We start from the raw sequence: 57,427 nt of genomic DNA, 5'->3' as shown, positions 1-57,427 counted from the left end.
GGAAGCCGAACTTGCGGAACGCCGAGAGCGCCTGCTGGGCGAACTGCGGATCCGATTTCGAGAAGGCCTCGTCGAGCATGAGCTGGGCGAACAGCGGCCGGGTGTCGTCACTGTCCGGGCTGGCCAGGTTGAAGCTCAGCGCCCCGGCCAAACAAAACGCCATCAGCTTCTCCTGCTCACCACCGGAGTTGTCCCCGGAGTTGCTGTAGGTCCGGATCACCTCACCGGTCTCGGCGTCGCGCTCCTCGCAGTACAGCACGAACCGGTTACGCACATCGAGCGCGTCACGAGTCCACTGCCGGTCCTCGGGAGTGTTGCCGGCCAACAACTTTCGCAACTGCAGGATGTCGGTGTACTGCTCGAACATCGCGGTCTCGTCGCCGAAGCTGACCAGTGACACCCGCGCCGAGATACGCTGGGCCTTCTCGTTGAGCTCGTCGACGGCGGCCAGATGCCGGGTGCCGGCGTGCAGGGTCAGCCGGGTGCCGCGGTTGAACTCCACCGCGCCCAAACCGGTGTTGACCCGGGCGATCTGCTCGGTGATCCGCCGCGCCTCGTTGTCGGCGATCATGTGCAGGTTCAGGATCGCCCCCGGCGCCTGCTCGGTGATCAGCCGCTGCATCCGGTCGTACGCATCGGGCAGCTCTCGCTCGTCGATCCGCCGGCACAGCGCCACGTAATCGTGCACCCGCTCGTCGAACACGTCGCTGTCGTTGGGGATGGCGTCGGGGAACGACGCGTCGTACGCGGCCATGATGCCGGCCAGTTCATCGTGCGATCGGTTGCGGTCCGCCCGCAGCCGGTCCCGCTCGCGGCTGATGACCCGACTGAGTTCGGCACGGTAGGGCTCGGATTCGAGCAGCTCCAGGGGCAACGCCACCTCGGCGGCATAGCCGTCGATGGTGTCGCGGGCATGCCGCGGGAACTCGCGGTCCCCGAGCCGTTCGGTCAAGACCTCGCTCAGCTCCAGCAACGCGGTGCGCCTGCGGTCCAACGTGGACTCGCGTTCGTTGAGCGAGCCGATCTGCTGGATCACCTTCTCGACCCGCTCCCAGCATTCCTCGGCGCGCTGTTGGAGCCGCTCGGCGTCGGGATTGTCGGACACCAACAGGTTGTGTTCGTCCTGCAGCCGGTCGAGCAGCTCGTCGACGGAATCGGTGTCGATGTCGCTCCACTGCAGGTACTGCTCGCACAGTGCCCGGCAGGCCCGCTCCCGTGACTGCAACTGGCCGCGGTGCTCGTCGAGCCGCTCACGGGCACTGCGCGCCACCTGGTAGACCTCCTGGGCGGCCGTCAGATCATCTTGCAGCGCTTCGATCTTGGCCGCGGTGCCGCCGAGGAAGATGTAGTCCGAGGGACGTAGCCGGGACCGGTCGTCCTTGATCGACAGCCGGCCACTGTCCTTACGCAGGCCCTGATCGGTCACGGCGCGGGATTGCGCGGTGAACTCCTCCGGGCCGTCCACACACACGTGGTCACCGATACCGGCGATGACGTTGAGCGCCTCTACGGCGCTGTCGTGGATCGGGTCGGCGAGCTGAAGTTTGGTGGCGAGCGTCCCCGGCGGCGGCGTGCGCAACTGCGCGCCGTGTTGGACGTGCTGCAACTGGATCCGCCCGCGCATGTCGTTCTCGTTGACGAAGCGCAGGGCCCGCTCCATGTGGGCATCGGGCACCAGGAGACGTAAACCGGCCCCGCGCAACACTTTCTCGACGGCCAACCGCCAGCGTGTCTCGTCGGGTTTGAGCTCCATCAGCTCGGCGACGTAGACCAGGTCACGCTCGGAGATGTCGAGCTCCCGGGCGATGCGGGCCCGCATCTCGTACTCGGTTCTCGGGAGCGGGGAACCCAGCCGTTGCACCCGCTCCAGCTCGGCTTCCACCGTCTCGCGCGCCTCGCGCGCCCGCACTTCCTTGGCCGAGGCCTCGACGTAGGGCTGATTGCCGGTGAACAGCTCTCGATGCAACCGGTCGGCCTCGTCCATCAATGTCTCACGCAGCGACCAGAATTCCTCACCGTTGTCCGGTGGGGTCAAACCCAGGGCCGTGACCTTCTCCTCGTAGGCACTGCGCCGCCGCGACACCTCGTCGCTGATCCGCTCGGCCTCGGTGAGGCGTTGCTGCAGGGGCACCAGATCCACGGTCATGGTGTTGATCTGCGCCATCAACGAGTTGTGCTCGTTCTTCAGCTGGCGCTGCTGGGTACCGAATTCGTCGCGCTGAGCGCCGAGTTGGGTGATCTGATCGTCGAGGTTCTCGATCTCGGGGCCGGCCTGGGCCAGCCTGAGATGGTCCACGTAATCCCGGATCATCGCGTTGTCGATGGTGTCGATCACGCCGAACTTCGCCGCCTCGTCGGCGTAGCGCGCCTGTACCGCGGCAATGTTGCCGAGGGTGTTGCGCTTGCGACGGGCCACGTCGAGCAGGCCGCGGGCCTCGACCAGTGGGTTGATCTGCTCGAGCGCCTCTTCCACCCCGCTGAGGCTGGCCGGCTCGTCGAGCATGAACTCACGGACGAACTGCTCAAGGCCACCAACGCTTTTCAGCGACTTCGCCTTGCCCAGCAGCTGCTGGGCGGCTTCCGACGCCCGAATGCCGATGCCGGCGTAGAGCTGGGCCAGGTACTGGCTCTCACTGCGGCCGCCGGTCCAACCGTCGTCACGGAACACGGCAGCGTCATAGCCGTTGGCCGCCCACCGGTTGCACGGGCCGAAGATGTCGCGGTCGGCGTCGATCAGGTAGTAGCGGCTGCCCGGATCGGATGTCTTCTCGGCCGCCAGCCATTTGAGCACCAGCCCGGTGACCGCGCGCCCCGACCGATCCCGATAGGTGACCGCCACCGCCGACCAGGCCGGACCCGTGCCGCGCAGATACATGATCTGACGGCTGGTGCCCTCGCGTCGCTCACCCCAGGCACCCCGGACGTACTTGTCGACGGTGCGCTTGCCGGTGCCCGACCCGGCTGCCGTGGTGTCGCCGGAGGCGTTGAAGTTACGCCGGTGCGACGGCAGGAACGCCAGCGAAATCGCGTCCAGCAGTGATGATTTACCGCTTCCCGAGGATCCGGTGATCAGGGTGCCCTGTGGACTGAACGGGATCGAGTGGTACCCGTCGAACACACCCCAGTTGATGACCTGCAGCCGCGACAGATAGAACTGGTTGGTCGGTTCAGCCATGCGCGTCCACTTCGTCGGAGAGTCGTTCGGATGCGGTGTCACCGGCGTCGGTGTCCTCGGTACCGGTACCGTTGGCGGCCCGCTTGAGCTGCTCGAACTGCTGCTGCAACTCGGTGATCATCGAGGCCGTCATGATGGCGTTGACCACCGGGCTGATCGTGAAACTGTCTTCGTCCTCCCGGTTTCGGACCAGCATCTCGATGTCGGTGAGCCGCTCGATCGCGTTGTCGATCCGCTTGTCGAACGACGCGGTGTCACGGTCGGTGTCGTTGTTGACGCCGGCGAACAACTCATGGATCTCGTCGCGGCTGATCAGGACATTCTCGTCGCGGGAGGCCGCGCGCATCAGCTTGGCCAGGTGCAGCGCCAGGATCGAGTCATAGGTGTTCAGCGTTTCGCGACGCAGCAACCGGCGCCGCCACGACGATTCGTAGTCGGCCTGCTCGACGTAGGCGATGTCGTGATCGTCCGAAATGCACAGCCGCATATCGAGTTCGGACAACCGCACGGTCAGCTCGGTGCGGTAGCGGGTCACCCACGACCACAGCTCGGAGTGGTTGTCCTTGCTGACGTAGCGCCGCGACAGCAGGTGCTGCAGCGCCCAGCAGGCCCGGTCCGGCAACTCGCTGACGTCCCCGTCGAATCGGGGGGCGCGCCGCTGGTCGGTGGAGCGCTCGACGGCGTCGATGCTGGGCAGGGCATCGAAATCAATCGAGCTGTCCGGGGTGTCGGTCATAGCAGGCTCTCGCTGACAGTAGGGATGGGTTCGGTGAAAACCAGTCGGGGAATCTCGATTTCGCGGTCGGCGCCCTCCAACGACCGGAACCGCACCCGGACGGTTCCGGCACCGTCGGCGGCCTGCTGTTTGAGCGCCCAGGACCACAACACGATCACGTGTCCGAGATAGGCCGCATCCAGCATGCCGATCGCGTCGGGCAGCGACACCGGGCCCGAGGCGACCGCGCGGTTGACCACCTCGGCCAACTCGGTGGCGTCCACCTGGGACGCCAGCGCCGAGAACGCCGAGAGATTCACCTCCCCCTCGGACGGCTCGGCCTGCGACGGCTGGACGGCGTCGCGGATCTTGAACGCCACGGCGCCAATGGAATTGAAGTCGGTGCGGACCAGCGGCACCTCGACACCGAGGCGGCTGTCGGCGAGGGAGACGCTGAGCAGGTCGTGCGCACTGGCCAGGGCATCGTTGAGCTGGCGGGTGACACCGCGGCTGTGCTCCAGGGTGCCCGAGGCGACGAAACGCTTGATCCGCCGGGCACACCGCTGCCGGGTCCGGCCCACCTCGGCGGTCTGGGCCGACACCAGGCTGAAGAAGCCCGTCATCACCTCACGCAGGCTCGGATCCAGGTGCGGGAGTTCACCGGCCACCATCTCGATGTCGGCGACCAAGGCCGCCCGTTGCTCGGGATCCTGGATCATCCGGGTGAAGGCGGTGTAGGACGCGCTCTCGCGGGAGGCGAACAGCGCCTCGTAGTCGTCGAACAGTTGCCGCTGACGTTCCCGGTAGCCCAGATCGGTGTCGGCGGAGGCATCGAGCAACCGGGTGGTGATGCGGTTGAGCATCGCGCCGTACTGCCCGATGTCGGAGACGATCTGCTCCATCTGCAGGGCGATGGCCCGCGCCTCGTCCTCGACGTCGACCAGATCGGGTTCAGGCCGTTGCCCCTGCTCCAGCGCCGCCAATTCGTCACGCAGCTTGGCGATTTCGGCCTCGATGTCGGCGCGGATGCGATCCGGGTCATTGCTGACCTGCCCGGCGACCCGGCGCAATCCGGCGGCGATACCGGTGATCGACCCGCCGGTGGCGACAGTGTCCTCACGGCGCATACGGCGGGCGAAGTCCAGCCCGGCCCGGGCCTCGTAGGTGAGGTAGCAGACATTGCGTTCGGTGTCCCCGGACTGCTCGGTGATCCGGTGCAGCCAGCCCTGGCCGGCCCAGTACTTGATCAGCGCCAGGCCGGACTGCTCGGTTTCGGAGCCCAGGTCGCTCAGGTCGCGTTCCAGCCGGGCCACCAGCTCGGTCTCGGCCAGTTTCGCGCCGCGGTCCAGGTGCCGCTCCATCAGGGTGAGGTAGGTGGCCAGGTTGTTCGTCGCCAACAGCCGTGCCGAGCGCGAATCGGCCACCTCGCGGTTGAGCTGGTAGAGCTGATCCAGCGACTCCCGGCCGGTGGCGGGGTCAGGCATGGCCGGCCCTTCGTTTCGCAATGGACATCGACCCCACTTTATGCGGCTGACGCGACAGCCCCGACGCCAGTTCGGTTTGCTGCCGAAGGAGAGTCGACGATAGTGACCAACGACTCGACCGGCACGCTCTAGAGTCATCCGGTGAGTCCCGCCACGGTGCCGCCCGCCGGATTGGTTCGCGCGGTCGAACGCGTCCGTCACCTTCTGCGTCGCCTGCACCAACGCGCTGTGCCGGCGCCCGCAGCAATGCTGGAAATGATCCTGGGAGCCTGGGTCGCCCAAGGTATCGCGGCCGCCGCACAACTCGGCGTGGCCGACGCGCTGGCCGGCGGCCCGCTGTCTGCAGTGGAACTGGCCCGCCGGGTGGACGCCAACCCGGACACGTTGGACCGGCTGATGCGCGCACTCGTCGGCGAGGGCATCTTCCGCCGGACCCGAGACGGGCGCTACGCGCTCAACGCGCTGGGCGATACGTTGCGGAAAGACGCACCGGTCTCGATCGCCGGGATGGCGAAATTCGTCGGTTCACCGCAGCATCGTGAGCACTGGAGCCACCTGGCCGACGCGGTCCGTTCCGGCGAGGCCGTCATCCCCAAGCTGCGCGGCAAAGAAGCGTTCGACTATCTGGGCTCCGAACCCGAACTCGGGGCGATTTTCAACGATGCGATGACCAGCATCTCGGAACTTGCGATCGCTCCTGTCGTGGCGGCCTACGACTACACCCGCTTTGGCGTCATCGCCGATATCGGTGGCGGACACGGCCGACTCCTGGCAGCCGTCCTCCGGGCCACCCCGTCAGCCCGCGGACTGCTGTACGACCTGCCCGGGGTCGTAGCGGGGGCTCCGGAGCTGCTGGTCAAGTACGGCGTGGCGGATCGGGTGCAGGTGGTCGCCGGGTCGTTCTTCGACAGTGTTCCTGCCGGCGCCGATGCGTACGTGATGAAGAACATCATTCATGACTGGCCCGACGACAAAGCCGTGGCGATCCTGCGCAACGTGCGTGCAGCGGCCGCACCGGGCACGACGCTGCTGCTCATCGAGGGCGTGATCCCCGACCACGACCGCGAATTCCTGGGCAAGTGGACCGACATGGAGATGCTGATCGGCATCGCCGCGAGGGAACGCACCGAGGACGGCTACCGCCGCCTCTACGAACAGGCCGGGTTCCGCCTCACCCGCGTGGTGGCGACGGCCTCTCCGTTCAGCGTGGTGGAGGGTGTGGCGATCTAGCCTAGATCTAGCCCGCCGAGACAGACTGCGTGCCCGACTCCGACGGCGTGCCCTTCAGACCGCGCCAGAACAGGTTGATCATCAACTCGGCGGCGTCGTTGACATCGGAGTCCCCGGTGCTGACCCGGCTCGCGATCGCCTCACCGGCGCCCACCAGCGCCACCGCCATCATCTCGAAGTCGCTGTCCGGCTGCGGATTACGGGTGCCGGTGCTCAGCAGCCGGGCCACCAGGTCGATGATGCGCTCACGGCCTTCGCGCACGGTGTGGGCGAAGGCCTGCGAGCTGGTGGCCTGGGTGTAGAGCACCATCCAGGAGGCCCGGTTGGCGTCGATGTAGGTGAGGAACGAGCGCACCGCGCTGCGCAGCAGGTCCTTGGGGCTCTGGGTGAAGTCGATCTCACCACGCACCACGTCCACAAAGCGGGTCAACTCCCGGTCCAGGCACGCCCCGAACAGCTCTTCCTTGGAGCCGTAGTAGAGATACAGCATCGGCTTGGAGATCTCGGCCTCCGCGGCGATCGCGTCCATCGAGGTCTCGTGGTAGCCGTTGACCGAGAAAATCTGCACCGCAGCATCGAGCATCTGCTGTTCGCGTACGGCTCGCGGCAGCCGCTTCGTTCCACCTGCCATCCGAACAGGATATGCGTCGACTCGGAGTGCCGGGTGGCCGCGTCACACCATGGCGAACAGCCGCAGAGGTACCCCAGAACGCGCGATTTCGGGTGCGTTCACGTCTGCTCGCCGGAAGAGGCCTTGCCGGAAAAGGCTCAGCAGTGTCCCCCACCTTTGGCCGCCACATTGCGCTGCAACGCAGCATCCACCGCGGCCTGGTCCAGCTGACCGTCGGACAGCGCCTTCTCCAGACCGTCGAGCACCGCGGGCACCTCGTCGGTGGTGATCCACAGCGCGTTGTCGGCGCCGGCCTGGAAGGCCTTGAGCACCGCAGCGGCCACCCCGTAGCGCTGGTTGATGGCGGCCATGCTGGACAGGTCGTCGGTGTAGACCAGGCCGTTGAACCCGGGGCCGCCGTAACCGCCCGAACGCAGCAGGTCATAGGCCGCGCGGCTGAGGCTGGCCGGATCCGTCCCCGTCAGGCCCGGCACCTCGAGATGTCCGACCATGACCGCCACCGGGGCCTGGGTGGTCAGGGTGGCGTAGGGCACCAGATCGTTGGCCTTCAGCTCTTCCAACGGCGGGGTGGTCACCGAGCCGGTGTGGGAGTCACCCGAGCCGTGACCGTGACCCGGGAAGTGCTTGAGCACGGGCAGCACCCCGGCCTCCCGTAAGCCGCGGGCGTAGGCACCGGCGTACTCGGTCACCTTGGCCGGGTCGTCTCCGAAGGACCGGTCGCCGATGACGGTGTCATCGGGATCGGCGGTGATGTCGACGACGGGCGCGAAGTCGACGGTGATGCCCATGCCGCGCATCTTCCGGCCACGATCCAGCGCGATCCCGTACACCTCGTCGGCGGTGTGGGTCTGGGCCAGCACCCGCGCCGAGGGCTGTTCACCGATCACCGAGGACAGCCGCGATACCCGTCCGCCTTCCTCGTCGACGCTGACGGCCAGCGGCAACGGCCCGGCCGCGGCGATCTCGTTCAACGACCCGTCGCCCAACATCGACAGGTCGGTCCAGCTGCCGATCATGATGCCGCCGACGTGCTGGTTGCTCACCACAGCACGGGCGTCGTCGGCATCCTTGACACCGACGGTCAGCAGCTGTGCCAATTTGTCGCGCGGGGACAGGGCCGCCGGATCACACACCGGGGCGGCCGGCAACGGGGCGTGCGTCGACATGTGCTCCGGAGCCGCCGAGTCCGACGGCGATGACTGCGGCGGTGAGCTCGGAGAGCAGGCCAGCAGCAGCCCGGACAACGCGACGAACGTGGCGACGAGACGCGGTGCAGCCATGGGGCCCGACCTTAGCCGCTGAGCGCACGGTTATCGATTCGCTGCGTGTCGACCCAGGTCCGCTCACACGGTTCGGTGGTGTCCCCGTGCTACGTTGACCGGGTGAATCGGTTCGTCATCCCCTCCGCGGCCAGCATTGTCGTCGGCCTGCTGTTGGGGGCGGCAGCCGTCTTCGGTGTGACGCTGATGGTGCAGCAGGACACGAAGCCTCCGCTGCAGGCGGGCGACCCGGCGTCATCGGTGCTCAACCGGGTCGAGTACGGCGACCGGTCCTAGCTTGGATGTGCCGCTAACGCGGCAGGCAGCTGCCCTGCCGTTGTCGCGGCGCTGGCTGTGGGTGGTCGCCACTGCGACACTGCTCCTGACTTTCGCCCAGTCGCCCGGAGAGATCTCACCCGATACCAAGCTCGACCTGACCGCCAATCCGCTGCGGTTCCTGGCTCGCGCATTCAACCTGTGGAACAGCGACCTGCCGTTCGGGCAGGCGCAGAACCAGGCCTACGGCTATCTCTTCCCGCACGGCACCTTCTTCCTGGCCGGCGATCTGCTCGGCGTCCCCGGCTGGGTGACCCAGCGGCTGTGGTGGGCGCTGCTGCTGACCGTGGGTTTCTGGGGATTCATCCGGGTGGCCGAAGCCCTGAACGAGGGGCGGGGCATCGGCAGTACCAGCTCGCGTGTGCTGGGCGCACTGGCGTTCACGCTGTCGCCGCGGGTGCTGACCACACTGGGCGCGATCTCGTCGGAGACGCTGCCGATGATGCTGGCGCCGTGGGTGCTGCTGCCGGTGATCCTGGCGTTGCGCGGCGGGGACCGGAATCTGCGGCTGCTGGCCGCCCGGTCCGCGGGCGCGGTGGCACTGATGGGCGCGGTGAACGCGGTCGCCACCTTGACCGGCTGCCTGGCCGCGATCATCTGGTGGGCCTGTCATCGGCCCAACCGGCTGTGGTGGCGGTTCACCGCGTGGTGGGCACTGTGCGGGGCGTTGGCGATCACCTGGTGGGTGGTGGCGCTGGTGATGCTGGGCCAGATCAGCCCGCCGTTCCTGGATTTCATCGAGTCGTCGGGCGTCACCACACAGTGGATGTCGCTGACCGAGATGTTGCGTGGCACCCACAGTTGGACCCCGTTCGTGGCGCCCACCGCCACCGCGGCCGCTTCCCTGGTGACCAGCACGGTCGCGGTGTTGGCCACCACCCTGGTGGCAGCGGCCGGGCTGGCCGGGCTGGCGTTGCGGTCGATGCCCGCCCGGGGCCGGCTGATCACCATGTTGATGGTCGGGGTGGTGCTGCTGGCGCTGGGCTATTCCGGGGGGCTCGGCTCGCCGGTGGCGGCCGCGGTGCAGGACTTCCTGGACGGTTCCGGTACCCCGCTGCGCAACCTGTCCAAGCTCGATCCGGTGCTGCGGCTGCCGTTGGCGCTGGGCCTGGCGCATCTGCTGGGCCGGATTCCGCTGCCGGGCAGTGCCCCCCGCCTGGTGTGGCTGCGCGCGTTCTCCCGGCCCGAACGGGACAAGCGGATCGCGGTGGCGATCGTGGTGCTGGCCGCCCTGGCCGCCGGAACCTCGCTGGCCTGGACCGGACGGATCACCCCGGCCGGGACGTTCACCGCGATCCCGCAGTACTGGCACGACACCGCCGACTGGCTCGACGCCCACAACACCGACCGGGGTCGGGTGCTGGTCGCTCCCGGCGCCCCGTTCGCCACCCAGACCTGGGGGAACAGTCACGACGAGCCACTGCAGGTACTCGGATCCAGCCCGTGGGGAGTGCGTGATTCGATTCCGCTGACCCCGCCGGAGACGATCCGCGCGCTGGACTCCGTGCAGCGGCTGTTCGCCGCCGGCCGTCCGTCCGAGGGCCTGGCTGATACCCTTGCCCGACAAGGCATTTCGTATGTGGTGCTGCGCAACGACCTGGATCCCGACGTGTCCCGGTCGGCGCGTCCGATCCTGGTGCACCGCGCGTTGCAAGGATCGCCCGGTCTGTCGAAGGTGGCCGAGTTCGGCGACGCGGTGGGCCCGGGAACCCTGGAGGGCTTCGTCGCCGACAGCGGGCTGCGGCCGCGCTATCCGGCGGTGGAGATCTATCGGGTCGACACCGGCGGCACCAACCCGAGTGCGCCGTACCTGGTGGACGCCGACACGATGACGCGGGTGGCCGGCGCGCCCGAGGCGTTGCTGCGCCTGGACGAGCGGCGCCGGCTGACCGGCCGGCCCCCGCTGGGCCCGATGCTGCTGACCGCCGACGCCGAACGCGCCGGACTGCCGGTTCAGGTCGACGGCTCCGGGGTGATCGTCACCGACACCCCGATGGCCCGCGAGATCGACTACGGCCGCGTCGACGACCACGCCTCGGCGATCCGCACCCCCGACGACGCCCGCCACACCCACAACCGGGTCCCGGACTATCCGGTCGACGGCGTCGCCCCGGTTTACGGCAAATGGAACGGCGGGCGGGTGTCGGTTTCGAGCTCGGCGGCCGATTCCACCGCGCTGCCCAATGTCGCGCCGGCCACCGGACCTGCGGCGGCGGTCGACAGCGACAGCTCGACCGCGTGGGTGTCCAACGCCCTGCAGGCCGCCGTCGGCCAGTGGCTGCAGGTCGATTTCGAGCATCCGGTCACCAATGCCACGCTGACCATCACCCCCAGTGCCACTGCCGTCGGCGCGCAGGTGCGCCGCATCGAGGTGGCCACCGCCACCGGTACCAGCAGCCTGCGGTTCGACACCCCGGGCCAGCCGCTGTCGGTGCCCTTGCCGCTGGGAGAGACACCGTGGGTGCGGGTCACCGCGGTCGCCACCGACGACGGTTCGGCCGGTGTGCAATTCGGCATCACCGATTTGGCGGTCACCCAGTACGACGCCTCCGGCTTCGCCCACCCCGTCACCCTGCGGCACACCGTCGAGGTGCCCGCACCGCCCACGGATTCAGTTGTCGCGCAATGGGATCTCGGCACCGAGCTGCTGGGCCGCCAAGGCTGCGCCGAAAGCCCGGCCGGTGTCCGCTGCGCGGCAGCGTTGGGCCTGGCCTCCGAAGAACCGGTGAACCTGAGCCGCACGCTGTCGGTCCCCGCGCCCACCGACGTCGAACCCACGGTGTGGATCCGCTCGCGGCAGGGGCCCAAGCTGGCCGATCTGGTGACCCAGCCGCACACCACCCGCGCCTTCGGCGACGCCGACCCGATCGACGTCCTCGGTTCGGCCTACGCCGCCACCGACGGTGACCCACGGACGTCGTGGACCGCGCCACAGCGGGTGGTGCAGTTCAAGGCGCCACCCACACTGACCCTGAAGTTGCCCGCGCCGACGGAAGTGGGTGCGCTGCGGATCGATCCCGGCCGCAATCAGCCACCCGCGCACCCGACGCTGGTGGCCATCGATCTCGGTGACGGGCCACAGATGCACACGCTGGACGGCGACGGCACAGCGATCACCGCGAAACTCAAGCCGCGGGTGACGGACACGGTGACGGTGTCACTGCTGGGCTGGAACGACATCATCGACCGCACCTCGCTGGGATTCGACCAATTGAAGCCGCCCGGGCTGGCCGAACTGACCGCCCTGGATGTGCGGGGCAAGCCGATCGGCGCCGCCGACTCCACCGCCAATCGCGCACGGACGGTGTCGCTTCCGTGTGGACAGGGTCCGATCATCGGTGTGGCCGGTCAGTTCATCCAGACATCGGTGCGCACCACGGTGGGGGCATTACTCGACGGCGACCCCATCCCGGCCCACCCGTGCCGCACTGCCCCGGTCACGCTGCCGGCCGGCCAGCAGGAACTGCTGGTCAGCCCGGGTCCCGCCTTCATCGTGGACGGTATCGTGCTCGACACCCCGCTGGTCGATCAATTACACACGGCCACAACAACTTCCGTCGACACACCGTCGTGGTCACCGGACCGTCGCCAGGTGGAGGTGCCGGCGTCCACGGCGGCCCGGGTGCTGGTGGTTCCCGAAAGCGTGAACCCGGGCTGGACCGCCCGGGACGCCGAAGGCACCGCCCTGACCCCGGTGAAAGTCAATGGCTGGCAACAGGGCTGGGTGATCCCGGCCGGCGCCGCCGGCCCGGTGACACTGTCCTTCCCGTCCAACACGCCGTACCGGATCGGGTTGATCGGTGGGCTTGCGCTGCTGCCGGTACTGGCACTGTTGGCGCTGTGGCCGGCTCGGCGCCGAAGTCCAGAATTCCATCCGGCCCGGCCCTGGCAGCCGGCCCCGGCATTGACCGGGGCCGCGGTGCTGGCCGTCGGGACAGCCATCTCCGGTGTGCCGGGACTGGTGGTGGCCGGCGGTGCGCTCGGGCTGCGCCATCTGTTGCGCGATCGCGACGACCGGTGCGAGAGACTCACTGTGGGCGTGGCCGCTGGAGGAATGATCCTTGCCGGGGCGACGCTCAGCCAGTATCCGTGGCGTTCGGTCGACGGCTATGTCGGACACTCCCCCTGGGTGCAGCTGCTCGCGCTGCTGTCGGTGGTGTTCGTCGCAGCCTCGACGGTCACCCGGCCACGTCAGGCCGATGCCAGCGCGCGCTCGTCCTCGTCAGCGAACGTGTCCTCCAACCGCAGCGGTGAATAGTCGAGATCGATCTCGGCGAGTGGCCGGCCGCGGGCGCTGCTGATGGTGCCGAACCGGCGCATGCCCTTGTCGCTGGAGTACTGCAGGAACTCGTCTTCGACCAGACCGAACGGAATGTCGGGGGCGTACAGCGCGAACCCCTCCTCCGTCAGCCGCAGCGCCACCGGGATCAGCTCGTTCATCCGGTTTTCGAACACGGCCCAGTTGGCGTCGTCGGCGGCCACGTGCCGGCGGCAGGTGAACGTGCCCCACGCCATGTGCCGACGTTCGTCGTCACCGATCCGCCGCACGAGTTCCTGCATGCCGGGCAGAATGCCGCGCCCGACACAGATCCGGTGCCAGGCGAAGTACCCGGTGAGCGCCAGCATGCCCTCGACGACGTGGTTGTACACCACCGACGCGCGCACCTGAGCGGCCGGTGACGGGTCCGCGGTCAGCGTTGCCAAGGATTCCGGCAGCTCGTCGCAGAAAATCTGACGATAGGCCGGCAGCTCGTCGAAATAGCCGTGCAGATCCTCGGTTACCCCGACGGCGTCCAGCCACAACCGGAACACCTGGGTGTGCTTGGCCTCTTCGAATGCGAACTGCGTCAGGTACATCTCGTCACCCAGGCGTCCTTCCGCGCGCATCGCCGCCAGGAACGGCTGGATGTCGTTGGTGACGGCCTCCTCACCGGCGATGAACTGGGCGCACAGCCGGGTGGCGTACTCGCGTTCCCGCTCGGTCAACGATTCCCAGTCCGCCCGGTCGCGGGAGAAATCGATATCGGCCGGATTCCAGAATTTCGCGTTGCCCCCGGCGAAGAGTTTCAGCGGCAGGCTGTCCCAGTTCAGACCGCCGGCTGCCAGCGACCCGAAATGCGTTCTCGTCATGGGTCGACCTCCTGAAGATGCGACATGGTCGTGTGCCCTACTTCACATCCTAGGGATCTTCACCGCGATCAGATGGTGCGAAACCGACTCGCCGACCACCCAGCGCTCCACCGCCTGCTCGATACTCAGATCGTTGCCGGTCAGGCGGGTGCGATGCTGGCGCAGGTGCTCGTCCCAGGACCGCACCACGAACGCCTCGATGAACATGCCGTCCCGCTCGACACTGCGGAACAGCTGCCATTGCGCGGCCCCGGTGCGTTGTCGAGAGCGACCGAGCACGCCCATCGCGGCGAAGAACTCGGCCTCGTGGTCGGTATGCACCTGATACGAGGTGAGGACCAGAACCGGGCCGTCGGGCGGTTCGGGCTCGAACACCAGGGCAGGTTCGGGCCAGTGCGCCGACGGGGTCAGATCGAGATCGCCGGTGCGCGCGTGCAGCGGCCACCACCGGGCCGACACCCCGCAGAACACCAGCAGACCGGCACTGATCAGCAGAGCCGTGACGCTGCTGGTGACACCGGCGACCAGGCCCCACATCAGCGAGCCGATCGCCTGCCCGCCCATGAAGGTCAGCTGATACACCGACAGCCCGCGGGCCCGCACCCAGGCCGGCAGGCTCAACTGCATCGACGCGTTGAGCGTGGACAACGCCAACAACCACGAGATGCCGCCGACGACGAGCGCGGCCAGCACCACAGCGAAGTTGTGAATCAGCGCCAAAACCGTGGTGGCACCGGCGAATCCGAATGCCGCAGCGATCAGCAACGTGTTGAGCCCGAACGCCGACTGCAATCGGCCCAGCACGAACGCGCCGAGCACGGCCCCGACGCCGAGCGCACCGAGCAGCAGGCCGTAACCCGATGACGACAATCCCATCTGCCGCTCGGCGATGACCGCGAGCAGCCCCCACAGTGCGCTGCCGGGCGCGATGAACAACACCGCCCGCAGCAGGATTCGGCGGATGATCGGCGAACGACGGATGAAGCGGCCGCCCGCGTTCAGTGCGGCCAGCGGCCGCTCCGCCGGCAGCAGCTGCTCGACAGCCGGCCGGCGCCACAGCAGCAGCACCACCACGATGCCGGCGAACGACACTGCGTTCAGCGCGAACACCAGTGTCGGACCGGACAGCGACACCAACGCTCCGGCGATCGCCGGTCCGATCGCCCGGGCCCCGTTCATGCTCATGCTGCCCAGCGCCGCGGCAGCCGGAATCTGTTCGCGCGGAACCAGGTCCGGCTGGATGGCCTGCCAGGCCGGGGCGGTCAGTGCCTGCCCGCATCCGATCAGGAACAGCAGGGTCAACAGCACCGTGGGGGTGGCCAGGCCGGCACCGGTCAGCATGGCCAGCGCGGCCACCCCGGCCGCCATCGCCCCCTGGGTGGCCAACAGCAACCGGCGCCGGTCGACCAGATCGGCCAGGACACCCGACGGCAGGGCGAGCAACATCACCGGCAGCGTGGTGGCGGTCTGCACCAACGGCACCAGCACGGGCGCACGCGGATCCGCGACCAGCATCCACTGCGCGCCCACGGTCTGCATCCAGGTGCCCAGGTTGGAGACGAATTGCGCGATCCACAGCGCCCGGTAGATCGGTGACGCCAACGGCGCCCACGTCGACGTTGCTCGGACGGCCATCTGCATGATCGTGCCAGTGCGGTTGCGGCATAGTGAAGACATGGCTGAAGTACGCAACATTCCCGGACAACGCCATTACGAGATCACCGTCGACGGTGAACATGCCGGCCTCGCGGCGTACGTCGACGCCGGCGACCAGCGGATCTTCCACCACACCGAGGTGGACGACGAGTTCAGCGGACAGGGCCTGGCCGGTGAACTGGTGTCGGCTGCGCTCACCGATGCCCGCGCCGCAGGCAAGCGCGCCGTCGCGGTCTGCCCGTATGTGGCCAAGTATGTGCAGAAGCACCACGATTTCGACGACATCCTCGACCCGGTCACCCCTGAGGTGATGGCCGCGGTTGAGGCGGCCGGCTAAGCCTTGGCGTCGACGCAGAAGTGGCGCAACGTACTTCGCCACCCGCAGGTGGCGTTCATCGTCGACACGGCGCTCTCGGTGCGGCCGCCGGACGCCCGCGGCGTCGAAATCCGGGGCACGGCAGCAGGCATTGCCGGGGCCGGCGCCACCGCCTGAGACTGGGCAGAATCCCCACACGCGAGGGACTGCCACACCTAGCATCGGGCCCGTGCCGACTGTCAACACCGCCCACGGAGCCATCGATACCACCGACCTCGGCGTCACGCTCATGCACGAACACGTCTTCATCATGAGCAGCGAGCTGACGCAGAACTATCCGGAGTCCTGGGGCAACGACGCCAGCCGGGAAGCCGATGCGATCGCGCGGCTGACCGAACTCAAGTCCAACGGCGTCGACACCATCGTCGACCTCACGGTGATCGGACTCGGCCGCTACATTCCGCGGATCGCCCGGATCGCCGAGGCCACCGACCTCAACATCGTCGTCGCCACCGGCTTCTACACCTACAACGACCTGCCGCTGACCTTCCACTTCAACGGCCCCGCGGTGGGTCTCCCCGAACCGATGACCGAGATGTTCGTCCGCGACATCGAACACGGCATCGCCGATACCGGGATCAAGGCCGCGATCCTCAAGTGCGCCACCGACGAACCCGGCGTCACCCCCGGCGTCGAACGGGTGCTGCGGGCCGTCGCCCAGGCCCACCGGCAGACCGGGGTGCCGATCTCCACGCACACCCACGCCGCCAGCCGGCGCGGCCTCGAGCAGCAGCGCATCTTCGCCGAGGAGGGTGTCGACCTGTCCCGGGTGATCATCGGCCACTGCGGCGATACCACCGACATCGGCTACCTCGAGGAGTTGATCGCCAACGGCTCCTACATCGGCATGGACCGCTTCGGTGTCGATGTCTTCCTTCCGTTCCAGGAGCGGGTCGCCACCGTCGCGACCATGTGCGAGCGCGGCCATGCCGGCCAGATGGTGCTCTCGCACGACACCTGGTGCTACTTCGACGCGCTCCCCGACGAACTGACCACCCAGGCCCTGCCGAACAGCCACTACCTGCACATCCACAACGACGTACTGCCCGCGCTGCGCGAGCGCGGGGTCACCGAGGAGCAGATCACCACGATGCTGGTGGACAATCCGCGCCGGATCTTCGAGCAGTAGGGCGGCTACTGAGATGACCGACGCGATCCCGACGATTCCCACCCAGGTCACCCAGCTGGCGCAGGCCGAGCCCGACCGGCCCGCGGTCACCTGCCAGGGCGTCACACTGACCCGGGACGAGCTGGACCGCTCCAGCAATCGACTTGCCCGCGCCTACGCCGAACTCGGTGTGCAACAAGGCGATTACGTGACGATCAGCCTGCCGAACTCGATCGAGTGGGTGCAGGCCGTCCTGGCTGTTTGGAAACTCGGCGCGGTGCCGCAACCCCTGTCGCCCCGGCTGCCGGACGCCGAATTCGCCGGGATCCTGGCACTACGCCCCCGGGCCCTCGTCGTCGGCCGCGATACCGGCGAAACCCCCTGGGTGCCCGCCGGTTTCACCCCGGATACCACACTGTCGGATGCACCGCTTCCCGAGACGGTCTCCCCGACGTGGAAGTCGATGGCCTCCGGGGGCAGCACCGGGCGCCCAAAGCTGATCGAGGCCGGCGGCGACAGCCGGGTGCCGGCGCTGATCGGCGTTCCGCTGGGCGCCGAACCCGGTGACGTCACCTTGATGTCGGTACCGATGAGCCACAACACCGGCTTCACCACGTTCGCCATCGCCTTGTTGCAGGGCCACCACCTGGTGCTGATGCCGCGCTTCGACCCGGCCGAGTTCCTCGATCTGGTCACCGAACACCGCGTGACTTTCCTGACCACGGTGCCCACCATCATGCAGCGGCTGCTGCCGGCGCACCGGGCCGACCCGAAAGCCTATGACCTGTCCAGCATTCGGCGGTTCTGGCACGTCGGCGCACCCTGCCCGCCCGCGGTCAAACAGGCCTGGATCGACCTGCTCGGCCCCGACGCGCTGTGGGAACTGTACGGCGGCACCGAACTTCAGGCGCTGACCTTCATCTCCGGTGAGCAGTGGCTGCGCCATCCCGGGTCGGTCGGAGTGGTGGTGGCCGGTGAGATGAAGGTGCTCGACGACGACGGCGACGAATGCCCGCCCGGGGTGACCGGTGAGATCTACATGCGGCCCGGGCCGGGCAGTGCCCCCACCTACCGGTACGTCGGCAGCACGGCCAAGAGCCGCGACGGGTGGGATTCACTCGGAGATCTCGGGTATTACCTCGACGACGGCGACGAGCGGTTCTTCTATCTCAACGACCGACGGGTCGACATGTTCACCGTGGGCGGCAAGAACGTGTACCCGGCTGAGATCGAGGCCGCGCTGGCCGGCCATCCCGACGTGCTGTCCTGTCTGGTCGTCGGCATCCCGCACGAAGATCTGGGTCAGGTGCCGCACGCGCTGGTGCAGACATGCGACGGGTCAGACCTCGACGTGGAGGCGGTGCGGGCCTTCCTGCGCGAGCGACTGTCCGGCTACAAGGTGCCCGCTCACGTGGAGTTCGTCGACACCCCGCTGCGCGACGACGCCGGCAAGGCCCGGCGCACCGCGGTGCGAGACGAGGTCATCGCGCGGCTGGGGCAGGCTCCGGCTCGTCGGTGATCGAGCTGTCCAGCGGCGGTACGGGGGTCTGATTGCGGTACTCCCAGCGCCGCAACGCCTCCCGGCACGGCGACTCGACCAGCGCATAGCTGACCGCGGCCAGCGCGAAACCGAACACGAGCGTGAGCACCAGCACGATCAGCATCTGCCCGTTGAACAGGAACTCGCCGATCATCGGGAACACCATGGCCAACGCCGCCAGGTGCCACACGAACAACCCGTAGGACCAGCGGCCCAGCGTGACCATCACCCGGTTGCCCAGGATCCGGTGCCGGGTGCCGGGGTCATCGAGCACCAGCGGGGCCAGCAACGCACCTGCAACGATCGCGCCCATCGCGGTCTTGAGCGTGACCTGCTCGACCGATCCCGGGCGCAGGCCTTCCAACCCGGCCAGCGGTGAGGCCGCGATCGCGAACGCCACCGCGGCGATGACCGCCATCAGCACCCGGCGCCGTGCCAGCCGGTGCACCCAACCGAACGGGCTCACCGTGAGTTCGGCCAACACCATGCCCGCGGCGAACCACGAGAAGAACGCCGGCGGCCAGTTCCACGGGTTGAGCCCGGTGGTGCCGTCGAACGGGATGCGCACCCACAGCAGGCTCAGCGCCGCCAGGCCGATGATCACCCCGATGCGGGCCCGGACCGGCAGCCGGCGGGCCAGCAGCGCCAGCACCGGCAGCGCCAGGTAGAAGCTGACCTCGACCGACAGGCTCCACATCTGGGTCAGCCCGGCAGTCAGCGTCAGCGGTACATAGATCTGGGTCAGCGTGAGGTTGGCCAGCCACACCGTCAGATCGGCCTTGGCCTCTGGGAGCAGCAGGATGATCACTACGACGGCCACCACGTAGCCGGGCATGATGCGCACGATGCGGGACCGCAGGTAGTGACCGGTGCGTGGCCGCGGCCGCAATCCGCGGGCCGCGGCGGCGTGACCGCGCCACAGCAGGAACCCCGACAACGCGAAGAACACCGCGACCGCGAGGTCGAACCGGCCGAAGAAGCGGCCGCTCACCCCCGTGGTGTGCCCGGTCTGGAACGCCACGTGGGTGAGTACCACGCCCATTGCCGCGCACGCGCGCATGCCTTCGACGGCAGGCAGGAAGCTGCGGGTTCCGCCGACCTCGATTTTCGGGCCGACGTTCGGACCGGCTTCCGGGGCGGATTCTCCGGTGGCCACGGCGACCAGTGTGCCGTTCTGCGGCAACCGCGCCAAACCGCGGGTCGTCAAACCGCGGGTCAATGTGCCTGCAAGATGCCACCGGAGTAAGTAATGGCCTTAAATAGTGCTGTTAGGGTCGAACGGGTTTGCCTCACGACGAGTTGGCCCACACTGAAGGAGGCCCGGTTTGAACCGCGCAGTGGCGCTGCGTATCGCGGCATGCGGACTGATGGGGCTGGGTGCAGCCCTGCTGATTGCCGCACTGTTGCTGACCACCTACACCAAGGGCAAGATCGCGAAGATCCCGCTCAATCTGGATGCCAGCCTGGTCAGCGAGGGAACCGCGACCGCTTTCGATCCGGCATCGCTGGTGGCTGAGAAGTTCTCCGTGGACCGCAATGTGCCGGTCGCACTGCAGCAACAGGTCAGTGTGGAGTCCCCGTCGAACGCCGAGGTGGTGACGCTGCAGGTGGGCAGCTCGCTGCGGCGCACCGATCGGCAGAAGGACGCCGGGCTGCTGTTGGCGATGGTGGACACCGTCACGATGAACCGCAGCACCGCGCTGGCCGTGTCCAGCGACAACAACCCGGGTGGGGCGCTGCAGAAGCCCCGCGCAATCGAGGACGAGAAGCCGCCGACGAACATCGCGCTGCCGCACGAGGGCCTGACCTACCGGTTCCCGTTCGACACCGAGAAGAAGACCTACCCGATGTTCGACGCGATCGCGCAGAAGGCGTTCGACGCGAATTACGACGGTGAAGAAGATGTCAACGGTTTGACCACGTACCGGTTCATCCAGAACGTGGGCTACGACTCCGACGGCAAGCTGGCCGAGCCGGTCAAGTACTCGTCGCTGTACGAGGACGACGCCGACAGCTCGGTGACCGCCAGCGCCGAGATGTGGGGCGTGCCCGGCGAACCCGACGAGCGCATCACGATGGACCGGTTCTACGCCGCGCAACGCACCTTCTGGGTGGATCCGGTGTCGGGCACCATCGTCAAGGCCCAGGACCACGGCTACCAGTACTACGCCCGAGACGCGCTCAAGCCCGAGGTGACCTACGTCGACTACAAGGTCACCTACAACGAGGAGACCGTGGAGTCCCAGGTGGCGGCGGCTCAGGACGAACGCGACCGGGTGGCACTGTGGACCCGGGTCCTGCCGATCACGTTCACCGCGCTGGGCCTGCTCGCCCTCGTCGGCGGTGCGGTGGTGGGATCGTTCGCGGTGCGCGCCGAATCCACCCTGATCGATCCGGGTCTGGACACCGCCGATCACGGCTTCTTCGACACCCAGGGCTTCCAAGTTCCCGGGGCTGAGGCGAAGACCGAGAAGCTGCCGGCGCAACGGCCGTCCGATCTTCCACCGGATCGGCCGATCTGAGCCTGCGCTCTGCTTTGCTGCCGGCCTACGCGCTGGCGCTGTCGTTGTTGGTGACCGGGCCCCTGCTGGGGCCCGGTTATCTGCTTTTGCGCGACGCGGTGTCCACCCCACGGTCCCATCTGACCGACGCCGCGCTGGGCCTGACCGAGGCCGCGCCCCGGGCGCTGCCCCAGGACTTCTTCGTCGCCGTGGCCTCGACCGTGGTGGATGGCGGGATCGTGGTCAAGGTTCTGCTTGTGGCCGGGTTGTGGTTGGCGGGCTGGGGTGCCGCGCGGCTGGCCGTGACGGTGCTGGGAGCCGGCGGGCCGGGGCAGTTCCTCGCGGCGACGCTGGCGATCTGGAATCCCTATGTGGCCGAACGACTTTTGCAGGGGCACTGGAGCCTGCTGGTCGGCTATGGCTGTCTGCCCTGGGTGGCGGCGGGTGTGCTGCGGATACGGTCGACGCCGCCGGGGCCGGCGGCACTGTGCGGACTGGTGTTCTGGACGGCGCTGGCCGGGCTGACACCGACCGGCCTGATGCTGGCCGCCACGGTGGCGCTGGTGTGCGTTGTCGCGCCCGGTGACGGCTGGCGTCGGCTGCGGGTTGCCGCGCTGGCGTTGGGTTCGGCCGTGCTGGCCGCGACGCCGTGGTTGGTGGCCGCGGCCGTGGGCGGGACGGTGTCATCGCCGGATTCTGCGGCCGGGGTGCACGCGTTCGCGGCCCGCGCCGAACCGGGCCTGGCCACCGTGGGCAGCCTGGCCGGCCTCGGCGGGATCTGGAACGGCGACGCGGTGCCGGGATCCCGCACGACGCTTTTCGCGGTGGTGGCCACCGCGGTGCTTGTGGGCATCGTGGCCCTGGGCCTGCAGGTGGTGGTGCGCAATCGGGCGGCTCGACCGCTGCTGATCCTGGCTGCGGCGGCGGTCATCCTTCCGGCCGCGATGGCGACCGGCCCCGGACTGACGTTCGTCGATGCCGCGATTCGGGCGGTGCCCGGGCTGGGCGTGCTGCGGGACGGGCAGAAGTGGGTGGCGCTGGCCATGCCGGGGTATGCGGTGGCCGCGGCCGCCGCGCCGGATGTGTTGCGCCGCCTCCGGATTCCACCTGCCGCCGCCGCGGCGGTGTGCTGCGCGGCGTTGCTCGCGGTCCTGCCCGATCTGGCCTGGGGCGTCGGCAATCAGATGCGCGCGGTGCACTACCCGGCTTCGTGGCCGGCGGCGGCCGCCCGGATCAATGCCGAGCCGCGCCCGGTGGTGGCGCTGCCGCCCGACAGCATGCGTGAATTCTCATGGGCTGGAACGGCTCCCGTGCTCGATCCGCTGCCGCGCTGGCTGCGTGCCGAGGTGCTGACCACCGGAGATCTGACCATCGGCGGGCAGACCGTACCCGGTGAAGGAGCTCGGGCTCGGACCGTGCAGGAGCTGGTGCGCTCGGGGGCCTCCGATCGTGCCCTGGCCGAAGCCGGTGTGGGCTGGGTGGTGCGCGAATCCGACCGGGATGTCGCAGTGCACTGGGTGGGCGGCTCGGCGCCGGCATCCCCGCACCGGGGGCTCCTGATCTCTGCGCACCTGGTGTGGCTGGGGCTGTTGGTGGGCGGGGCGATCGGGATGAAAGTCGGCAGCTGGCGGGGGCGCCGACGAGCAGAACGGGACCGTTAGCCTCGGCGTGTCCGCGGCGCAGCGCCGGCGTGTCGTGGCGCGGAGGCGGTTCTCGACGTGCCCGACTGTGAGCGACTTTTCAGCGACAATCGCCTCGCAGGCCGCCATGCGCCTCATTGGCCCCAGAGCCGATCAGTACTTGCGCCACTCCAGACTCAATCCGACTCATGCACAACAGATTTCGTGTTGTCCACCTGTCAGCGACAGAGTCGCTGACAGGTGGACATTGGACCAGTGAGATTCATGAGGCCGATGGTGCTCAAGTTCCAAAAATACCCAGCGACAATGTGTTTGATGCGTCCCATGTTACTCGCGGGGCGATTGTCGCTGAAAAGTCGCGCACAGCCGGGCACATCGGCTATCGCTCGGAGAGCTGTGACGGGTGTGAGGGGGAATGCCCTACCGGCGCCGGATCAGACCAGCCCGCTGACGTACTGCCGCTCGTGCACCGACTCCAGCACGGTACGCATCGCGTCCGCGCTCAATGCCCAGGAGAACTCGTCGCTGCGGGTCTGGGCCTTGCTGCCCAACTGAACTCGCAGCACCGGGTCGCGCAACAGCTGACGCAGTCCGGCGATCAGTGCCTCGCGATCGTCGACCAGCAGCCCGGTCACCCCGTCGACGATCGAGTCGGTCAATCCGCCAGAGTTGCGGTACCCGATGGTCGGCACCCCGTGCTGGGCGGCTTCGGTGACCGCAAGCCCCCAACCCTCTTTGCGCGACGGCAACACGTGGACCCAACTCTGTTGCAGGACTCGGTGTTTGGTCTCTTCGTCGACGTGGCCGTGGAAGGTCACCGCATCGGTGATGCGGAGCAGTTCGGCGTGCTCGACCAGGCGCTCACCCCACCAGCCCCCGCCGAGGATGTCCAGGTGCAGCCCGGGCACCTCGGTACGCAGCGCCGCAACCGCCTCCAGCGCGTCTTCGATCTGCTTGTGCGGCACCAGCCGGGACAGCACCACCAGCCGTGGGGCCTGCGATCGGGGCAGCTCCAGCGTGCCACCGGGAGCCTCGTCAAGCCCGTTGCGCACCACCGCAATCCGGCCGGAATCCACTCCGAGCTCATTGAGATCGCGCGCTGAGGGCAGCGACACGGTTACGTACTGGTTGCGCCGGTGCAGGCGCGGGGAGAGCCTCGATTCGACGAACCAGCCGATCCGGCCCCGCACCGGTCCGGCCACCGGCCAGAGCTCCCGGTGACAGTGGTGCACCAGCACCGCCACCCGGCGCCCGAACGCCAACCGGGCCAGGAACGGCAGCCCGTTCTGGGTGTCGACGACGACGTCGGGCCGCACCCGGCGCAGCGGCCCCAGCCCGACGCGGGCGGCCACCATGGCCAGTCCGGCCCAGATGTAGACGCTGTAGGGCCCGCCGGCGCGGTTGATCCGCACGCCGTCGACCACTTCACGGCGAGCCGCGCCGGGGTACCGCGCGGTGCGCAACGTGACATCGACGCCGTCGGAGGCCAGGCATGCGCCGATCCGCTGCAGATAAGCCTCGCTGCCGCCGCCCTGCGGATGGCCGGTGTCGCGCCAGCACAGCAGCAAGACGCTGCGCAGGCGAGGGGCAGGACGGGCAGACATCGAATCGAGAGTACCGGTGAGTAGGTTGGGCGGGTGCAGCCCAGCGACATCTCGGCACACTTTGCCCGACGGGCCACCCTGAGCCGGTCGGTGCGCCTGCTGGCGCAGTTCCGCTTCGAGCAGAGTGAACCGGCCCGGTTCTACAGTGCGCTGGCCGGCGACACCGTCGAGATGGTCACCGATCTGTGGACATCGGCCACCGGCGACTCGGCGGCCGGCCGCACGGTGCTCGACGTCGGCGGCGGGCCGGGCTACTTCGCGTCGGCGTTCGAGGGTGCGGGGATGAACTACATCGGCGTGGAGCCCGATCCGCGCGAGGCGCATGCCGGTGCCGCCAGGGCGGCGACACCCAGCTTGGGCCCGGCCGACGAGCGCGGGGCGGGCCGATTCGTGCGGGCCTCGGGGCTGGCGCTGCCGTTCGCCGAATCCTCGGTCGACGTCTGTTTGTCCTCCAACGTCGCCGAGCACGTGCCGCACCCGTGGCAGTTGGGAAACGAGATGCTGCGGGTCACCCGGCCCGGCGGGCTGGTGGTGCTGTCCTACACGGTGTGGCTGGGCCCGTTCGGCGGCCACGAGATGGGCCTGACGCACTACCTGGGCGGCGCCCGGGCGGCTGAGCGCTACACCCGAAAGCACGGCCACCGGCCCAAGAACGACTACGGCTCGTCGTTGTTCGCGGTATCGGCCGCCGACGGACTGCAGTGGGCGCGCTCGACCGGAGCGCTGGTCTGCGCTTTTCCCCGCTACCACCCCCGATGGGCGTGGTGGATGACCGCGGCGCCGGGGTTGCGCGAGTTCCTGGTGAGCAATCTGGTGCTCGTGCTGCGGCCGTCCTGAAGCCACCAACTGGAACAGGTTCTCGTTTCGCCGATTACTCGGTAGTGTGACGGCCATGACACAGAGCGTTGATGTGGCCAAGACCGATTACGACAAGCTGTTCATCGGTGGCCAGTGGGTCGAGCCGTCGACCTCCGAGATCATCGAAGTTTTCTCGCCCGCTACCGGGCAGAAGGTCGGTCAGGTCCCGTTGGCCGCGGCGGCCGATGTGGACGCGGCCTGCGCAGCAGCGCGCAAGGCATTCGACGAGGGGCCCTGGCCGCACCTGTCCCCGGAAGAGCGCCAGGCGGTGCTGGCCAAGGCCGTCGAGCTGATCAACGCCCGCGCCGAGGAGTTCAAGCACCTGCTCAAGCTGGAGACCGGCCAGCCGCAGACCATCGTGGACATGATGCAGTTCGGCGCCGGGGTGTCGGGGCTGCAGTACTACGCCGGCGCCGCCGACAAGTACCCGTGGCGCGACATCCGCGACGGCATCTACGGCCAGACCCTCGTCCTCAAGGAACCGATCGGCGTCGTCGGCGCCGTCATCGCCTGGAACGTGCCGTTCTTCCTGTCCTGCAACAAGCTGGGTCCGGCCCTGCTGGCGGGTTGCACCGTGGTGCTCAAGCCGGCCGCCGAGACCCCGATGACCACCAACCTGCTGGCCGAGGTGTTCGCCGAGGCCGGGCTACCGGAGGGGGTGCTGTCGGTGGTGCCGGGTGGTCCCGAGACCGGCCGCGCGCTGACCAACAACCCCGAGATCGACAAGTTCACCTTCACCGGCTCGTCGGCGGTGGGCAAGGAGATCGGCAAGATCGCGGCCGAGAAGCTCAAGCCCTGCACGCTGGAACTCGGCGGCAAGTCCGCGGCGATCATCCTCGAGGACGCCGATCTGGATTCCACGCTGCCCATGCTGGTGTTCTCCGGCCTGATGAACAGCGGACAGGCCTGTGTCGGCCAGACTCGCATCCTGGCTCCACGCTCGCGCTACGACGAGGTCGTCGAAAAGCTCGGTGCAGCTGTCGGTGCGATGCAGGCCGGCCTGCCGGAAGACCCGGCCGCCATGATCGGCCCGGTGATCAGCGAGAAGCAGCGCGACCGGGTGGAGGGTTACATCCGTAAGGGCATCGAGGAGGGCGCCCGCGTCGTCACCGGCGGCGGACGTCCCGAAGGTCTGGACGGCGGCTGGTTCGTACAGCCGACGGTGTTCGCCGACGTCGACAACTCGATGACCATCGCCCAGGAGGAGATCTTCGGGCCGGTGCTCGTGGTGATCCCGTTCGAGGACGAGGACGACGCGGTGCGCATCGCCAACGATTCGCCCTACGGCCTGGCCGGCAGCGTCTACACCACTGATTTCCCCAAGGCGATCGAGATCGCGTCGAAGATCCGCACCGGCACGTACGCGGTGAACATGTACGCCTTCGATCCGGGTTCGCCGTTCGGCGGCTACAAGAACTCCGGCATCGGCCGGGAGAACGGCCCGGAGGGCATCGACGCCTACACCCAGGCCAAGAGCGTGCTGCTGCCGTTCGGTTACACCCCGGCGTAACACCCGCGAGCAGCTATCCGGGGGGCTGCGCCCCGTGGATAGCTGCTCGGCAGGGGACTCAGCGGCCCTGGAAGGTGGCGGCGCGGCGTTCGACGAACGACTGCACACCTTCGGCGGCATCAGCGGTCCCGAACAGTTCGGCCACCACGGGCTGCAGCCGAGCGATCGCGGCGGCATCCCCGTCCCGGTGCGCGCGGTGCGCTGAGGCCAGCGTGGCCCGCACGCCCAGCGGTGCGGCCCGGTCCGCGATCGTGTGAGCGATCTCGCGGGCCGTGGCGACGGCCACCTCGGCGTCGGCCGCCACTTCCTGAACCAGCCCGATTCGGTGTGCCTCGGCCGCGTCGAACTCGTCGCCGGTGAGCAGCCAGCGCATGGCGTTGCCCCAGCCCGTCTGCCGCGGCAACCGCAGGGTGGCCCCGCCGAAGGGATAGATGCCGCGCAACACCTCGATCTGCGCGAACCGGGTGTCCTGCGCCGCCACCCGGATATCGGCCGCCAACAGCAGTTCGATGCCGAGCGTGAGGCACCGGCCCTGGGCAGCGGCGACGACGGGTTTGGTCCAGTCGCCGTCGAGACGCCACGGATCGCGCCCGCCCGTCGGGACCGGCAGCTCGCCGCCGGCCAGTTGGGGTGCGACGTCGACGAGGTCGAGGCCGGCGGTGAAGTGCTCACCGTGGGCGAACAGCACACCGGCACGCAGGTCGTCGTCAGATTCCAGCAGTCCGTACGCCAACGCCAGGTCGGAGAGCATCGCGACGTTGAACGCGTTGCGTTTCTCCGGTCGGTTCAGCCCGATCAGCAGGACATGGCCGTCCCGCTGCAGCGTGAGGGTGTCGAAGACAGGGTCGGTGGTCATGGACGCAGTCAACGCCGAGTCGCAGAATTATGCAAGTCATCATAATTTGTGGCGGCTTGCGGTGACGGCTAGCCCGGTTCAGAAGCCGTTAACCTGCTAGCCTCTGTGCATCGGCATGGTCGTCAGACACTCGACACCGTGCGAGGATTCCATCATTTCTATGGTGGATCACATAGAAGGGCGGTGCGCGATGTGGGTCGTCGAACTCAACCTCGCCGGTCACCGGTTCACCCGTCGAGTCCGCACCCCACACAGCTCGGTGCGCACCCTCACCCCGTGGATGCTGCTGCGCTGTTCCTCGCAATACCTGCATGACCGGGTCGCCTGACACCGCCACCAAGCCGCGGAACAAGCGTGGCAGCACCCGCGCCCGCATGCTCGGCAGCGCGGTCGAGGTGCTGCGCGAACGGGGCGCGGCCGGCGTCACGATCGACGAAGTGCTCACCCGCAGCGGCGCCCCGCGCGGCTCGGTGTACCACCACTTCCCCGGCGGACGTCGCCAGATCCTGATCGAGGCGCTCGAGTTCGCCGCGGACACCATCAGCGGCGTCATCGACGCCGAAACCCTGGACAACCCAGGGGATCTGGTGCACCGATTCGTCGAGTTCTGGGAACAAGTGCTCACCGGAAGCGATTTCACCGCCGGCTGCCCGGTGGTCGCGGCGGCGCTCGGCTCCCCGGACGACGAACCGGAACTCACCGCGGCCGCCAGCGCCATCTTCGACCGATGGCGGACAAGCCTCACCGGCGCGTTCACCGCCGACGGTTTCACCGGATCCGATGCAGCCTCGCTGGCGGTGATGTGCCTGGCCGCCTTGGAAGGCGCCGTGGTGCTGTGCCGCTCGTCGAGATCGGTACAGCCGCTCCACGACGTGGCCCGTCAACTCGAATTCCTGATCCTGTCACGGGAATTCGTACGTCGTAACGGCGTTCCCCGGATCAATCGGCCGGCTGCGCCCGGACCCACCGGACACAAATGAACTCGCCGTTGGCAGCCGAATCCGCCAGCACCCACTCGGAACGGACCGGCAGCACCCGTGCGCCGGCGCCCAGCGAGCAGGGCGCGTAGCTGACCACCATCTCGTCGATCAGCCCCGCCGCGACGAACCGCGCAGCAACCTCACCGCCGCCGACCACCCAGACATCTTTGCCCGCTGCGACTTTCACCAACCGAGTGTGCAATTCCGCGACATCCCCGCTGAACACCTGCACCGGATGCCCGGCGGCGACGATCTCCGGCCGGTGCGTCAGCACCCACGTCGGTTGGTCGTACATCCACTCGCCGGGGTGATTCTGCACGATCCACTCATAGGTCGCCGAGCCCATCGCCAGCGCGCCAACGGTTTTGAAGAACTCGTCGTAGCCGAACGGGCCGCGCGGGTCGATGTCCCGTGAGATCAGCCAATCCAGGCTGTCCTCGGTGTCGACGATGAAACCGTCCAAACTCGACGCGGTGTAGTACACGGTCTTCACAGTTCGATGTTCTCCCACTCCGGGGTCTCAGCTGTCCAGGACTTGCGCCACCCGGGCCTCGACGTCGACGCCGGGATCGAGATCGGACAGGTTGACCCCGAACCGCTCGGTCAGTGCGTCGAGAACCTCTGCGGCGGAATCGAATCGGACACGCTCGGTGTCCCCGTGACGGTGGATGGCCAGGTTGCGGCCGCGCAGGTTGATCCGGGCGTCGTCGGTGACCAGCGCGGCGGTGAGGCCGACGACGAAGATGCCACCGGGATGCGTGGACACATACCAACTTGCGGCTTCCAGATCGACGCGCGGCTGCGGCACCGTGGTGAACCGGTAGAGCGGCTGCCACACCCCCCGCACCTGTGCGGCCAGTTGGTATTCAGGCCCGTGGGTGGAGGGCAGTTCGAGTAGCCGACAGGGCTCATGGCGGGTCTGTTGCACCGCACCAAGCTGCAGCCGGATCGGCGACGAGAGGGTCTGCCCACCGAAGCCGACGTCGACCACATACCGCCCGGCGACCCCGGGGACCGTCACGGCGAGCAGGTTGTGGGTGAGCGCGGACAGCGGGGCGTCGGGCTCCTTCATCCACACCACCCGCCCGGCCAGCCGGTCCACGCCGTAGCCCAGCCCTTCCAAGACATAACCGAGCAGCCCGTTGTGCTCGTAGCAGTAGCCACCGCGACCTCGGGTGATCAGCTTGTCGGCCAATGCCTCGGCACTGAGATCAGCCACCGGGAGGCCCAGCAGCGGGTCCAGGTTTTCGAACGGGATCGCACGCCCGTGGGCGGCGATGAGATTCTGCAGCGTGTCCACGTCAGGTGCTGCCGGGCCCTGATAGCCGATCCGATTGAAGTACGCGGTGAGGTCCAATCCCATGACCGCCAATGATGCTGCCTCAACGGCGGTTGAGGTCAATTGCGGACAGCATTGGACCGAACAACCGATCTAACCTGCTGGAGCATCTTTATGTCGGCTATGGCCACTAAGATGACACCTATGCGCACGACCGTCCGAATCGACGATGACCTCTACCGGGAGGTGAAGACGCGCGCCGCACGCTCGGGGCGCACGGTCGCCGCCGTTCTCGAAGATGCGGTACGTCGAGGGCTCGAACGCGACGAACCCGCAAAGAGGCCCCGCTACACCGTTCAGCCGCTGGGCTCCGGGGGGCTGCGGCCGGGCATCGACATCGCGTTCAACAGCACTGTCGCCGAGGCGATGGACGAGGGCGCGGCGATCGATGCTCTGCGTTGATGTCAATGTGCTCGTCTACGCCCATCGGCCCGATCTGCCGGAACACACCGCCTATCGGTCGCTTCTCGAAGAGCTGGCCAACGGCGAAGAACCATTGGGGCTGCCCGATGCCGTCCTCAGCGGGTTCCACCGGGTGATGACCAACCGTCGCGTCTTCACCGCGCCGGCGACCCCTGCGCAAGCTTGGGCTGCGATCGACGCCGTCAAGTCGGCCCCCGCAGCGCTCTCGCTGCGCGCAGGCGAGCGGCATTGGACGCTGTTCCGGCAACTGTGTGAGGACATCGGGGCGACCGGCAACGACGTCCAGGATGCCTACCTGGCCGCATACGCCCTGGAAAACAACGCCACCTGGCTTAGTGCCGACCGCGGGTTCGCCCGTTTTCAGCGGCTGCGCTGGCGCCATCCGCTGGACCGCTAACCACCCCCGTCACCTGCGGTTTTTGAGAGGATGTCAGGCGGGTGCCCGTCAGGTCAGAGCGCAGCACATGAACGCGAATGGGTTTTTGTACCGCGAGCTGGCTACACTGGCAAAACTAGAACACGTTCCAATCCACATCAGGGGGACCCTGTGGCCGCGACCGACATCGACCCGTCCGAAATCACCAAGTGGGATCCGGGCCTGACCGAGAAGGTCATGGGCTTCCTGCGGCCGCTGATCAAGGGCTACCACCGCGCCGAGGTGCGCGGGCTGGACAGCTTCCCCAACGGCGGCGCCCTGGTGGTGTCGAACCATTCCGGTGGCCTGTTCGCCCTGGACGTGCCGGTGTTCGCGACGGGCTTCTACGAGAAGTTCGGCTATGAGCGCCCGGTGTACACGCTCAGCCACGACATGCTGATGACGGGCCCGACGGCGGCGTTCTTCAAGAAGACCGGCTTCATCCGGGCCAATCACGAGAACGCCGACGAGGCGCTGCGCTCGGGCGGCGTGGTCGTGGTGTTCCCCGGCGGAGATTACGACGTGTACCGGCCCACCCTGTCGGCCAACAAGATCGACTTCGCCGGACGCACCGGTTACGTGAAGGCCGCGATCAACGCCGGCGTGCCGATCGTGCCGATGGTCGGCATCGGCGGCCAAGAGACCCAGCTGTTCCTGTCCCGCGGCACCGGCGTGGCCAAGGCGCTGGGCCCGATCGCGCGGTTGGCCCGCACCAAGATCGTGCCGTTGTCGTTCGGGTTCCCGTTCGGCCTGTCGGCGGTGCTGCCACTCAATGTGCCGCTGCCGACCAAGATCGTGATGAAGACCCTGCCGCCGATCGACATCGCCGCCGAGTTCGGCGAGAACCCCGACATCGATGAGGTGGATGCGCAGGTCCGCCGGGTCATGCAGCGTGCGCTGGACGAGCTGGCCGCGCAGCGCCGCTTCCCGGTGATCGGTTGATCGCCGGTGAATCCGTTTGATCTGCTGACGGGACCGCTGGACCGAGTCACCGACACCGTCGGCCTGGTCAGCACCATGCGCCGGGCCGGCATCATCACCGCGATGCGCCCGGACAAATACCTGCGCATCGCCGCCGCCATGTCCCGCGAGAACATGAGCATCACTTCGGGTTTCGCGGCCTCGGCGCAGCGCTGCCCGAATCGGCCCGGCCTGGTCGACGAACTCGGCACGTTGACCTGGCAGCAGGTCGACCAGCAGGCCGACGCCCTGGCCGCCGGGCTGCAGGCACTGCCCGGTGGTGAACCGAACGTGCTCGGCATCATGGCCCGCAATCACCGCGGCTTCGTGCTGTCGCTGATCGCGGCCAACCGCATCGGGGCCGACGTGCTGCTGCTCAACACCTCGTTCGCCGCGCCGGCGATGGCCGAGGTGTGGACACGCGAGACCGACAGCAAGACCAGTGCCGTGATCTACGACGAAGACTTCACCGGCACCGTCGATCAAGCACTCGCCGGGCATCCGAACACCGCGCGGATCGTGGCCTGGACCGACACCCACGCCCACGACGTCACGGTGGCCAAGCTCGTCGAGCAGCACCGGGGCGAAGAGCCCCGGCGTGCGAGCGAGAAGACGCGCTCAAAGGGGAAGGTGATCCTGCTGACCTCGGGCACCACCGGAACGCCCAAGGGCGCCAAGCATTCCGGCGGCGGCCCCGAGGTGCTCAAGTCGATCCTCGATCGCACCCCGTGGCACACCGAAGAGCGGGTGGTGATCGCGGCGCCGATGTTCCACGCCTGGGGTTTCTCCCAGTTGGCCTTCGCGGCGTCGATGGCCTGCACCATCGTCACCCGCCGCAAATTCGATCCCGAGGCCACGCTCGAGCTCGTCGACCGGCACCGGGCCAAGGGGCTGTGCGTGGTGCCGGTGATGTTCGACCGGATCATGGATCTGCCCGAGCACGTGCTGAATCGCTACGACGGCCGCACGCTGCGGTTCGCCGCGGCGTCCGGCTCCCGCATGCGCCCCGACGTCGTCACCGCGTTCATGGACCGGTTCGGTGACATCATCTACAACAACTACAACGCCACCGAGGCCGGCATGATCGCCACCGCGACACCAGCCGATCTGCGCGCCGCACCCGACACGGCCGGTAAACCGGCCGAGGGCACCGAGATCCGCATCCTCGACGCGGATCTCGCCGAGGTGCCGATGGGCGAGGTGGGCACGATCTACGTGCGCAACTCGACGCAGTTCGACGGCTACACCTCCGGCACCACCAAGCAGTTCCACGAGGGCTTCATGTCGTCGGGCGATGTCGGCTACCTGGATGCGGCCGGCCGACTGTTCGTGGTGGGCCGTGACGACGAGATGATCGTCTCCGGCGGAGAGAACGTCTACCCGATCGAGGTGGAGAAGGTTCTGGCCGGTCATCCCGAGGTTTCCGAGGCCGCCGTGATCGGCGTCGACGACGAGCAGTACGGGCAACGACTCGTGGCGTTCGTGGTGCTCTCGGGCGGGTCCACCCCCGACGATCTCAAGGCGTATGTTCGAGAGAACCTGGCCAATTACAAAGTGCCGCGGGAGATCACCGTGCTCGCCGAGTTGCCGCGCAACAGCACCGGAAAGATCGACCGCCGTCAACTCCAGGAGAGGGTGAATGGCTGACCGCCATCGTGGACCAAGAAGGCGGCTACTGACAGCGGCGGCCGAGCTGCTCAATGCCGCCAACGCGGTGAAGCCGCTCGGACGCAAGGGGTACAGCACCATCGCGGCCTTCGCGTTCGGCTGGCCGACCTCGGAGAACGCCCCGTTGGTGATCACCGTGTCGGCCCTCGACGCGCTGCGCCGCGGCGTCCGCGGCGATTATCGCTCGGCAGGCGGCCGAATCTCATTGCTGTTCAAGGCGATTTCCTGGGCACTGCTGGTACTGGTGCACCGCCGCGGTGTGCAATCCCGCGCCTACTTCGAGAATCCGGTGCAGGAGGCCCTGGCCGACGAGTACCCGTCGGTACTGCGGCCGTTGCGGCGCGGCGAGGTGTACTCCACCTCGATGAGCCGGCGCCGCTACGCCCGCACCACGGTGCACTACGGTCCACACCGGGCGAACCTGGCCGACATCTGGATGCGCCCGGACCTGCCGCGCGGTGGCAAAGCGCCGGTGCTGCTTCAAGTTCCGGGTGGGGCGTGGATGATCGGCATGCGACGCCCGCAGTCCTATCCGCTGATGAGTTACCTGGCCGAGCAGGGCTGGATCTGCGTGTCGATCGGCTACCGGATCAGCCCACGCCACCCGTGGCCGAACCACATCATCGACGTCAAGCAGGCGCTGGCCTGGGTCAAGGCCAACATCGCCGAGTACGGCGGGGATCCGGACGCGGTGTGCATCACCGGCGGTTCGGCGGGCGGTCACCTGACCGCGCTGGCCGCCCTGACCCCCAACGATCCCAAGTGGCAGCCGGGTTTCGAGGACGCCGACACCTCGGTGGCCGCGGCGGTACCGGTCTACGGCCGCTACGACTGGTTCTCCACCACCGGTCCCGGCCGGGTCGAGTTCATGGAGATCCTGGAGCGGCTGATCGTCAAGAAGCCACTGGCCACCAGTGATCAGGTGTACCGCGACGCGTCACCGATCACGCTGGTGCATCCCGACGCCCCACCGTTTTTCGTGCTGCACGGCACCAATGACTCGCTCATCCCGGTGGTCGAGGGCCGCGATTTCGTCGAAGCACTGCGCAAGGTGTCGAAGTCCCCGGTGGTGTACGCCGAGATCCCGCACGCCCAGCACGCGTTCGACTTCTTCGGCTCGCCCCACGGCCACTACACCGCCGATGCCGTGTCGGAGTTTCTGACCTGGGCTCGGGCCCGGGCTCAGCTCACCGCGAGCTCCGCTGCCGGTCGGTAAGCTCCTGAAGATGTCCGCACCGGACACCGAGATCGCCACGCTGGCCGCCGACCTACCCGACGGCGCGGTGCTCACCGACCCGGCCGTGATCGAGGGTTATCGCCGCGATGCCGCTCTGGATCCAGAGGCTGGGGTTCCGCGAGCCGTGGTGCGGGCCACCAGCACCGAAGACGTGCAGGCCGTGCTGCGGTGGGCGAGCGCACACCGTGTTGCCGTGGTGGCCCGCGGCGCGGGTTCGGGGCTCGCCGGCGGCGCCAACGGAGTCGACGGCGGCATCATCCTCAGCACCGAACGGATGCGGCAGATCCACATCGACACCGCGAACCGCATCGCGGTGGTGCAACCCGGCCTGCTGAACTCCGAGGTGAAGAAGGCCGCCGCCGAGTACGACTTGTGGTACCCGCCCGACCCCGGCTCAGTCGAGATCTCCTCGATCGGCGGGAACGCGGCGACCAATGCCGGCGGACTGTGCTGTGTGAAGTACGGGGTCACCAGCGATTACGTACTGGGCATGCAGGTGGTGCTGGCCGACGGCACCGCTGTCCGGTTGGGCGGACCGCGGTTGAAGGACGTCGCCGGATTAGCTTCCTGGCGCCGAGACTACGGTTTCTGATGTGATTTACCGGATTTCGAGCCACAAACCGTAGTCTCGGCGGGGAAGCTCAGCTTTCGGCCAATACCCCGTGCAGGGCCTTCTTCGCCTCGGTGATCGCCGCGAGCAGGTTCGTCCGCACCTCGGTCAGCTTGGCCTTCTGCTCGTCCGTTCCGGTGAATGCGATGGTGCGGGCCAGCCCCGCGACCTCGTGCAAGCCGGTGCGGATCTTGATGACGTCCGCGAACTTGCCCGCCTTGCCCAAGAAGGCATGCGCGGTCCCACTGGTGACACCGCGCCAGGCCAGCAGCTGAGTGCCGAATTCGGTGAGCGTGGCGACGCCGTCGGAGACGGTGACCACGCCGCAGCCGGCCAGTCCTGAGATGGCCAATTCGACGATGTCCTGCGGCGGGGTGAAGGCGCCGCCGGTGGCCTCGGTGGTGCGCTCGACGATCTGTTCAGCCGTGGCCGGCCCGTCGAGCAGCAGGGCCGCGGTGCCGACGGCGGCACGCTTGAGCGCGAAGCCCGGCCCGAAACCCTTACCGAACCCGGGGCCGCCGGGACCTCCGCCGAAGCCGCCCGTGCCGAACCCTCCCAGACCGAAACCGCCCTGTCCTTCATGGCCGCAGCCGCCGCCGAATCCCGCTGGTCCGAAGCCGCCGAAGAATCCTCCAAAACCCATGTAACCCATCCTTTTTCCAGGTTTCAACCGGACCGCAGGAACGCGGCCCGACAGGTGTATCAAGTTCCTTGATACGCCCGAGTCGGGACCAATTCAATGAGATCTGGCTGAGAACTGGTTGAGCTGTGGGCGAAACGGCGATCGATCCGGAGGGTCGGCGAGGTGAGTGGGTCTCCGCATGCACGTCACCGCGGCTTCGAAGCAGCCAACTCGGCCAGCGCGGACAAGAACAACTCATCCATCCGTGGGCTCAGCTTGGACAGCGTCGCGGCCCCGGCGTGACTGGCCGGGCCGAACACGCGGTCGAGTGCGTCGGCGTCAGCCTCGGTACCGATCGACAGGCACTGGCACGCCACGCCGTCCGCGCGCAACTCTTCGAGGGCCTTGGCGGTGTCGGCCTGGGCGTGGCGACCTTCATAGCCGTCGTCGTACGGGTAGCCGTCGGATAGCACGATCAACAGCCGATGTGGTGTTCCCGCTTGGTTTTTGAGGATCGCACCGGCGCCGCGGATTCCGGCGCCCAGGCGGGTATAGCCGAAGGGCTGCAGCGCTCTGAGCCGGGCCAGTTCGCGAGCACCGAAACGCTGGCCGAATGTCTTGATTGCAGGTAGGTGCACCGCGCGGCGGCCCTGCGAACGAAAGCCGTAGACAGCCACGCGATCACCGAGCTCCTCGAGCGTCACAGCGAGCGTTGCCGCAGCGCGCCGTTGATGATCGTGGACGGCGAGGCCTTGGCCGTCGGCGTCGGTCGCCGATCCCGATGCGTCGACGAGGACGAGCACACCGAGATTGCGGGCGAGTTGGCGGCGCTCGGTGTACACATGCTCCGGCGGTGAATGGCCTGAGCGCAGATCGACGAACAGGTCGATCGCGGCCTCGATGTCCACGTCGTCGCCGTCGGCGCGGGCGCGCAACACTTTGGGCCCGAGGCCGACTCGCGCCAGCCTGCGTCGCAGCATCGCATCGCGTGCCACCCGAACGGCCGAGACATCCGCCGCGGCGGTGATCGGGTAACCGATCACGCGGCACCAGTCCTCCCGGTACCGGTCGCCGAAGGCGTCCCATTCCGGATACAGGGCGCCACCGACCGTGAGCGCCGCACCAGGCCTGTCGGCGCCGACGAAGCGGATCGGTGTCGGCATCGGTCGCGCATTCACCCCGGCGCGCGACGTCCGTCGTGTCGAGCCGACGCCCACCTCGCCCCCGGCGCCCTCGCTTCCAGAGGAGCGGGAGCTGCCAAAGAGGGTGCGCAAGAACTTCGCGGGCGCCTGAATACCGATCGGAGCCTCGAACAGTTTGAGGATCCAACTCTTCTCCGCTGGCCCGTCATCGTCATCGTCCTCATCCATTTCAGACGGGTCGGTGTACTCGACGTTGATCCGGACGTCGGCATCGGTCGCCGGTGAACCAGGTTCGCCACGGGTGCGGATCAGTTTGGACGGTTTGATCGTTCCGAACCAATCCGGCGGTGCGTCGAGTTTGGTGCTGCCCAGAGCGATCTGCAGCGATTCTTCGCAACTGGCCGACTGCGCTGCCGAGGCGGGGGCGACCGCTGCCGCCAGGCCGGTCCGCGGGCCGAGTTCGGCCAGGACACGATGGCCTTCGAGCCCCAGATAGCGGCGTGCAAGTGACGGCCGCGCCCGCAGCCGCTTGACGTACTGACCGTCGAGGCTTCCGGCCCCGAGGAGTGCACTCTGGACCAGTACCTCGCGACGCTGCCAGTCCCGATCGCCATTCGCCGATACGAAGACGACCCGCCCGTCGGTGTATGCGGGCTCGCCCGCGTGTCCCACCGCCACTTCGACCGGGCGTCCGGCGAGGAAACCGGCCAGAAGACGGAAGTGGTGCGGTTCCGGGAGTCCGGGGTTCACGGCCGCGGCAGGACCGCGTCGACCAGTTCTCCGAGACTCCGGATGATGTCGGGATCGTCCGACAGCACCTCCACCACGGCAGACTGGACAGCGTCGCGCAGGCTGAGTCCTTCGGCGACGAGGCCGCCGGCGAGAATCAGCATGCGGGTCGAGGCCACCTCGCTCAGTGCGGAACCGTCGAGACGCCGGATCGCGTTTCCGAGGGCGACCAGCGATTCAGCGGTAGCCGGGTCGATCCCCGCCTCCGAGGCGACGATCTCGGTCTCGATCTCGGCAGCCGGGAAGTCGAGACTGATTAGCGACTCGGTGGTGCTGGGCAGCGAGCTCGACGACGTCGACCTCTACCGGCCGATCGTCGACATGTACGTATCGGCCATCAAGCTGCCGTGACCGGGCAAGCCCACGCCGAAACGGCGGCTTCTGGCGTGGGCCTGATTTCAGTCAGTAACCGAAGTCGCGGCGCGCTAGAAGACGCGGACTTGACCTTCGAGCACCGGCACCGTCTCGGGCAGCTTGTAGGTCTGAATCCCGTTGCGGAACATCACATTCTCGCGGGCATGCTCGGGAAGGTGCTTGACCAGCCAGCGGGGATCGTCGAACGTCCAGTGCGGGTAATCCGAAGAGAACAGCAGGATCTTTTCGCATTCCATCCACTCGAACGCCCGGGACAGCTCGGTCTTGTCCTCCGGATAGTCCAGCGGCTGGGTGGTGAACTTGATGTGGTCCTTGACGTATTCGCTCGGCTTGCGCTTGATGTCCATGTAGGGCCGCCGTGCTTTATAGATGGCGTCCATCCGCCACATCAGGGGCAGGATCCAGGTGAAGGCATGCTCGACGAACACGATCCGCAGCGTCGGGAACCGGTCGAACACCCCGTCGAAGATCAGGCTCATCACCTGGTTGGCTGCCAACAGCGAATACGTGACCATGAAGTCGTGGTTGTAGCTCGGCAGCCCGACCGGCGGGAGTGGTAGCTCCTCGTACTCGCCGCGGGACAGGTGGCAGCTCACCGTGATGTCGTGTTTGGTGGCCGCGGCCCAGATCGGGTCGTACTTCGGGTCACCCCAGGACGGGCGCGGCTCGGCCTTGATCAGGATCTGCGCCATGTAGGGGTGGCCGGCCCACCGCTCGATCTCCTGCGCGCCCAGTTCGGGGGCTTCGACGGCCAGGCAGATCGACCCGCGCCAGCGTTGGTGCCAGTTGTTGTGCGAGTCGAGCCAGTGATTGGCCTGCCAGTCGTTCAACGCGCAGTTCATCGCGTGGTTGGCCTCGGGGATGTGGGCCCCGTAGGCGGCCGGCTCCAGGATCGCGATGTCGGCCCCGGCCTCCATGATCAGTTGTCGGAAGGCCAGATCGGGATCGCTGCCGGCGAACTCGCCGTCAGCGGGAAAAGTGTCGGTGCGCATGGCGTAGGCGTGGGCATAGTCGGGCGCGTCGTAGTAGATGAGCTCGCCGACGTCGTGCGTCCCGAAGTACCGGCTGCGCCACGGTTCCGGGATGTACTGACCCAACTCGCCGCGCCGGGGCACGGGGTGGACGTCGGAGTCCACGCAACGCACCGCGATGCGCTCGGCGGCGGGAACCCTGGGTGAGGTCGTAACGGTCATGACTGCCCCTCAACGTGCGGTTGCGACGGCGATGGACTTGGTCTCGACATATCCGTCGATCCCTTCACGGCCGAGTTCCCGGCCGTAGCCACTGTCCTTGACGCCGCCGAACGGTGCAAACGGATCCATCGTGTACCCCTGGTTTACCCCGAAAGTGCCGGTTTGTACACGTTCGGCGATCCGGATGCCGCGCTCGGTGTCGGCCGTCCACACCGAACCGGCCAGGCCGTAGTCGGAATCGTTGGCGATCGCGACCGCGTCGTCCTCGTCGCGATAGGCGATCACGGTGAGTACGGGGCCGAAGATCTCCTCACGCGCGATCCGCATCGTGTTGTTCGCTCCGCTGAACAGGGTGGGCCGGACGTACCAGCCGGTGTCGAGGCCATCGGGCAGGTCCGACCCACCGCAGACCAGCCGGGCGCCCTCGCGCTGCCCGAGATCGATGTAGTCCCGGACGCGTTGCTGCTGCCGTCGCGATACCAACGGTCCCAGCTCGGTCGCGGGATCGGCCGGGTCGCCCACCACGAGCGCGCCCATCCGGGCGGCCAGGGCGTCGACGAATTCCTGCTCGCGGGCGGCCGGCACGACGATGCGGGTCAGTGCATTACAGATCTGGCCGCTGTTGGACAGGCTGGCCGATCGGATGCCGGCCGCGACCGTCTCGGGATCGGCGTCATCGAGGATGATCGCCGCCGACTTGCCGCCGAGTTCCAGGCTCACCTTGGCGAGGTTGGCCGCGGCCGCGGCGGCGACGGCCCGGCCGGCCGCACTGGAACCGGTGAACGACACCTTGTCGATTCCGGGGTGGCCGACCAGTCGAGCGCCGACGGCCGCGTCGCCCGGTAGCACCGAGACGACACCCTCGGGCAGGCCGACCTCCTGGAGCATCTGCGCCAAAAGCAGTGCGTCCAACGTGGTTTCGGGTGCCGGTTTGAGGACCACCGCGCAACCCGCCAGCAACGCGGGCACCAGCTTCGTGACGATCAGGAACTGCGGCATGTTCCACGGCACGACGGCGGCGACGACACCGACCGGGTCCCGGCGGACGTGGACGTCCGATCCGAAGTAACCAGCCCGAACCTCATGCCACGGGTACGTCTCGGCCAGGCTGCAGAACGCGGCCATCATCGTCGTCGGCAGCCCCACCTGCGCGCGCTGGGCAAACGTGATCGGCGCACCCATCTCCGCCGAGATGAGGGATGCCATGTCGCCGCGGCGCGCAGTGTAGATCTCGGCGAGGCGTCGCACCGCAGCGATACGTTCGGCCGGGTCGAGCCGTGGCCACGGCCCGCCGTCGACGGCTGCACGTGCAGCACCGACCGCGGCGTCCACGTCAGCCGGCCCGGCCGCCGCCACCCGGGCGATGGGCCGACCGGTGTGCGGGGAGATCACCTCGACCGCCTCGGTGGCGTCGCCGTCGAGCGACCAGTCGGCCTCGATTCCGAGGTACTCCCCTAGATGCTGATCCATCCGGCCCCTCCCGCCTCCGTCGAATTTCGAGAGTATCAACTACTTGTCATTGATGGAACCGCCGTCTACCGTCAAGCCTGAAGCGCGCCGGCTTCGGCAGCCCCGCGCCGGCACCGTCGGTTGACCACATCACAGAGGAGCGGGCATGGCTCGATTTCCCAAGCCGGCTGAAGGCAGCTGGACACAGCACTACCCCGAGTTGGGCACCGGACCGGTGTCCTACGAGGACTCGATCAGTCCCGAGATCTACGAGCTGGAACGCCAGGCCATCTTCAAACGCGCCTGGTTGAATGTGGGCCGGGTGGAACAGCTTTCACGCAAGGGCAGCTACTTCACCCGGGAGATGAAAGCCGCCAACACCTCGATCATCGTGGTGCGCAACAAGTCCGGGAAGATCAACGCCTTCCACAACGTGTGCCGGCACCGTGGCAACAAGTTGGTGTGGGATGACATGCCCTTGGAGGAGACCAGCGGCGTATGCCGGCAGTTCACCTGCAAGTACCACGCCTGGCGTTACGACCTGGACGGTGAACTGACCTTCGTCCAGCAGGAAAACGAGTTCTTCGACCTCGACAAGAGCCGGCATCCCCTGGTGCCGGTGCACTGCGAGGTGTGGGCGGGATTCATCTTCGTCAACTTCGCGAAGACCCCCGAACAGTCCCTGCGCGAATTCCTCGGCCCGATGATCACCGATCTGGAGGGCTACCCGTTCGACAAGATGACCTCGCGATTCACCTATCGCTCTGAGGTGAAGGCGAATTGGAAGCTCTACATGGACGCGTTCCAGGAGTTCTACCACGCGCCCATCCTGCATGCGAACCAGTCGCCCACCGCCTATTCGAAGGCGGCCGCCGAGTCCGGCTTCGAGGCACCGCACTACCGGATCGAAGGGCCGCACCGGCTGGTGAGCACCTCGGGGGTGCGGGCCTGGGAGATGCCCGACGAGATGCGCAAGCCCATCGAAGACATCTGCCAGAGCGGGCTTTTCGGGCCGTGGGACAAACCGGACCTGGGCGAGATGCCGGCCGGCCTCAACCCCGCCAAATGCGATCCGTGGGGCCTGGACTCGTTCCAGCTGTTCCCCAACTTCGTGATGTTGTTCTGGGGGCAGGGCTGGTACCTGACCTACCACTACTGGCCCACGTCGTTCAACAGCCACACCTTCGAGTGCACGCTGTACTTCCCGCAGCCCCGCACACCCCGGGAGCGGTTGGCCCAGGAGTTGGCCGCGGTGTCGTTCAAGGAGTACGGCCTGCAGGATGCCAACACCCTGGAGGCCACGCAGAGTTCGATCGAGACCCGGGTGGTCGACGAGTTCCTGCTCTGCGACCAGGAGATCCTGCTGCGGCACCTGCACAAGGAGACCGCCGCCTGGATCGATGACTATCAGCGCAAGACTGCAGGAGTGTGAAGGTGAGCACCAAACTGCCGGCGGAATTCGCCGAGCTCGAACAGTTCTCCGACTGGTGCCTGTCCAGTGAGCCGCAGCGCTACGCCAAGCGACTGGGCTCCACCATGACCGAGATGCAGGCGTTCTACGACGCGATCACGCCAAGGGCCGAGGAAGCGATCAGCTACTGCGACAAGTTCAGCCTCGAGGACATGCCCGAGGATGTGCTCAACCTGATGCACCTGTTGTACTCGATGGTGACGGTCTCCTTCCCGATCGAATGCTGGAAGCAGCCGCGGGTACCGGATTCCGGTGCGACGTCGCTGGACTGCGTCGCCGAGCCGGTTCCGTGACGGCGGCCGGAATCGAGGCCCCCACCGCGACGACCGTCCTGCGCGCTGCGCGCTGGGTGGACGTGGCCGGCGGCCAGGTCCGCACCCCGGCCGTCGTGGTCGTCGAGGGCAACCGCATCGTAGCCGTGAACCCCGAAGGGCCGCTGCCGGATTCGGCCACCGTCGTTGATCTGGGCGATGTCACGTTACTGCCCGGACTGATGGACATGGAGCTCAACCTGCTGATCGGCGGACCGGGCAATCCCGGCGGGCTGCCGACACCGATGCACGGCGTGCAAGACGACCCGGCGTATCGGACGCTGCGCGGCGCGGTCAACGCCCGCACCACGCTGGAGGCCGGGTTCACCACGGTGCGCAACCTGGGGCTGATGGTCAAGACCGGGGGCTACCTGCTGGACGTGGCGCTGCAACGGGCGATCGAGGCGGGCTGGCATCACGGTCCCCGCATCTATCCGGCCGGCCACGCCGTCACCCCCTACGGCGGCCATCTGGATCCCACGGTCTTTCAGCGGTTGGCACCGGGCATCATGCCGCTGTCGGTCGCCGAGGGTATCGCGAACGGGGTGCCGGACGTCATCGCATGTGTGCGCTACCAGATTCGCCACGGCGCCAAGCTGATCAAGGTGTCGGCGTCGGGCGGCGTGATGTCGCACAGCACCGCGCCGGGTGCCCAGCAGTACTCCGATGCCGAGTTCGCCGCGATCGCCGACGAGGCCCACCGGGCCGGGGTGAGAGTCGCCGCGCACGCCGTCGGCGACACCGCCATCCAGGCCTGTATCCGGGCCGGCATCGACTGCATCGAACATGGCTTCTTGGCCAGCGACGAGACGATTCAGATGATGGCCGACCACGGCACCTTCCTGGTGTCCACCACGTACCTGACCGACGCGATGGCCGTCGACCGGATCGCGCCGGAGCTGCGCAAGAAAGCACTCGAGGTGTTCCCCCGGGCAAAATCCATGCTGCCCAAGGCTATTGCCGCCGGGGTGCGCATTGCCTGCGGCACTGATGCGCCGGCGATCCCGCACGGCGAGAACGCCAAGGAGTTGTGCGCCCTGGTCGAACGCGGCATGACCCCGATGCAGGCGCTACAGGCCGCCACGGTGGTGGCCGCAGACCTGGTCGATGCCCCGGACGAGCTGGGACAGCTGGCCCCGGGGTATCTGGCCGACGTCATCGCCGTCGCCGGGGATCCCAGCGTGGACATCGCCACCACCCTCGACGTCCGGTTCGTGATGAAGGACGGCGCCATCTACAAGAACACCGTGGGCCGAGGTGCGCTAGCGTCGAGTTGACGTATGTGGCAGGAGACGAGAATGGACTTCACCGAGAACACCCTGTGGTGGCTCAAACAGGCCTTCTATTTCTCGCTCACCGAGGTCAACGAGTCGGTCAAAGAGCACGGCGTCAGCACCGCTCAGATCGGCGTGCTGCGCCAACTGACCAACCAGCCGGGCTTGTCCGGTGCCGAGTTGGCCCGCCGTCTGCTGATCACCCCGCAGGGGGTTCAACTCGCCCTCACCGCGTTGGAGAAGCGGGGCCTGATCGAGCGCAAACAGGATCCCCAGCACGGGCGCATCCTGCAGGTGTTCCTCACCGACGAGGGCCGCGCGGTGGCATCGGCGGTGGTGGCCGACGCCGTGGCGGCCCACGAGCGGGTGTTCGGCGTGCTCAGTGCCGATGAGCAGGAACAGCTGCGCACGCTCCTGCGCCGGGTGATCGAGCAGGGGACGGGCCACACGCCGCATTCCGACCACATCGATCCATGACATCTCGGTCTCCCGATCGGGCGAGCGGCCAGGCCTACTTTCGGCGTCGCCGGCCGATGCCCAGCATCCAGTCGGGAAACGCCAACCCGTGGATGATCCGTTGTGTCCGGAAGTACTGGCGCGGAAGAGATGCCGTGTTGTAGGGCAGGCCGTACTTCTCGCACAGTTCCCGTACCCGAACGCTGATCTGTGGGAGTCGGTTGCTCGGCAGGTCGGGGAACAGGTGATGCTCGATCTGGTAGCACAGGTGACCGCCGGAGATCGCCAGCAGTGGGCTCGCGTTGAAATTTGCGGTCCCGACCATCTGCCGGAGATACCACTCGCCCTTGGTCTCGTCGGTGACCACCGCCGGGTCGAACGTCTCGGCGCCGTCGGGGATATGCCCGCAGATGATGTTCACGTACACCCACAGGTTCCGGAGCACGTTGGCGGTGAAGTTGGCTGCCAGAGTCCTGCGCCACCGGCGCAGGCTCAGGGCGGGCAGCAGCACATAGTCCTTGCTCAGCTGGCGGGCGATCTTGCCGAGGAACTTCCGCTTCTCCACCGCGACAGCGTCCGGGGCCTCGTGCCGGAGCCGCTCGGAATGCAGGCCGTGGAGCGCGATGCCCCACTCGAACATGGCGGCCAGCACCAGGTTTCGCAACGGAGTTGCCAGGTGCACCCAGCGCCACGGTTGGTCGGTGGTGACCCGGTGCAGGCGGTAGCCGATGTCCTCGTCCAGGCCGAGCACATTGCTGTACACGTGGTGCCGGTAGTTGTGCGAGTACCGCCACTGCGCAGAATGACCGACCATGTCCCACTCCCAGGTGTTGGAGTGGATTTCGGGATCGTTCATCCAATCCCATTGGCCATGGGAGATGTTGTGGCCGAGTTCCATGTTCTCGATGGACTTCGCATATGCCAGCGCGCACGTGCCCACGAACCATCCGGTCTTCGACCGGGTGCCGGCGATCATCAGTCGGGCCGCGACATCGAGCGCCCGCTGGAAATGGATCACCCGCCGGATGTAGGACGCGTCCTGCGTCCCGAGCGATTCCTCGACGTCTCGACGGATCACGTCGAGTTCATGGGCGATCTCTTCGACATCCGCACTGCTGAGATGCAGGTAGGCGGGAACATCGGCGATCGCCATGAAGGTGTCCTCGGGTGGGTGCGGTGTTTCAGCGGTGCAATCCGGGCCACCGCGAGGGCCGGACCGCAGCTTAGAGGCTCGGGCTTGCCGACGGCCAATCGAGGGTCGCCATGCAGGCGAAATGGCAGCGCCGAAGGTCTGCGCACTGTCTACCGAGGTCGACCGTGCCCCAACCGTCGTGAGTATCTACCACTTGAGATTAATGACAAGTACTTGATATTGTTGCGCTCGATGGAGACAGCGACCACGCCCCGCCACGACGCCACCGAGGTGATCGACGCCGACGGCTTCACCTCACTGCGGGTCAAACAGGTGATCCGCGAGACCGCCGACGCGGTCTCGCTGGTGTTCGGCGTCCCCGAGGCCAGCGCATCCACATTCCGTTATCAGGCGGGCCAATTCGTCACGTTGCGCCTGAGCATCGACGGCGCCGAGCACCGGCGCTGTTATTCGATGTCCTCGCCCCCGGACGTCGAACCCGATCTGCGGATCACGGTCAAGCGGGATCGAGATGGCCTGGTGTCCAACTGGATCAACGACAAGGTGGCCGTCGGTGACGTTCTGCACGTCGCACCGCCGGAGGGACGCTTCGTTCTGACCGCCACCGACCGCGATGTCGTCACCTTCGCCGGCGGCAGCGGGATCACCCCGGTGTTCTCCCTGGTGCACTCGACCCTGGCCGCCACCGCCCGTCGGGCCCGGTTGTTCTACGCCAACCGCGATCTCGACTCGGTGATCTTCCGGGACGCCCTGGCCGACCTCACCGATGTCCACGGCGGACGCTTCGAGGTCCAGCACCATCTCGATGCGCACGACGGTGTGGTCTCACCACAACGCATCGCCGAGTTCATCTCCGGCCATCACGCGGCCGAGTTCTACGTATGCGGCCCCGCCCCGTTCATGGATGTCGTCGAGCAGGTCCTGCTCGACGCCGGAGTCCCCAAGCAGCACATACATCTGGAGCGCTTCAGCGTCGCCGTGGTGCCGCCTGCCGATCCGGACGAGCCCGCCGTCACCGAAGAAGTGACCATCGAACTGGGACACACCAGCGTCACCGCGCCCTACCGGGCCGGAAACACCCTGCTGCAGACGGCACGGCTGGCCGGCCTGAAAGCTCCCTCGTCGTGCGAAACCGGTTCGTGCGGAACATGTATCGCCCAGGTGGTGCAGGGCAGCGCACGGATGCTCAACAACGACGCCCTCGACGACGACGAAGTCGCCGACGGTTGGGTGGTGACGTGTCAGACACTGCCCACCAGCCGCACGGTGCGGGTGGTCTACGACTAGTGAACAGGTGGCTGAAGTGACGAACAGGGTGGCCGTGGTGACCGGCGGGGCATCGGGGATGGGTGAGGCGACGTGCCACGAACTGGGCCGACGCGGTCACCGGATCGCGGTGCTCGACGTGAATGCCGATGCCGCTCAGCGGGTTACCGACGATCTGCGCGCCGCCGGCGTCACCGCCTTCGCGGTCGGCGCCGACATCACCGATCGTGCGGCGGTGGAAGAGGCCTTCGGCAAGGTGCGCAGCGAACTCGGACCGGTGGGGATCCTGGTGACCAGCGCCGGGATGTTCGGCTACGCGTCGTTCGCCGACATCACCGAGCAGACCTGGGCACAGATGATCGACGTCAACCTCAGCGGCACCTTCCGCTGCTGCCAGGTGGCGCTGCCCGACATGGTCGAAGCCGGCTGGGGCCGCATCGTGATGATCTCCTCGTCCAGCGCTCAGCGCGGCACGCCCTTCGCGGCGCACTACGCCGCCTCCAAGGGCGCGCTGCTGACCCTGACGAAATCACTGGCCCGCGAGTACGCCGCGAACGGCATCACGGTCAACAACATTCCCCCTTCCGGTATCGAAACGCCCATGCAGCACCAATCACAGGCCGCCGGACATCTGCCGCCGAACGAGACGATCGCTGCCAACATCCCCCTCGGTCGTCTCGGCACCGGCGCCGATATCGCTGCTGCCGTGGGCTTCCTGTGTTCCGAAGAGGCCGGCTTCATCACCGGCCAGACCCTCGGCGTCAACGGCGGCGCCGTGATGTAGCCCTGCGACAGCCACCCGAACAGTCCCAACCCGCACTAGTCACACGGAGGTTCACATGGCAACCAAGTGGCCCAAGCCGGCCGAGGGGTCATGGACCGAGCACTACCCCGAGTTGGGGACCGGGCCGATCCCGTTCCGTGACTCCATCTCCCCGGAGTTCTACGCCCTCGAACGGGAGGCGATCTTCAAACGGGCCTGGCTCAACATCAGCCGGATCGAGGAGACCCCCGAGGCCGGCAGCTTCATCACCCGCCAGGTCGAGGCGGCCGATGCCTCGCTGCTGGTGGTGCAAGGCCACGACGGCGTCGTCCGCGCGTTTCACAACCTGTGCCGCCGACGTGGGCATGCCCTGGTGCCGGTGGACTTCCGGGCCACCGAATTACGCAACACCGGCACCGAATTCGAATGCCGGCACTGCGGATGGCGCTACGGTCTCGACGGCGCATTGATCTCGCTGCCCGACGCGGACCGCTTCACCGGCCTGGACACCGCCGACTACGGCCTGGTCGAAGTGCACTGCGATGTCTGGGCCGGCTTCGTTTTCGTCAACCTGGATCAGCAGCCGCGCCAGAGCCTGCGCGAATTCCTCGGCCCCATGGTCACCGCGCTCGACGACTACCCGTTCGGCGCACTCACCGAGCGCTACGACTGGGTGGCGCACAACAACAGCAACTGGAAGATCTTCGCCGACGCCTTCCAGGAGTACTACCACGTGCCCTCGCTGCACACCCAGCAGGTGCCGCCGGAGGTGCGAGACCCCAACGCCGGCTTCACCTGTGGCCACTTCCAGCTCGACGGTCCGCACCGGCTGGTCTCGACCGCGGGCACCCGGCGCTGGCTCTTGGCGCCCGAGTACATGTACCCGATCGAGCGGGTCACCCAGAGTGGATTGGTGGGCCCGTGGCGGACGCCCGATATCGGTGAACTGCCGATGCACGGGCTCAACCCGGGCGGTATCGAGCCCTGGGGGATCAGCAATTTCCAGATCTTTCCCAACCTGGAGATCCTGATCTACGGCGGCTGGTACCTGCTCTACCGCTACTGGCCGACGTCGCACAACACCCACCGCTACGAGGCGTTCACCTACTTCCACCCGGCCCGCACCGTGCGGGAACGCATCGAGCACGAGGTGGCCGCGGTGGTGCTGAAGGAGTTCGCCCTGCAGGATGCCGGCATGCTCGGCGGAACCCAGGCCGCCCTCGAGTACGACGTCATCGACGACTTCCCGCTCAACGATCAGGAGATCCTGGTGCGCCATCTGCACAAGATGGCAGTCGACTGGGTGGCGGCCTATCAGCGCGAACGCACTCCGGCGGAGGTGTGACGATGACATCCTCGAAGCTGCCCAGTGCCTTCGCCGAACTGGAGCCCTACGCCGAGATCTGGTGTCTGCCCACCGAAACCGAACGCTGGGAACGTCGCTTGGCCAGCACCATGCCCGAGATGCACGAGTTCTACGACGCGTTCTTCCCCCGGGTCGAAGAGGCGATCGAGTACTGCGACAAGTTTCCGCTCGACGACGTGCCCGACGATGCGCTGAACCTGCTGCACCTGATCTATTCGTTGGTCATGGTCGCGATGTCGGTGGAGATCATGCACCAGGCGGCTCCCGCCGACTCGGCCGACGCCGTCATGATCCGCACCGGAGAACCCCGACCGTAGCCGCCACCGAACACGAAAGGACACACCGATGAGTGTGTTGACCATCAACAAGCTGACCGCGTCAGTCGGCGCCGAGGTTGTCGGCGCCGACCCGGAGCGCCTGGCCGGCGACGACAGCCTGGCGGCCGCCGTCCTGGCTGCCCTGGAAGACAACGGCGTCCTGGTGTTCCGCAGCCTGGGCCTGAATCCCGAAGCCCAAGTGGCCTTCTCGGAGCGTCTCGGTGAGATCGACCGCTCGTCCGACGGCCACCACCCGGTCTCGGGCATCTACCCCATCACCCTGGACAAGACCAAGAACAAGGCCGCCGAGTATCTCAAGGCCACCTTCGACTGGCACATCGACGGCTGCACGCCACTGCACGACGAATGCCCACAGAAGGCCACCGTGCTGTCGGCCGTCGAGGTGGCCGCCCGTGGCGGCGAAACCGAGTTCGCCAACGCGTATGCGGCCTACGACTCACTCGACGAAGCCGAGAAGGAGCACTACGGCAGGCTGCGGGTGGTGCACTCGCTGGAGGCTTCACAGCGGCGGGTATACCCGGATCCCACCCCTGAGCAACGGCAGCGCTGGGCAGCGCGCCCGACCCACGAGAACCCGCTGGTGTGGACCCACCGAAACGGGCGAAAGTCGTTGGTGTTGGGCGCATCTGCGGATTACATCGTCGGGATGGATCGCGACGAGGGGCGTGCGCTGCTGGCCGAGCTCCTCGCCCACGCCACCACGCCGGACAAGGTGTACCGCCACACGTGGTCCGTCGGCGACACCGTCATCTGGGACAACCAGGGCGTGCTGCATCGTGCGGCGCCGTACGAGCCCAATTCACCGCGCCACATGCTGCGCACCACGGTGCTCGGCGACGAGCCGATCCAGTAGGCGGCGCGCGTCACCCCGCGAGCGTGCGCGTCTGCCCCTGGGCACGCCGCCAAAACCCAGCGTTATGCGCACGCTCGCGCAGCAAGTTCAGCCGCGCCGCAGCGCAGCGCGTGGGCATTCCTCGATGGCCCGGGCGGCACGCTCTTCCAGCTCGGGCGGTACCGGATCGAGTTTGACGACGGAGTAATCGTCGTCGTCGAGTTCGAACAGCTCCGGCACCAGGTTCACGCACACGGCATTGCCTTCACAGCGGTCCAGGTCGACTTCGACGCGCATTGCGGCCTCCACAGGAGTTTTTCCAAGTTCTGCTTGGAAAAATACTACTCACCCGCGGCGGCACGCTGAGGCCATCCGACAAAACCGATCGGAGCGTCTCGGCAGCCGCGCGCGAGTGTGCGCAAAATGCCGACCGTGACCCGCGTGTCGGCGACAGGCGCGCACGCTCGCGGTGCAGGGGTTACTGGGGCAGGGTTACTGGGGCAGGGGTTACTGGGGCATCGCGGACTCGACGACGGTGAGCTCGTCGGAAAGCCCGGCCACCCGCCGGATCTCACGGAACTCCTCGATCATGCCGTCGGTGACCTCGTGTGGATCGTCGACGGTGACGTCGTCGGAGAGCACCGAGATGTTGAGCTGGTCCACATAGCTCCACACCGTGATGTTGAGCCCGCTGCCGGTGGTGATCGGACCGACCGAATAGATCTCGGTGACCGTGGCCCCGCCGACCTTGCCGCGTTCGCGTGGGCCCGGCACGTTGGAGATGTTGAGGTTGAGCACCTTGTTCTGGCCGTCCTGGTTGGACAACCACTTGAACGCCGCCTCCACCGGAGCCGGCGGCATGTACGCCGCCCACCGCGCGATGAGCTCCGGCCCGATCAGTTGATGGCTCTCCTTCGCCAACGCGGCGGCCTCGTGCGCACAGCGCACCCGCTCGGCGGTGTCGGCGACATCGACCGGCAACGCCACCAGCACCCCGCTGAACCGGTTGCCCGAGATGCGGTCCGGGGAGAAGTCGAAACTCATCGGCACCGACGCCAGCAGCGGATGGTCGGCCTGGCCGTCGTATTTGAGGGACAACTTGCGCAACGCCCCCGAGGACATGGCCAGCACCAGGTCGTTGATCGTGACGCCGAGCGCCTTGGCGGTCTCCTTGACATCGGCCAACGCCAAGGTGGCCGTGGCGAACGTGCGTTTCGCGCCGAGGAAGTGGTTCATGAAACTGGCCGGCGGGGTGAACGGCCGGGTCAGTTCGGGCGACAGTTTGCGGTGACTGCGCCGCACCCGCCCCAAGCCCTGCGCGGTGTAGCGGAAGGTCCCCGGCAACCGGCCGAGTTGGCGCATGTGGTCGGCGAACGCCGAACGCACCAGCTCAGATTTGGTGGGCGCCGGGTCGGGAGCATACGAAGCCTCGTCACGTTGCGGGCCCTCGCGCAGGTCCATCCCACGGGCCAGCAGATTGGCCGAGGCGATCCCGTCGGCCAGCGCATGGTGGATCTTGCCGACGACGGCGATGCGCCCGCCCCCGCCCCCGTCCCCATGGTCGGCCCCGCCTCCGCCGGCCAGGCCTTCGACCAGGTACATCTCCCACAGCGGCCGGCTGCGGTCGAGCTGGGTGCTGCCGATCTCACCGATCGCCTCGTCGAGTTCACGGCGCCCGCCCGGGGCGCGCACCCGCCAGGGCCGGACGTGGTACTCCAGGTCGACGTCGCAGTTCTCCCGCCACATCGGGTGGTGGAACTTGAACGGGATGTCGACGAGCTGATAGCCGAACGGGTCCAACTTGTGCAGCCGACCGCGGATCACCTCACGGAACTCGTCGATGCCGAACTTGCGCCCACCCAGATCGTCGAGCGCGATGACCGCGATCTTCAACGTGTGCATGTGCACGTTGGGCGTCTCGGTGTACAGCAGGAACGCGTCCCACCCACTCAACCGTTTCACGGTGTCCCTCCCAGATGTGGAGGCGTCTATATAACCGCTTTAGTGTGGTCAATCGCCCTGTTTCGATGAATGTGGTTGAGGAACAAGCCAATTGCGGTCGACATCGCCCCGGTGCGGGCGCCGTCGGTCATGTCGAACGCGTGCCCGGCCCCGGGCAGCTCAATGTAGCCCACCGCCGACCGAGACACCGCCTTGAGCCGGTCGACGAAGCTGCGGGCCTGCGCCACCGGGATCACGCTGTCGCCGGTGCCGTGGACGACCAGGAAGGGCGGGGCATCGGGGTGCACCTGGGCGATCGGAGAGGCCTGCCGGTAGATCTCGGGATGCCGGTCGATCGTGCGGCCCACCACGACCCGCTCCAGGAAGTCCACGAACCGGGCCCGCTCCTCGGTGGAGCGGTCCTCCCAGTCGTAGCGGCCGTAGATACCGATCACGGCGTCGACGCTGGTGTCGGAACCGTCGGGGAGATCACCTTGCAGGTCAGGCTGATTCGGGGTGAGACCGGCCAGCGCCGCCAGGTGACCGCCGGCCGAACAGCCTGCGACGGCCACAAAGTGACGGTCACCGCCGAACTTGTCGACGTTGGCCCGGGCCCAGGCGATGGCGGCCTTGACGTCGGAGAGATGCTGCGGCCAGCGGTGGTGCGGGGCCACCCGGTAGTCGATCGACAGACACACCCAGCCTTGCCGGGCCAGATGCGACAGCAGCGCATAGCCCTGCAGCATCCGGCCACCGTGCACCCAGGCACCGCCGGGGACGAACAACAACACCGGCGCCGGCTGGGCGGGCAGGTTCTCGGGCCGCCACACGTCGAGCAGTTGCGCCGGGTCGTCGCCGTAGCGCACCGAGGTCCGGTAGACGTCGCGCCGGTACTCCATGGTGTGCCACAACGGCGGCATGCTGTCCGGGGCCGGCCAGTCGATGGCCAGGTCAGTTGCCGGCACCACACCGCGCAACCCGGCCTGCGCCGCCGCCGTGGTCTGCTCGCGCTCGGCCTTGCGCAGGTCGCCGTTTCCCGGCGCCACCCAGGACTTCGCCGAGGCGGTCACGAACTCGGGGAGATGACGGAAGCCCCACACCCCCATCGCCGCCATCGCTCCGAACGGTTCCAGGTGCTTGCCCACGACCGGCAGCGAAGCTGATGCCACGCTCAGCGCCAGCATGTGGTCGGCGGGCTTGGCCCGCAGCAACCATCGTGCCCGATCAGCGAGGGTCGGTGCGGGATACCGGCTGTCCGGTCGTGCCGTCATTGCGCGAGCGTACCGCGCAGCGGTTTGACACAGGTGACAACTTCGCCGACTTGTTCACCTGCCGCCAAAATGTGATCCGCAACACATCGACGTGGCCACCATGTCCCCGTTAGCTTCGCTAACCATGACGAAGTCTGCGCTGGCCATCACCGAAGAGCACCAGGATCTCGCCGACGCTGCGCTGGGACAGCTCAAGCGGTTCGACAGCCGCGCCGCCGCGCGCGCCACGCTGGAAAGCCCCGGGAGCTACCCCGACCAGATCTGGTCCGCCGGCGCCGAACTCGGCTGGAACGGGCTCGCGCTGGCCGAGGAGTACGGCGGGTCCGGGTTCGGTCTCTCGGAATTGTCCGTGGTGGCCGAAGTCGCCGGCCGTGAACTGTGCCCCGGGCCGTTCCTGCCCAGCGTGTCGGCCGCCGTCGTCATCGACCGCTACGCACCGGATTCCGTTCGGGCCGAACTACTTCCGGGCCTTGCCAGTGGCGCGACCGTAGGCGCACTCGGGCTGGCCGGCTCGGTGAGTGTCGGTGACGACGGCCGGCTCGGCGGGCAGGCCCGCGCGGTGTTGGGGGCGCCCGACGCCCACGTTCTCGTGCTGGCCGCCGGCGACGACGTCGTCATCGTGGACGCCACGGCCGACGGCGTCACCGTCACCGCCGAGGATTCGCTGGACCCCACCCGCAGCATCGGCGCGGTGGAGCTGCGCGCGGCGGCCGTCGACGACAGCCGGGTCCTGCGTGGCGCGGCCCGGGCGGCCCGCACCGTGTTCCGCATCCTCGGCTCGGCCGAGGCCGTCGGCGTCGCCTGGGCCGCACTGGACATGGCCGTCGAGTACGCCAAGGTGCGCGAGCAGTTCGGCCGCACCATCGGCACGTTCCAGGCCGTCAAGCACCACGCCGCCAACATGCTCGTCGACGCCGAGCAGACCACCGCCGCGGTGTGGGACGCCGCCCGCGCCGACGATCTCGACGGGGCCTGGTTCGCCGCCGCGGTGGCCGCCGCGCACGCGATCCGGGCGCAGATCTTCTGTGCGCAGAACAACGTTCAGCTGCACGGCGGTATCGCCTTCACCTGGGAGCACGACGCGCACCTCTACCTGCGCCGGGCCCGGACCCTGGCCGCGGTGCTCGGTGACGGCGCCGATCCGCTGGTCGACGTCGTCGACGGACAGCGCAGCGGGCAGGCGCACGGGGCCTCCTTCGCGCTCCCGGACGAGGCGGAGCAGTACCGGCAGGACGCCCGGGCCGCCGCATCGGCGGTGCAGGCCCTGCCCGAGGACAAGCGCCGCGACTACCTCGTCGACTCGGGCTACCTGGTACCGCATTGGCCCAAGCCCTATGGCCGTGCGGCAAATGTGTTGGAACAGTTGGTGATCGAGGAAGAATTCATCGACGTCAAGCGCGCCGACATGGGGATCACCGGCTGGGTGACCCTGACCATCGCCCAGGCCGGGACCGACGAGCAGCGCGAGCGCTGGGTGGAGCCGGTGCTGCGCGGGCAGGTCATGTGGTGCCAGCTGTTCTCCGAGCCCGGTGCCGGTTCGGATGCGGCCGCGGTGCGTACCTCGGCCAAGAAGGTCGACGGCGGCTGGCGGGTCACCGGGCAGAAGGTGTGGACCAGCCTGGCCCAGCACTGCCAGTGGGGACTGGCCACCGTGCGCACCGATCCCGACGCACCCAAGCACGCCGGCGTCACGATGATGGCGATCGACATGAAAGCCCCTGGGGTGACGGTGAATCCGCTGCGCGGGCTGACCGGTGACGCGCACTTCAACGAGGTGTTCTTCGACGACGTGTTCGTGCCGGACGCCGACGTGGTGGGCGACGTGAACAAGGGTTGGCTCGTGGCCCGGGCCACCCTGGGCAACGAGCGGATCTCGATCGGTGGCGGCTCGGCGGCGCCGACCGGATTCGACGCCGACGAGCTGGTGGCGCTCATCGATGCCGATCCCGACGGCGCGCGCTATGTCCGCCGGGCCGGTGAGGTGATCGCCGTGGGGCACACGCTGCGGCTGTTGAACCTGCGCCGGGTCAGCCGCGCCATCGCCGGAGCCGAGCCGGGCCCCGAGGGCAACGTGACCAAACTGCTGGTGGCCGAGCATTCTCAGCACCTCACCGAGCTCGGCATGGATCTGGTCGGCACCGCCGGGGTGACCGGTCAGACGCCGAAGCTGACCCGGGCCTACCTCGGCAACCGGGCCATGACCATCGCCGGCGGTACTTCGGAGATCACCCGCAACACCATCGCCGAGCGCATCCTGGGCCTGCCCCGCGACCCGCTGCTCAAGTAGTTGCACCGCGAGCGTGCGCGTTTGCCCCCCGACACGCCATGTCAGGACAGCAATTTGCGCACGTTCGCGGCGGCGCGACCGGGCGAGAAGTCGCCGATCGTCAGATCTGTGGTCACGGGCGCCGGTGTGAAGCGTCGCCCATCGGGTGACTCACGGACTGCGGCCAACCCGATCGCGACGTTGTTGTCGGCTTCGACACCGGCTGCCCCGACGGCACGGTAGAAAAGACGTGTGACCTCCAGCACCGCGTTTCATCCCGACCTCGAGCGCATGGCTCGCTTCATCCCCCGCCAGCTGGTGACCAGGCGTTCGCTGCCGTTGCTGCAACGGCTGACCGGGTTGCAGAACCGCCAGACACCCAAGGATGTCGAGGTCCTGACGCTCACCTCGGGTGTGGGCGTCCGGTTGTACCGTCCCGCCGGTGTCACCGCGCCGACGCCGGCCCTGCTGTGGATCCACGGCGGCGGGTACGTCCTGGGCAGCCCGGCCCAGGACGACGCCCTGTGCCGACGCTTCGCCAGGGAACTCGGGGCCACCGTGGCTGCAGTCAAGTACCGCCTGGCCCCGCAAAACCCCTACCCGGCCGGGTTGGAAGACTGCTACGACGCCCTGAAATGGCTCGCCGGTCTACCCGCGGTCGATCCGACGCGGGTCGCGGTGGCCGGGGCCAGCGCTGGCGGCGGTCTGGCCGCCGCCCTGGCCCTGCTGGCGCGCGACCGCGGCGAGGTACCGCTCGCCGCCCAGATCCTCGTGTACCCGATGCTCGACGACCGCTCGGTGGGTCCACACCTCGAGAACCCCGGGCATCGGCTGTGGACCCAGGGCAGCAACAAGTTCGGTTGGTCCGCCTATCTCGGTGCGGCCGACCCGGCGGTCGCGGTGCCCGGACGCCGCACCGACTTGGCCGGGTTGCCCCCGGCCTGGATCGGGGTGGGAACCCTTGACCTGTTCCACGACGAAGACATGGCCTACGCCGAGCGCCTCCGCGCCGCCGGGGTCGACTGCCAGGTCGAAGAGGTGTACGGCGCCTTCCACGGCTTCGACCAGATCGCGGCGAAAACCCCGGTGGCCCAAGCCTTCATGGCCAGCCAGTGCGCCGCGCTGCGGGCCGCCTTCGGCTGACACCCGCCGCGGTCGTCACGGCACCACGGAGTAGAACGACTCGTCGCCCTCGTCGCCCTCGTCACGCCGACGGCCCCCGGCGGGCTGCTCAGGTTCCTCGGCAGCCAGCTTGCGGTCCAGTGTCTCGTCCTCTTCGGCCCGGTCGGCGCCGTGCCACTCCTCGGGGGGATCCACCACTTCGTCGCCGTCGGCGTTGGCGAGCTCGTCGGAGTCCGTCGACTCGCTCGGCGACAAGGTGTCGTCAGGTCCCATATCCGTGTCACTCATCAAAACCTCCGAACCAGGCTGGAAAAAACCGATTTCGGCGTCGTCGGTCAACTGACATCTGCCGCCGGATACCCGAGGCCGCCCGCCGGCAAACGCAACGTCCGGGGTGCCGAAGCCCTGGCCGTCACGCCTTTGACGAAGTCGCCCAGATAACCGAGCGCCCGCCGTCCCTCCGGCAGGATGTCGGCCGCCAACGGAAAGTCGTGGATCTGTCCCCGCCACACGTGCAGCTCGCACAAAACCTGAGCGTCCGCCAGCCGCTGGGCCGCCAATTCCGAATCCACCAACAAAGATTCGTCCGCACTGACGTGGATCATCACCGGCGGCAGCCCGAACAGATCTGCCGTGGCCGGATCGATCGGTTCTGCGCCGCCACGGCACCGGCTTCGGCTCACGCGGCGGGCAAAGGCGGAGAATGCCGCTGCGGTGAACATCGAACAGCGGGCGATGTTGTGGTGGGCCAGCTTGCCGCCGGGTCCAGATCGATCAGGGGTGAGA

General features: G+C 67.7%; 50 protein-coding genes and 4 pseudogenes (2 of these 54 cut by a window edge). 31 read left to right on the top strand and 23 right to left on the bottom strand.

What is annotated here, in order from left to right:
• The 3 genes in view from FR943_RS01285 to FR943_RS01275 are tightly spaced (each overlapping or abutting the next) and all read right to left on the bottom strand, a layout consistent with a single transcriptional unit that may run on beyond the window.
• Positions 1-3,175: the 5' portion of an ATP-binding protein gene (locus FR943_RS01285; RefSeq protein ID WP_217154478.1), read on the bottom strand. 188 nt of this gene lie to the left of the window's left edge; 3,175 of the gene's 3,363 nt are visible here — the first part of the coding sequence; the start codon lies at positions 3,173-3,175; its stop codon lies beyond the left edge, outside the window.
• A complete protein-coding gene (locus tag FR943_RS01280) occupies positions 3,168-3,911 on the bottom strand; it encodes a DUF4194 domain-containing protein (protein ID WP_217154477.1) in 744 nt (247 codons plus the stop codon). Before FR943_RS01280 ends, FR943_RS01285 begins: the two co-directional genes overlap by 8 nt.
• The gene (locus FR943_RS01275; RefSeq protein ID WP_217154476.1) at positions 3,908-5,374 is read right to left on the bottom strand and encodes a DUF3375 domain-containing protein; all 1,467 of its coding nucleotides are present in this window, start codon (positions 5,372-5,374) and stop codon (positions 3,908-3,910) included. Before FR943_RS01275 ends, FR943_RS01280 begins: the two co-directional genes overlap by 4 nt.
• Positions 5,375-5,515: 141 nt before the next feature.
• Here FR943_RS01275 and FR943_RS01270 point away from each other — a divergent pair, with 141 nt between their 5' ends.
• A complete protein-coding gene (locus FR943_RS01270; RefSeq protein ID WP_217154475.1) occupies positions 5,516-6,604 on the top strand; it encodes a methyltransferase in 1,089 nt (362 codons plus the stop codon).
• Positions 6,605-6,611: 7 nt separating this feature from the next.
• Here the strand turns inward: FR943_RS01270 and FR943_RS01265 are convergent, their stop codons facing one another.
• Together FR943_RS01265 and FR943_RS01260 are read right to left on the bottom strand one after the other, a co-directional pair.
• Complete coding sequence (locus FR943_RS01265) at positions 6,612-7,235, bottom strand: TetR/AcrR family transcriptional regulator (RefSeq protein WP_217154474.1); 624 nt, start codon at positions 7,233-7,235, stop codon at positions 6,612-6,614.
• A gap of 137 nt (positions 7,236-7,372) precedes the next feature.
• Positions 7,373-8,515, bottom strand: a complete 1,143-nt coding sequence (locus FR943_RS01260; RefSeq protein WP_217154473.1) for a glycoside hydrolase family 3 N-terminal domain-containing protein — start codon at positions 8,513-8,515, stop codon at positions 7,373-7,375.
• A gap of 102 nt (positions 8,516-8,617) precedes the next feature.
• Between FR943_RS01260 and FR943_RS01255 the strand changes: the two genes are divergently transcribed.
• Together FR943_RS01255 and FR943_RS01250 are read left to right on the top strand one after the other, a co-directional pair.
• Positions 8,618-8,791, top strand: a complete 174-nt coding sequence (locus tag FR943_RS01255) for a DUF2613 domain-containing protein (protein WP_003881739.1) — start codon at positions 8,618-8,620, stop codon at positions 8,789-8,791.
• Positions 8,792-8,831: 40 nt separating this feature from the next.
• The gene (locus FR943_RS01250) at positions 8,832-13,088 is read left to right on the top strand and encodes an alpha-(1->3)-arabinofuranosyltransferase (protein ID WP_217154738.1); all 4,257 of its coding nucleotides are present in this window, start codon (positions 8,832-8,834) and stop codon (positions 13,086-13,088) included.
• On the opposite strand, the gene FR943_RS01245 is transcribed toward FR943_RS01250, so the two are convergent.
• Both FR943_RS01245 and FR943_RS01240 read right to left on the bottom strand, forming a co-directional pair.
• Positions 13,022-13,960, bottom strand: coding sequence for a R2-like ligand-binding oxidase (locus FR943_RS01245; RefSeq protein WP_217154472.1), 939 nt, complete (start codon positions 13,958-13,960; stop codon positions 13,022-13,024). The genes FR943_RS01250 and FR943_RS01245 overlap by 67 nt on opposite strands.
• 42 nt (positions 13,961-14,002) lie before the next feature.
• Positions 14,003-15,601 (bottom strand): MFS transporter, encoded by a 1,599-nt coding sequence (locus FR943_RS01240; protein ID WP_217154737.1) that lies wholly within the window; start codon positions 15,599-15,601, stop codon positions 14,003-14,005.
• A 34-nt stretch (positions 15,602-15,635) separates the two neighbouring features.
• Between FR943_RS01240 and FR943_RS01235 the strand changes: the two genes are divergently transcribed.
• Genes FR943_RS01235 through FR943_RS01220 form a run of 4 tightly spaced genes read left to right on the top strand, consistent with a single transcriptional unit; the run spans position 15,636 to position 18,619 of the window.
• Positions 15,636-15,953 carry a GNAT family N-acetyltransferase gene (locus tag FR943_RS01235; protein ID WP_217154471.1) on the top strand — a complete coding sequence of 106 codons (318 nt, stop codon included), beginning with the start codon at positions 15,636-15,638 and terminating at the stop codon, positions 15,951-15,953.
• Positions 15,954-15,956: 3 nt separating this feature from the next.
• Positions 15,957-16,109, top strand: a complete 153-nt coding sequence (locus FR943_RS01230) for a PNPOx family protein (protein ID WP_217154470.1) — start codon at positions 15,957-15,959, stop codon at positions 16,107-16,109.
• A gap of 52 nt (positions 16,110-16,161) precedes the next feature.
• Positions 16,162-17,121 (top strand): phosphotriesterase family protein, encoded by a 960-nt coding sequence (locus tag FR943_RS01225; RefSeq protein ID WP_217154469.1) that lies wholly within the window; start codon positions 16,162-16,164, stop codon positions 17,119-17,121.
• A 13-nt stretch (positions 17,122-17,134) separates the two neighbouring features.
• On the top strand, positions 17,135-18,619 hold the full coding sequence (locus FR943_RS01220; protein WP_217154468.1) for an AMP-binding protein: 1,485 nt from the start codon (positions 17,135-17,137) through the stop codon (positions 18,617-18,619).
• On the opposite strand, the gene FR943_RS01215 is transcribed toward FR943_RS01220, so the two are convergent.
• Entirely contained in the window at positions 18,582-19,700 is a 1,119-nt protein-coding gene (locus FR943_RS01215; RefSeq protein ID WP_218045172.1) for an acyltransferase family protein, read from the bottom strand. The two genes, FR943_RS01220 and FR943_RS01215, sit on opposite strands and share 38 nt — an antisense overlap.
• 265 nt (positions 19,701-19,965) lie before the next feature.
• Between FR943_RS01215 and pgfA the strand changes: the two genes are divergently transcribed.
• Both pgfA and FR943_RS01205 read left to right on the top strand, forming a co-directional pair.
• On the top strand, positions 19,966-21,162 hold the full coding sequence (gene pgfA, locus FR943_RS01210) for a cell envelope lipid trafficking protein PgfA (RefSeq protein WP_217154466.1): 1,197 nt from the start codon (positions 19,966-19,968) through the stop codon (positions 21,160-21,162).
• Positions 21,163-21,176: 14 nt separating this feature from the next.
• Positions 21,177-22,802 carry an MmpA family trehalose lipid delivery protein gene (locus FR943_RS01205; protein ID WP_246584753.1) on the top strand — a complete coding sequence of 542 codons (1,626 nt, stop codon included), beginning with the start codon at positions 21,177-21,179 and terminating at the stop codon, positions 22,800-22,802.
• Between the two features lie 413 nt (positions 22,803-23,215).
• Here the strand turns inward: FR943_RS01205 and FR943_RS01200 are convergent, their stop codons facing one another.
• A complete protein-coding gene (locus FR943_RS01200; RefSeq protein ID WP_217154465.1) occupies positions 23,216-24,385 on the bottom strand; it encodes a glycosyltransferase family 4 protein in 1,170 nt (389 codons plus the stop codon).
• Positions 24,386-24,433: 48 nt separating this feature from the next.
• On the opposite strand from FR943_RS01200, the gene FR943_RS01195 reads away from it, so the two are divergent.
• Both FR943_RS01195 and FR943_RS01190 read left to right on the top strand, forming a co-directional pair.
• Positions 24,434-25,222, top strand: coding sequence for a class I SAM-dependent methyltransferase (locus FR943_RS01195; protein ID WP_372448062.1), 789 nt, complete (start codon positions 24,434-24,436; stop codon positions 25,220-25,222).
• A 55-nt stretch (positions 25,223-25,277) separates the two neighbouring features.
• Entirely contained in the window at positions 25,278-26,753 is a 1,476-nt protein-coding gene (locus tag FR943_RS01190) for an aldehyde dehydrogenase (RefSeq protein WP_217154463.1), read from the top strand.
• 58 nt (positions 26,754-26,811) lie between these two features.
• Here FR943_RS01190 and FR943_RS01185 read toward each other — a convergent pair whose 3' ends face one another.
• Positions 26,812-27,609 (bottom strand): crotonase/enoyl-CoA hydratase family protein, encoded by a 798-nt coding sequence (locus tag FR943_RS01185; RefSeq protein WP_217154462.1) that lies wholly within the window; start codon positions 27,607-27,609, stop codon positions 26,812-26,814.
• A 163-nt stretch (positions 27,610-27,772) separates the two neighbouring features.
• On the opposite strand from FR943_RS01185, the gene FR943_RS01180 reads away from it, so the two are divergent.
• Together FR943_RS01180 and FR943_RS01175 are read left to right on the top strand one after the other, a co-directional pair.
• Complete coding sequence (locus tag FR943_RS01180) at positions 27,773-27,937, top strand: hypothetical protein (protein ID WP_217154777.1); 165 nt, start codon at positions 27,773-27,775, stop codon at positions 27,935-27,937.
• The gene (locus tag FR943_RS01175; RefSeq protein ID WP_217154461.1) at positions 27,921-28,589 is read left to right on the top strand and encodes a TetR/AcrR family transcriptional regulator; all 669 of its coding nucleotides are present in this window, start codon (positions 27,921-27,923) and stop codon (positions 28,587-28,589) included. The genes FR943_RS01180 and FR943_RS01175 overlap by 17 nt, the downstream gene beginning before the upstream one ends.
• Here FR943_RS01175 and FR943_RS01170 read toward each other — a convergent pair.
• Together FR943_RS01170 and FR943_RS01165 are read right to left on the bottom strand one after the other, a co-directional pair.
• The gene (locus tag FR943_RS01170; protein WP_217154460.1) at positions 28,549-29,082 is read right to left on the bottom strand and encodes a dihydrofolate reductase family protein; all 534 of its coding nucleotides are present in this window, start codon (positions 29,080-29,082) and stop codon (positions 28,549-28,551) included. The genes FR943_RS01175 and FR943_RS01170 overlap by 41 nt on opposite strands.
• A gap of 27 nt (positions 29,083-29,109) precedes the next feature.
• Entirely contained in the window at positions 29,110-29,952 is an 843-nt protein-coding gene (locus tag FR943_RS01165) for an arylamine N-acetyltransferase family protein (protein ID WP_217154459.1), read from the bottom strand.
• Between the two features lie 120 nt (positions 29,953-30,072).
• Between FR943_RS01165 and FR943_RS01160 the strand changes: the two genes are divergently transcribed.
• The 6 genes and pseudogenes from FR943_RS01160 to FR943_RS01135 form a co-directional block, all read left to right on the top strand.
• Positions 30,073-30,330, top strand: coding sequence for a ribbon-helix-helix domain-containing protein (locus tag FR943_RS01160; protein WP_217154458.1), 258 nt, complete (start codon positions 30,073-30,075; stop codon positions 30,328-30,330).
• The gene (locus tag FR943_RS01155) at positions 30,317-30,748 is read left to right on the top strand and encodes a type II toxin-antitoxin system VapC family toxin (RefSeq protein ID WP_217154457.1); all 432 of its coding nucleotides are present in this window, start codon (positions 30,317-30,319) and stop codon (positions 30,746-30,748) included. Before FR943_RS01160 ends, FR943_RS01155 begins: the two co-directional genes overlap by 14 nt.
• Before the next feature lie 150 nt (positions 30,749-30,898).
• On the top strand, positions 30,899-31,708 hold the full coding sequence (locus tag FR943_RS01150; RefSeq protein ID WP_217154456.1) for a 1-acyl-sn-glycerol-3-phosphate acyltransferase: 810 nt from the start codon (positions 30,899-30,901) through the stop codon (positions 31,706-31,708).
• Positions 31,709-31,714: 6 nt separating this feature from the next.
• The gene (gene fadD12, locus FR943_RS01145; protein WP_217154455.1) at positions 31,715-33,373 is read left to right on the top strand and encodes an acyl-CoA ligase FadD12; all 1,659 of its coding nucleotides are present in this window, start codon (positions 31,715-31,717) and stop codon (positions 33,371-33,373) included.
• Positions 33,366-34,610: an alpha/beta hydrolase gene (locus FR943_RS01140; RefSeq protein WP_217154454.1), complete on the top strand. Its 1,245-nt coding sequence runs from the start codon at positions 33,366-33,368 to the stop codon at positions 34,608-34,610. Before fadD12 ends, FR943_RS01140 begins: the two co-directional genes overlap by 8 nt.
• Before the next feature lie 10 nt (positions 34,611-34,620).
• A pseudogene (locus FR943_RS01135) lies at positions 34,621-35,196 on the top strand (FAD-binding oxidoreductase); the annotation flags it as partial.
• A gap of 76 nt (positions 35,197-35,272) precedes the next feature.
• Here the strand turns inward: FR943_RS01135 and FR943_RS01130 are convergent.
• The 3 genes and pseudogenes from FR943_RS01130 to FR943_RS01120 form a co-directional block, all read right to left on the bottom strand.
• A complete protein-coding gene (locus FR943_RS01130) occupies positions 35,273-35,884 on the bottom strand; it encodes a hypothetical protein (protein WP_217154453.1) in 612 nt (203 codons plus the stop codon).
• A gap of 185 nt (positions 35,885-36,069) precedes the next feature.
• Positions 36,070-37,755 (bottom strand): nitric oxide reductase activation protein NorD, encoded by a 1,686-nt coding sequence (locus FR943_RS01125; RefSeq protein ID WP_217154452.1) that lies wholly within the window; start codon positions 37,753-37,755, stop codon positions 36,070-36,072.
• Positions 37,752-38,051: pseudogene (locus FR943_RS01120) on the bottom strand (CbbQ/NirQ/NorQ domain-containing protein); the annotation flags it as partial. The gene FR943_RS01125 and the pseudogene FR943_RS01120, both read right to left, overlap by 4 nt.
• Position 38,052: 1 nt before the next feature.
• Between FR943_RS01120 and FR943_RS01115 the strand changes: the two are divergent.
• Positions 38,053-38,145, top strand: a pseudogene (locus tag FR943_RS01115) (TetR/AcrR family transcriptional regulator); the annotation flags it as partial.
• A gap of 74 nt (positions 38,146-38,219) precedes the next feature.
• Here FR943_RS01115 and FR943_RS01110 read toward each other — a convergent pair.
• Both FR943_RS01110 and FR943_RS01105 read right to left on the bottom strand, forming a co-directional pair.
• Complete coding sequence (locus FR943_RS01110; protein WP_217154451.1) at positions 38,220-39,362, bottom strand: amidohydrolase family protein; 1,143 nt, start codon at positions 39,360-39,362, stop codon at positions 38,220-38,222.
• Positions 39,363-39,371: 9 nt separating this feature from the next.
• A complete protein-coding gene (locus FR943_RS01105) occupies positions 39,372-40,832 on the bottom strand; it encodes an aldehyde dehydrogenase (protein ID WP_217154450.1) in 1,461 nt (486 codons plus the stop codon).
• Positions 40,833-40,977: 145 nt separating this feature from the next.
• Between FR943_RS01105 and FR943_RS01100 the strand changes: the two genes are divergently transcribed.
• The 4 genes from FR943_RS01100 to FR943_RS01085 are packed head-to-tail and all read left to right on the top strand — an operon-like array spanning position 40,978 to position 44,344.
• Complete coding sequence (locus tag FR943_RS01100) at positions 40,978-42,243, top strand: aromatic ring-hydroxylating oxygenase subunit alpha (RefSeq protein ID WP_217154449.1); 1,266 nt, start codon at positions 40,978-40,980, stop codon at positions 42,241-42,243.
• 2 nt (positions 42,244-42,245) lie between these two features.
• Complete coding sequence (locus FR943_RS01095; RefSeq protein WP_217154448.1) at positions 42,246-42,575, top strand: hypothetical protein; 330 nt, start codon at positions 42,246-42,248, stop codon at positions 42,573-42,575.
• Complete coding sequence (locus FR943_RS01090; protein WP_308170404.1) at positions 42,572-43,870, top strand: metal-dependent hydrolase family protein; 1,299 nt, start codon at positions 42,572-42,574, stop codon at positions 43,868-43,870. The genes FR943_RS01095 and FR943_RS01090 overlap by 4 nt, the downstream gene beginning before the upstream one ends.
• A gap of 21 nt (positions 43,871-43,891) precedes the next feature.
• Positions 43,892-44,344 (top strand): MarR family winged helix-turn-helix transcriptional regulator, encoded by a 453-nt coding sequence (locus FR943_RS01085; RefSeq protein WP_217154447.1) that lies wholly within the window; start codon positions 43,892-43,894, stop codon positions 44,342-44,344.
• A gap of 34 nt (positions 44,345-44,378) precedes the next feature.
• Here FR943_RS01085 and FR943_RS01080 read toward each other — a convergent pair whose 3' ends face one another.
• On the bottom strand, positions 44,379-45,476 hold the full coding sequence (locus tag FR943_RS01080) for a fatty acid desaturase family protein (RefSeq protein WP_217154446.1): 1,098 nt from the start codon (positions 45,474-45,476) through the stop codon (positions 44,379-44,381).
• 231 nt (positions 45,477-45,707) lie between these two features.
• On the opposite strand from FR943_RS01080, the gene FR943_RS01075 reads away from it, so the two are divergent.
• The 5 genes from FR943_RS01075 to FR943_RS01055 are packed head-to-tail and all read left to right on the top strand — an operon-like array spanning position 45,708 to position 50,062.
• Positions 45,708-46,763, top strand: coding sequence for a ferredoxin--NADP reductase (locus tag FR943_RS01075; protein WP_217154445.1), 1,056 nt, complete (start codon positions 45,708-45,710; stop codon positions 46,761-46,763).
• 16 nt (positions 46,764-46,779) lie between these two features.
• Positions 46,780-47,526, top strand: coding sequence for an SDR family NAD(P)-dependent oxidoreductase (locus tag FR943_RS01070; protein WP_308170403.1), 747 nt, complete (start codon positions 46,780-46,782; stop codon positions 47,524-47,526).
• Positions 47,527-47,581: 55 nt separating this feature from the next.
• On the top strand, positions 47,582-48,850 hold the full coding sequence (locus tag FR943_RS01065) for an aromatic ring-hydroxylating oxygenase subunit alpha (protein WP_217154444.1): 1,269 nt from the start codon (positions 47,582-47,584) through the stop codon (positions 48,848-48,850).
• A 2-nt stretch (positions 48,851-48,852) separates the two neighbouring features.
• Positions 48,853-49,188: a hypothetical protein gene (locus tag FR943_RS01060; protein WP_217154443.1), complete on the top strand. Its 336-nt coding sequence runs from the start codon at positions 48,853-48,855 to the stop codon at positions 49,186-49,188.
• A 28-nt stretch (positions 49,189-49,216) separates the two neighbouring features.
• Positions 49,217-50,062 (top strand): TauD/TfdA dioxygenase family protein, encoded by an 846-nt coding sequence (locus FR943_RS01055; RefSeq protein WP_217154442.1) that lies wholly within the window; start codon positions 49,217-49,219, stop codon positions 50,060-50,062.
• Between the two features lie 87 nt (positions 50,063-50,149).
• Here FR943_RS01055 and FR943_RS01050 read toward each other — a convergent pair whose 3' ends face one another.
• From FR943_RS01050 to FR943_RS01040, 3 genes are all read right to left on the bottom strand, one after another.
• On the bottom strand, positions 50,150-50,338 hold the full coding sequence (locus FR943_RS01050) for a ferredoxin (RefSeq protein ID WP_217154441.1): 189 nt from the start codon (positions 50,336-50,338) through the stop codon (positions 50,150-50,152).
• Positions 50,339-50,548: 210 nt separating this feature from the next.
• On the bottom strand, positions 50,549-52,003 hold the full coding sequence (locus tag FR943_RS01045; protein ID WP_217154440.1) for a WS/DGAT/MGAT family O-acyltransferase: 1,455 nt from the start codon (positions 52,001-52,003) through the stop codon (positions 50,549-50,551).
• 26 nt (positions 52,004-52,029) lie between these two features.
• The gene (locus tag FR943_RS01040; RefSeq protein ID WP_217154439.1) at positions 52,030-53,253 is read right to left on the bottom strand and encodes an alpha/beta hydrolase; all 1,224 of its coding nucleotides are present in this window, start codon (positions 53,251-53,253) and stop codon (positions 52,030-52,032) included.
• 124 nt (positions 53,254-53,377) lie between these two features.
• On the opposite strand from FR943_RS01040, the gene FR943_RS01035 reads away from it, so the two are divergent.
• On the top strand, positions 53,378-55,540 hold the full coding sequence (locus tag FR943_RS01035; RefSeq protein ID WP_217154438.1) for an acyl-CoA dehydrogenase family protein: 2,163 nt from the start codon (positions 53,378-53,380) through the stop codon (positions 55,538-55,540).
• A gap of 270 nt (positions 55,541-55,810) precedes the next feature.
• A complete protein-coding gene (locus FR943_RS01030) occupies positions 55,811-56,662 on the top strand; it encodes an alpha/beta hydrolase (RefSeq protein ID WP_217154733.1) in 852 nt (283 codons plus the stop codon).
• 15 nt (positions 56,663-56,677) lie between these two features.
• On the opposite strand, the gene FR943_RS01025 is transcribed toward FR943_RS01030, so the two are convergent.
• Together FR943_RS01025 and FR943_RS01020 are read right to left on the bottom strand one after the other, a co-directional pair.
• Positions 56,678-56,929 (bottom strand): hypothetical protein, encoded by a 252-nt coding sequence (locus FR943_RS01025; protein WP_372448055.1) that lies wholly within the window; start codon positions 56,927-56,929, stop codon positions 56,678-56,680.
• Positions 56,930-56,976: 47 nt separating this feature from the next.
• A pseudogene (locus FR943_RS01020) lies at positions 56,977-57,427 on the bottom strand (alpha/beta hydrolase) (it continues 580 nt past the right edge of the window).

Source organism: [Mycobacterium] fortunisiensis, from assembly GCF_019050325.1.
Taxonomy (GTDB): domain Bacteria; phylum Actinomycetota; class Actinomycetes; order Mycobacteriales; family Mycobacteriaceae; genus Mycobacterium; species Mycobacterium fortunisiensis.
The sequence above is the reverse complement of the archived record's forward strand: the minus strand, read 5'-3'. Positions and strand labels throughout refer to the sequence as shown.

What these genes read in the sequence shown, in the direction of transcription:
- FR943_RS01280 (WP_217154477.1), bottom strand. Translation starts at nt 3,911, where the DNA reads ATGACCGACACCCCGGACAGCTCGATTGATTTCGATGCCCTGCCCAGC.
- FR943_RS01275 (WP_217154476.1), bottom strand. Translation starts at nt 5,374, where the DNA reads ATGCCTGACCCCGCCACCGGCCGGGAGTCGCTGGATCAGCTCTACCAG.
- FR943_RS01265 (WP_217154474.1), bottom strand. Translation starts at nt 7,235, where the DNA reads ATGGCAGGTGGAACGAAGCGGCTGCCGCGAGCCGTACGCGAACAGCAG.
- FR943_RS01260 (WP_217154473.1), bottom strand. Translation starts at nt 8,515, where the DNA reads ATGGCTGCACCGCGTCTCGTCGCCACGTTCGTCGCGTTGTCCGGGCTG.
- FR943_RS01245 (WP_217154472.1), bottom strand. Translation starts at nt 13,960, where the DNA reads ATGACGAGAACGCATTTCGGGTCGCTGGCAGCCGGCGGTCTGAACTGG.
- FR943_RS01240 (WP_217154737.1), bottom strand. Translation starts at nt 15,601, where the DNA reads ATGCAGATGGCCGTCCGAGCAACGTCGACGTGGGCGCCGTTGGCGTCA.
- FR943_RS01235 (WP_217154471.1), top strand. Translation starts at nt 15,636, where the DNA reads ATGGCTGAAGTACGCAACATTCCCGGACAACGCCATTACGAGATCACC.
- FR943_RS01220 (WP_217154468.1), top strand. Translation starts at nt 17,135, where the DNA reads ATGACCGACGCGATCCCGACGATTCCCACCCAGGTCACCCAGCTGGCG.
- FR943_RS01215 (WP_218045172.1), bottom strand. Translation starts at nt 19,700, where the DNA reads ATGCGCGCGTGCGCGGCAATGGGCGTGGTACTCACCCACGTGGCGTTC.
- FR943_RS01200 (WP_217154465.1), bottom strand. Translation starts at nt 24,385, where the DNA reads ATGTCTGCCCGTCCTGCCCCTCGCCTGCGCAGCGTCTTGCTGCTGTGC.
- FR943_RS01190 (WP_217154463.1), top strand. Translation starts at nt 25,278, where the DNA reads ATGACACAGAGCGTTGATGTGGCCAAGACCGATTACGACAAGCTGTTC.
- FR943_RS01185 (WP_217154462.1), bottom strand. Translation starts at nt 27,609, where the DNA reads ATGACCACCGACCCTGTCTTCGACACCCTCACGCTGCAGCGGGACGGC.
- FR943_RS01175 (WP_217154461.1), top strand. Translation starts at nt 27,921, where the DNA reads ATGACCGGGTCGCCTGACACCGCCACCAAGCCGCGGAACAAGCGTGGC.
- FR943_RS01165 (WP_217154459.1), bottom strand. Translation starts at nt 29,952, where the DNA reads ATGGGATTGGACCTCACCGCGTACTTCAATCGGATCGGCTATCAGGGC.
- FR943_RS01160 (WP_217154458.1), top strand. Translation starts at nt 30,073, where the DNA reads ATGCGCACGACCGTCCGAATCGACGATGACCTCTACCGGGAGGTGAAG.
- FR943_RS01155 (WP_217154457.1), top strand. Translation starts at nt 30,317, where the DNA reads ATGCTCTGCGTTGATGTCAATGTGCTCGTCTACGCCCATCGGCCCGAT.
- FR943_RS01140 (WP_217154454.1), top strand. Translation starts at nt 33,366, where the DNA reads ATGGCTGACCGCCATCGTGGACCAAGAAGGCGGCTACTGACAGCGGCG.
- FR943_RS01130 (WP_217154453.1), bottom strand. Translation starts at nt 35,884, where the DNA reads ATGGGTTTTGGAGGATTCTTCGGCGGCTTCGGACCAGCGGGATTCGGC.
- FR943_RS01110 (WP_217154451.1), bottom strand. Translation starts at nt 39,362, where the DNA reads ATGACCGTTACGACCTCACCCAGGGTTCCCGCCGCCGAGCGCATCGCG.
- FR943_RS01105 (WP_217154450.1), bottom strand. Translation starts at nt 40,832, where the DNA reads ATGGATCAGCATCTAGGGGAGTACCTCGGAATCGAGGCCGACTGGTCG.
- FR943_RS01100 (WP_217154449.1), top strand. Translation starts at nt 40,978, where the DNA reads ATGGCTCGATTTCCCAAGCCGGCTGAAGGCAGCTGGACACAGCACTAC.
- FR943_RS01085 (WP_217154447.1), top strand. Translation starts at nt 43,892, where the DNA reads ATGGACTTCACCGAGAACACCCTGTGGTGGCTCAAACAGGCCTTCTAT.
- FR943_RS01080 (WP_217154446.1), bottom strand. Translation starts at nt 45,476, where the DNA reads ATGGCGATCGCCGATGTTCCCGCCTACCTGCATCTCAGCAGTGCGGAT.
- FR943_RS01075 (WP_217154445.1), top strand. Translation starts at nt 45,708, where the DNA reads ATGGAGACAGCGACCACGCCCCGCCACGACGCCACCGAGGTGATCGAC.
- FR943_RS01065 (WP_217154444.1), top strand. Translation starts at nt 47,582, where the DNA reads ATGGCAACCAAGTGGCCCAAGCCGGCCGAGGGGTCATGGACCGAGCAC.
- FR943_RS01060 (WP_217154443.1), top strand. Translation starts at nt 48,853, where the DNA reads ATGACATCCTCGAAGCTGCCCAGTGCCTTCGCCGAACTGGAGCCCTAC.
- FR943_RS01055 (WP_217154442.1), top strand. Translation starts at nt 49,217, where the DNA reads ATGAGTGTGTTGACCATCAACAAGCTGACCGCGTCAGTCGGCGCCGAG.
- FR943_RS01050 (WP_217154441.1), bottom strand. Translation starts at nt 50,338, where the DNA reads ATGCGCGTCGAAGTCGACCTGGACCGCTGTGAAGGCAATGCCGTGTGC.
- FR943_RS01040 (WP_217154439.1), bottom strand. Translation starts at nt 53,253, where the DNA reads ATGACGGCACGACCGGACAGCCGGTATCCCGCACCGACCCTCGCTGAT.
- FR943_RS01035 (WP_217154438.1), top strand. Translation starts at nt 53,378, where the DNA reads ATGACGAAGTCTGCGCTGGCCATCACCGAAGAGCACCAGGATCTCGCC.
- FR943_RS01030 (WP_217154733.1), top strand. Translation starts at nt 55,811, where the DNA reads ATGGCTCGCTTCATCCCCCGCCAGCTGGTGACCAGGCGTTCGCTGCCG.
- FR943_RS01025 (WP_372448055.1), bottom strand. Translation starts at nt 56,929, where the DNA reads ATGAGTGACACGGATATGGGACCTGACGACACCTTGTCGCCGAGCGAG.